This is a genomic window from Paenibacillus durus (assembly GCF_000756615.1).
GTDB lineage: Bacteria > Bacillota > Bacilli > Paenibacillales > Paenibacillaceae > Paenibacillus_AQ > Paenibacillus_AQ durus.
The window spans coordinates 980,414-1,038,084 of record NZ_CP009288.1 but is presented as its reverse complement, the minus strand read 5'-3'; the positions used below and the strand labels follow the sequence as shown (position 1 = coordinate 1,038,084).

Annotated in this window: 55 protein-coding genes and 4 pseudogenes (1 of these 59 cut by a window edge); 34 read left to right on the top strand and 25 right to left on the bottom strand. The window is 44.3% G+C overall.

Features of this window, described 5'->3' with window-relative positions; translation table 11 throughout:
• Positions 1–155: 155 nt before the first annotated feature.
• Positions 156–1,043 carry an AraC family transcriptional regulator gene (locus tag PDUR_RS04760; protein WP_042205305.1) on the bottom strand — a complete coding sequence of 296 codons (888 nt, stop codon included), beginning with the start codon at positions 1,041–1,043 and terminating at the stop codon, positions 156–158.
• Between the two features lie 216 nt (positions 1,044–1,259).
• Here PDUR_RS04760 and PDUR_RS04755 point away from each other — a divergent pair, with 216 nt between their 5' ends.
• The 13 genes and pseudogenes from PDUR_RS04755 (at position 1,260) to PDUR_RS04695 (ending at position 15,035) form a co-directional block, all read left to right on the top strand.
• A complete protein-coding gene (locus PDUR_RS04755) occupies positions 1,260–2,015 on the top strand; it encodes an SDR family NAD(P)-dependent oxidoreductase (RefSeq protein ID WP_042205304.1) in 756 nt (251 codons plus the stop codon).
• Between the two features lie 441 nt (positions 2,016–2,456).
• Positions 2,457–3,137, top strand: coding sequence for a hypothetical protein (locus tag PDUR_RS04750; RefSeq protein ID WP_042205303.1), 681 nt, complete (start codon positions 2,457–2,459; stop codon positions 3,135–3,137).
• Positions 3,134–4,549, top strand: a complete 1,416-nt coding sequence (locus PDUR_RS04745; RefSeq protein ID WP_042205302.1) for a hypothetical protein — start codon at positions 3,134–3,136, stop codon at positions 4,547–4,549. The genes PDUR_RS04750 and PDUR_RS04745 overlap by 4 nt, the downstream gene beginning before the upstream one ends.
• 23 nt (positions 4,550–4,572) lie before the next feature.
• A pseudogene (locus PDUR_RS04740) lies at positions 4,573–5,778 on the top strand (pentapeptide repeat-containing protein); the annotation flags it as partial.
• A gap of 75 nt (positions 5,779–5,853) precedes the next feature.
• Complete coding sequence (locus PDUR_RS04735; protein ID WP_042209074.1) at positions 5,854–6,384, top strand: hypothetical protein; 531 nt, start codon at positions 5,854–5,856, stop codon at positions 6,382–6,384.
• Positions 6,385–6,390: 6 nt separating this feature from the next.
• On the top strand, positions 6,391–6,807 hold the full coding sequence (locus tag PDUR_RS04730) for a DUF4280 domain-containing protein (RefSeq protein WP_042205301.1): 417 nt from the start codon (positions 6,391–6,393) through the stop codon (positions 6,805–6,807).
• A gap of 52 nt (positions 6,808–6,859) precedes the next feature.
• Positions 6,860–9,985, top strand: a complete 3,126-nt coding sequence (locus tag PDUR_RS04725) for a type VI secretion system Vgr family protein (RefSeq protein ID WP_081949389.1) — start codon at positions 6,860–6,862, stop codon at positions 9,983–9,985.
• Positions 9,978–10,487, top strand: a complete 510-nt coding sequence (locus tag PDUR_RS29665; protein ID WP_233277479.1) for a hypothetical protein — start codon at positions 9,978–9,980, stop codon at positions 10,485–10,487. The genes PDUR_RS04725 and PDUR_RS29665 overlap by 8 nt, the downstream gene beginning before the upstream one ends.
• 300 nt (positions 10,488–10,787) lie before the next feature.
• Positions 10,788–10,994, top strand: a complete 207-nt coding sequence (locus PDUR_RS29660; protein WP_233277478.1) for a hypothetical protein — start codon at positions 10,788–10,790, stop codon at positions 10,992–10,994.
• Positions 10,995–11,079: 85 nt separating this feature from the next.
• Positions 11,080–11,776, top strand: a pseudogene (locus PDUR_RS27755) (pentapeptide repeat-containing protein); the annotation flags it as partial.
• Between the two features lie 75 nt (positions 11,777–11,851).
• On the top strand, positions 11,852–12,382 hold the full coding sequence (locus tag PDUR_RS04705; RefSeq protein ID WP_042209071.1) for a hypothetical protein: 531 nt from the start codon (positions 11,852–11,854) through the stop codon (positions 12,380–12,382).
• 6 nt (positions 12,383–12,388) lie between these two features.
• Positions 12,389–12,805, top strand: a complete 417-nt coding sequence (locus PDUR_RS04700) for a DUF4280 domain-containing protein (RefSeq protein ID WP_042205300.1) — start codon at positions 12,389–12,391, stop codon at positions 12,803–12,805.
• Positions 12,806–12,857: 52 nt separating this feature from the next.
• The gene (locus tag PDUR_RS04695; protein WP_042209070.1) at positions 12,858–15,035 is read left to right on the top strand and encodes a contractile injection system protein, VgrG/Pvc8 family; all 2,178 of its coding nucleotides are present in this window, start codon (positions 12,858–12,860) and stop codon (positions 15,033–15,035) included.
• Between the two features lie 56 nt (positions 15,036–15,091).
• On the opposite strand, the gene PDUR_RS04690 is transcribed toward PDUR_RS04695, so the two are convergent.
• The 3 genes from PDUR_RS04690 to PDUR_RS04680 are packed head-to-tail and all read right to left on the bottom strand — an operon-like array spanning position 15,092 to position 17,814.
• Positions 15,092–15,892, bottom strand: coding sequence for an ExeA family protein (locus tag PDUR_RS04690; protein WP_042205200.1), 801 nt, complete (start codon positions 15,890–15,892; stop codon positions 15,092–15,094).
• The gene (locus PDUR_RS04685) at positions 15,885–17,237 is read right to left on the bottom strand and encodes a DDE-type integrase/transposase/recombinase (RefSeq protein ID WP_042205201.1); all 1,353 of its coding nucleotides are present in this window, start codon (positions 17,235–17,237) and stop codon (positions 15,885–15,887) included. Before PDUR_RS04685 ends, PDUR_RS04690 begins: the two co-directional genes overlap by 8 nt.
• A gap of 40 nt (positions 17,238–17,277) precedes the next feature.
• The gene (locus PDUR_RS04680; protein WP_052410173.1) at positions 17,278–17,814 is read right to left on the bottom strand and encodes a DUF6431 domain-containing protein; all 537 of its coding nucleotides are present in this window, start codon (positions 17,812–17,814) and stop codon (positions 17,278–17,280) included.
• A 556-nt stretch (positions 17,815–18,370) separates the two neighbouring features.
• Between PDUR_RS04680 and PDUR_RS28550 the strand changes: the two genes are divergently transcribed.
• From PDUR_RS28550 to PDUR_RS04640, 9 genes and pseudogenes are all read left to right on the top strand, one after another.
• The gene (locus PDUR_RS28550; RefSeq protein WP_156130303.1) at positions 18,371–18,871 is read left to right on the top strand and encodes a hypothetical protein; all 501 of its coding nucleotides are present in this window, start codon (positions 18,371–18,373) and stop codon (positions 18,869–18,871) included.
• Complete coding sequence (locus PDUR_RS04670; protein ID WP_042205299.1) at positions 18,868–19,605, top strand: hypothetical protein; 738 nt, start codon at positions 18,868–18,870, stop codon at positions 19,603–19,605. The genes PDUR_RS28550 and PDUR_RS04670 overlap by 4 nt, the downstream gene beginning before the upstream one ends.
• A 229-nt stretch (positions 19,606–19,834) precedes the next feature.
• Positions 19,835–21,101: pseudogene (locus PDUR_RS30275) on the top strand (adhesin); the annotation flags it as partial.
• A gap of 41 nt (positions 21,102–21,142) precedes the next feature.
• Positions 21,143–22,216, top strand: coding sequence for a deaminase domain-containing protein (locus PDUR_RS30270; RefSeq protein WP_407944311.1), 1,074 nt, complete (start codon positions 21,143–21,145; stop codon positions 22,214–22,216).
• 11 nt (positions 22,217–22,227) lie between these two features.
• Positions 22,228–22,635 carry a hypothetical protein gene (locus PDUR_RS04660; protein WP_042205298.1) on the top strand — a complete coding sequence of 136 codons (408 nt, stop codon included), beginning with the start codon at positions 22,228–22,230 and terminating at the stop codon, positions 22,633–22,635.
• Positions 22,636–23,175: 540 nt separating this feature from the next.
• Positions 23,176–24,075: a transposase gene (locus tag PDUR_RS04655; protein WP_081949388.1), complete on the top strand. Its 900-nt coding sequence runs from the start codon at positions 23,176–23,178 to the stop codon at positions 24,073–24,075.
• 70 nt (positions 24,076–24,145) lie between these two features.
• Positions 24,146–24,589, top strand: a complete 444-nt coding sequence (locus PDUR_RS04650; protein ID WP_042205297.1) for a hypothetical protein — start codon at positions 24,146–24,148, stop codon at positions 24,587–24,589.
• Between the two features lie 2 nt (positions 24,590–24,591).
• Entirely contained in the window at positions 24,592–25,116 is a 525-nt protein-coding gene (locus PDUR_RS04645; protein ID WP_042205296.1) for a hypothetical protein, read from the top strand.
• Positions 25,117–25,441: 325 nt separating this feature from the next.
• Positions 25,442–25,729, top strand: coding sequence for a hypothetical protein (locus PDUR_RS04640; protein ID WP_042205295.1), 288 nt, complete (start codon positions 25,442–25,444; stop codon positions 25,727–25,729).
• 11 nt (positions 25,730–25,740) lie between these two features.
• Here PDUR_RS04640 and PDUR_RS28545 read toward each other — a convergent pair whose 3' ends face one another.
• The 3 genes from PDUR_RS28545 to PDUR_RS04625 form a co-directional block, all read right to left on the bottom strand.
• Positions 25,741–26,079, bottom strand: a complete 339-nt coding sequence (locus tag PDUR_RS28545) for a hypothetical protein (RefSeq protein ID WP_156130301.1) — start codon at positions 26,077–26,079, stop codon at positions 25,741–25,743.
• 255 nt (positions 26,080–26,334) lie between these two features.
• Entirely contained in the window at positions 26,335–26,802 is a 468-nt protein-coding gene (locus PDUR_RS27095; RefSeq protein ID WP_052410046.1) for an NUDIX hydrolase, read from the bottom strand.
• Positions 26,803–27,055: 253 nt separating this feature from the next.
• On the bottom strand, positions 27,056–27,919 hold the full coding sequence (locus tag PDUR_RS04625; protein ID WP_052410044.1) for a hypothetical protein: 864 nt from the start codon (positions 27,917–27,919) through the stop codon (positions 27,056–27,058).
• Between the two features lie 87 nt (positions 27,920–28,006).
• On the opposite strand from PDUR_RS04625, the gene PDUR_RS04620 reads away from it, so the two are divergent.
• The 10 genes and pseudogenes from PDUR_RS04620 (at position 28,007) to PDUR_RS04570 (ending at position 38,515) form a co-directional block, all read left to right on the top strand.
• Positions 28,007–28,786 (top strand): hypothetical protein, encoded by a 780-nt coding sequence (locus tag PDUR_RS04620; protein ID WP_042205294.1) that lies wholly within the window; start codon positions 28,007–28,009, stop codon positions 28,784–28,786.
• A 556-nt stretch (positions 28,787–29,342) separates the two neighbouring features.
• Positions 29,343–29,795: pseudogene (locus PDUR_RS29655) on the top strand (N-acetyltransferase).
• Between the two features lie 12 nt (positions 29,796–29,807).
• On the top strand, positions 29,808–30,416 hold the full coding sequence (locus PDUR_RS04605) for a transglutaminase-like domain-containing protein (RefSeq protein WP_042205292.1): 609 nt from the start codon (positions 29,808–29,810) through the stop codon (positions 30,414–30,416).
• 483 nt (positions 30,417–30,899) lie between these two features.
• Positions 30,900–32,429, top strand: a complete 1,530-nt coding sequence (locus PDUR_RS04600) for a contractile injection system protein, VgrG/Pvc8 family (RefSeq protein ID WP_042205291.1) — start codon at positions 30,900–30,902, stop codon at positions 32,427–32,429.
• A 20-nt stretch (positions 32,430–32,449) separates the two neighbouring features.
• Complete coding sequence (locus tag PDUR_RS04595) at positions 32,450–33,553, top strand: pentapeptide repeat-containing protein (RefSeq protein ID WP_042205290.1); 1,104 nt, start codon at positions 32,450–32,452, stop codon at positions 33,551–33,553.
• A 9-nt stretch (positions 33,554–33,562) separates the two neighbouring features.
• Complete coding sequence (locus PDUR_RS04590) at positions 33,563–34,075, top strand: imm11 family protein (RefSeq protein ID WP_042209062.1); 513 nt, start codon at positions 33,563–33,565, stop codon at positions 34,073–34,075.
• Between the two features lie 12 nt (positions 34,076–34,087).
• A complete protein-coding gene (locus PDUR_RS04585; RefSeq protein ID WP_042205289.1) occupies positions 34,088–34,717 on the top strand; it encodes a hypothetical protein in 630 nt (209 codons plus the stop codon).
• A 30-nt stretch (positions 34,718–34,747) separates the two neighbouring features.
• Positions 34,748–35,152, top strand: a complete 405-nt coding sequence (locus tag PDUR_RS04580) for a DUF4280 domain-containing protein (RefSeq protein WP_081949386.1) — start codon at positions 34,748–34,750, stop codon at positions 35,150–35,152.
• A gap of 24 nt (positions 35,153–35,176) precedes the next feature.
• Positions 35,177–37,987 (top strand): contractile injection system protein, VgrG/Pvc8 family, encoded by a 2,811-nt coding sequence (locus tag PDUR_RS04575; RefSeq protein WP_052410042.1) that lies wholly within the window; start codon positions 35,177–35,179, stop codon positions 37,985–37,987.
• Between the two features lie 12 nt (positions 37,988–37,999).
• On the top strand, positions 38,000–38,515 hold the full coding sequence (locus PDUR_RS04570) for a hypothetical protein (RefSeq protein ID WP_042205288.1): 516 nt from the start codon (positions 38,000–38,002) through the stop codon (positions 38,513–38,515).
• 546 nt (positions 38,516–39,061) lie between these two features.
• Here PDUR_RS04570 and PDUR_RS04565 read toward each other — a convergent pair.
• Positions 39,062–40,205 (bottom strand): IS3 family transposase gene (locus PDUR_RS04565; protein ID WP_218918414.1). Its coding sequence is split into 2 segments (ribosomal slippage): positions 39,062–39,932 and positions 39,931–40,205, totalling 1,146 coding nucleotides; the frame shifts between segments, so codons are not numbered across the junction.
• 95 nt (positions 40,206–40,300) lie between these two features.
• On the opposite strand from PDUR_RS04565, the gene PDUR_RS04555 reads away from it, so the two are divergent.
• Complete coding sequence (locus tag PDUR_RS04555; protein WP_042205287.1) at positions 40,301–40,534, top strand: hypothetical protein; 234 nt, start codon at positions 40,301–40,303, stop codon at positions 40,532–40,534.
• Positions 40,535–40,545: 11 nt separating this feature from the next.
• Here PDUR_RS04555 and PDUR_RS04550 read toward each other — a convergent pair whose 3' ends face one another.
• The 13 genes from PDUR_RS04550 to PDUR_RS04500 form a co-directional block, all read right to left on the bottom strand.
• Entirely contained in the window at positions 40,546–42,117 is a 1,572-nt protein-coding gene (locus PDUR_RS04550) for a recombinase family protein (RefSeq protein ID WP_233277477.1), read from the bottom strand.
• 141 nt (positions 42,118–42,258) lie between these two features.
• Positions 42,259–42,384 carry an SHOCT domain-containing protein gene (locus PDUR_RS30185; RefSeq protein WP_330217239.1) on the bottom strand — a complete coding sequence of 42 codons (126 nt, stop codon included), beginning with the start codon at positions 42,382–42,384 and terminating at the stop codon, positions 42,259–42,261.
• 53 nt (positions 42,385–42,437) lie between these two features.
• A complete protein-coding gene (locus PDUR_RS04545; protein WP_042205285.1) occupies positions 42,438–43,589 on the bottom strand; it encodes an Ig-like domain-containing protein in 1,152 nt (383 codons plus the stop codon).
• A gap of 12 nt (positions 43,590–43,601) precedes the next feature.
• On the bottom strand, positions 43,602–43,877 hold the full coding sequence (locus PDUR_RS04540; protein WP_042205284.1) for a hypothetical protein: 276 nt from the start codon (positions 43,875–43,877) through the stop codon (positions 43,602–43,604).
• Positions 43,878–43,879: 2 nt separating this feature from the next.
• A complete protein-coding gene (locus PDUR_RS04535; RefSeq protein ID WP_042205283.1) occupies positions 43,880–44,188 on the bottom strand; it encodes a phage head-tail connector protein in 309 nt (102 codons plus the stop codon).
• Positions 44,188–44,358, bottom strand: a complete 171-nt coding sequence (locus tag PDUR_RS29085; RefSeq protein ID WP_169744888.1) for a hypothetical protein — start codon at positions 44,356–44,358, stop codon at positions 44,188–44,190. The genes PDUR_RS04535 and PDUR_RS29085 overlap by 1 nt, the downstream gene beginning before the upstream one ends.
• Before the next feature lie 82 nt (positions 44,359–44,440).
• Positions 44,441–45,271 (bottom strand): phage major capsid protein, encoded by an 831-nt coding sequence (locus PDUR_RS04530; RefSeq protein ID WP_042205282.1) that lies wholly within the window; start codon positions 45,269–45,271, stop codon positions 44,441–44,443.
• Between the two features lie 26 nt (positions 45,272–45,297).
• Positions 45,298–45,912, bottom strand: a complete 615-nt coding sequence (locus tag PDUR_RS04525; RefSeq protein WP_042205281.1) for a DUF4355 domain-containing protein — start codon at positions 45,910–45,912, stop codon at positions 45,298–45,300.
• Between the two features lie 199 nt (positions 45,913–46,111).
• A complete protein-coding gene (locus PDUR_RS04520; protein ID WP_042205280.1) occupies positions 46,112–47,404 on the bottom strand; it encodes a phage portal protein in 1,293 nt (430 codons plus the stop codon).
• 80 nt (positions 47,405–47,484) lie between these two features.
• A complete protein-coding gene (locus PDUR_RS04515) occupies positions 47,485–48,276 on the bottom strand; it encodes a hypothetical protein (RefSeq protein ID WP_042205279.1) in 792 nt (263 codons plus the stop codon).
• Positions 48,277–48,334: 58 nt separating this feature from the next.
• The gene (gene terL, locus PDUR_RS04510) at positions 48,335–49,885 is read right to left on the bottom strand and encodes a phage terminase large subunit (protein WP_042205278.1); all 1,551 of its coding nucleotides are present in this window, start codon (positions 49,883–49,885) and stop codon (positions 48,335–48,337) included.
• Positions 49,886–50,060: 175 nt separating this feature from the next.
• The gene (locus PDUR_RS04505) at positions 50,061–50,906 is read right to left on the bottom strand and encodes a tyrosine-type recombinase/integrase (RefSeq protein ID WP_042205277.1); all 846 of its coding nucleotides are present in this window, start codon (positions 50,904–50,906) and stop codon (positions 50,061–50,063) included.
• 158 nt (positions 50,907–51,064) lie between these two features.
• The gene (locus tag PDUR_RS04500; RefSeq protein WP_042205276.1) at positions 51,065–51,781 is read right to left on the bottom strand and encodes a helix-turn-helix domain-containing protein; all 717 of its coding nucleotides are present in this window, start codon (positions 51,779–51,781) and stop codon (positions 51,065–51,067) included.
• Positions 51,782–51,877: 96 nt separating this feature from the next.
• Between PDUR_RS04500 and PDUR_RS28540 the strand changes: the two genes are divergently transcribed.
• Positions 51,878–52,660 (top strand): hypothetical protein, encoded by a 783-nt coding sequence (locus PDUR_RS28540; protein ID WP_156130299.1) that lies wholly within the window; start codon positions 51,878–51,880, stop codon positions 52,658–52,660.
• A gap of 66 nt (positions 52,661–52,726) precedes the next feature.
• Here the strand turns inward: PDUR_RS28540 and PDUR_RS04485 are convergent, their stop codons facing one another.
• The 4 genes from PDUR_RS04485 to PDUR_RS27090 all read right to left on the bottom strand — a co-directional run.
• Positions 52,727–53,974: a DNA modification methylase gene (locus PDUR_RS04485; RefSeq protein ID WP_042205273.1), complete on the bottom strand. Its 1,248-nt coding sequence runs from the start codon at positions 53,972–53,974 to the stop codon at positions 52,727–52,729.
• A 570-nt stretch (positions 53,975–54,544) separates the two neighbouring features.
• Positions 54,545–56,569 (bottom strand): hypothetical protein, encoded by a 2,025-nt coding sequence (locus PDUR_RS04480; RefSeq protein ID WP_156130296.1) that lies wholly within the window; start codon positions 56,567–56,569, stop codon positions 54,545–54,547.
• A gap of 47 nt (positions 56,570–56,616) precedes the next feature.
• Positions 56,617–56,787 carry a hypothetical protein gene (locus PDUR_RS29080; RefSeq protein ID WP_169744887.1) on the bottom strand — a complete coding sequence of 57 codons (171 nt, stop codon included), beginning with the start codon at positions 56,785–56,787 and terminating at the stop codon, positions 56,617–56,619.
• A 246-nt stretch (positions 56,788–57,033) separates the two neighbouring features.
• Positions 57,034–57,671: the 3' portion of a ParB/RepB/Spo0J family partition protein gene (locus tag PDUR_RS27090; RefSeq protein WP_052410039.1), read on the bottom strand. The gene runs 370 nt beyond the window's last position; the window shows 638 of its 1,008 coding nt (coding positions 371–1,008); the start codon falls outside the window, past its right edge; its stop codon occupies positions 57,034–57,036.

Below are 57,671 nucleotides of genomic sequence, written 5' to 3'. Positions count from 1 at the left end.
ACATGTGTAGAGTAAGCAGAGTCAACATAAATAATAACAATTAATGGGGGCAACCTGGACGCATTTTTTGAGAAACACCATATTAAATCCTCCTAAAAAGCCGCTTGATCTCAGGAGTGAATACCTGAACTTCTCGCGGCTCTTGGCATAACTTTCTAATCCCTCGTGTTTTCGATTCGTCTTAGGTTCTCAGTGTCCCGAGCTGGAGATGAACCGAAGAAGCGAGAGTACTCCCGATTGAACTGTGAGGGGCTTTGATAGCCAACATGATATGCGGCACTTGCTACTGGATAGCCCTCAAATGCAATGAGGTTCCTGGCCTCCAAAAGCCTTAATTGCTTTTGAAATTGAATAGGACTTAAACCCGTTGCCCTTTTAAACTGACGGTGAAAGGTATTTATAGCCATACCGGATTTTGATGCCATCTCGCCAATGTCTATTGGACTCATAAAATTACCGCGAAACCATTTTACAACTTGGTAAATTCTTGATAAATTACTTTCCCGCAGACCAAATTGCCTCAGATACCATCCTTGTGGTCCCATCAGAACGCGGTAAAGGATTTCGCGCTCATAAGCTGGCGCAAGAGCTGGAATATCTCTTGATGTCTTCGATAATCGCAATAAGCGCAGCCATGCCTCCATAAGTTCAATATCCATGGCACAGGCTGCGAAATGCCCGGAAGCAGTCGGTAGTAGATTCTCAGGGAGATCTCTTAATAAACTCTGAAGAACATTCTGATTCAACTTGAGACCAAGTGACATGTAAGGACGGCCATAACGGTCTGGATGTACACTCGCCGTTGCAGGAACATGCATCGGCAACACGTAATATGATGGCCCTTCCAGGTCAGTGCTACGCTCCCCGATGGAGAGAATCTTTGTTCCTTGAACCGTGAAACCAATCATCGGCTCGTAGAGCGCTGCGAGTTGATGAGCGGGGATGTCTCCCTTAATCATACTTAGCCCCGGTACTCCGGTCTCACTCTGCCTAGTGCCTGCGTCTTTCATCAGATCAATGATTTCATCAAGGACGTTATTCATGCATTTAGTTTATCATACGACTTCTTATCCCTCAACAGGGCGTTATATAAATCGGTATTTTTGGGTTACTCCCATGTCGAATATAAAGAATAATTCGTGCAACTTGAAAAGTATCATGGTGTTTTTAGGCAATCCAAAGGCATTTTCAGGTCTATTTTATTGCCACAGATGCGACTAAAATTTAAGTCAGATCGAACACAAAATAAGGAGGATCTTATGAAAATTGCGATTGTAACAGGTGGAAGTAATGGCATTGGAAAAGCGACGGCACTTGAGCTTGGCAAGCGCGGAATTAGCGTCATTCTCACATACCATTCCTATAAGGACCGGGCAGAAGATGTCGTAAAGGAAATTGAGAAGAATGCAGGCGTCCGGGCACTCGCACTGAAGCTGGATCTGACTCGAAAATCAACATTCGAAGGCTTTATTCTAGAAGTGAAAAAGAGCCTCCAAGACATTTGGAACAGAAACACTTTTGATTACTTAGTTAATAATGGCGGTGTCGGTGGGCCCATGATGTTCACTGAGATGAGCGAAGAATACTTCGACATGATTCTTAATACGAACTTCAAAGGACCGGTTTTTCTAACACAACAACTTGTCGGATTCATGGAGGATGCTGGAGCTATTGTAAATACCACGAGCTCATCTAAAAATCAGTCATTTCCGGGCTATTCCGTCTACGGCTCGTTAAAAGCAGCATTCTCAACTTGGACTCGCTACATTGCCAAAGAACTTGCCCCTCGCCAAATTCGGGTAAACGCAGTTTCGCCCGGCCCTACGCACAGCAATTTTGGCGACGGAGTATTCGATAAACATCCTGAATTCATTAAGCCGCTGGCTGAGCAATCTGTATTTGGCAGAATCGGCCAACCCGAAGATCTGGCGAAGGTCATTGTGAGCTTATTGTCCGATGACTTCGGCTGGGTTACAGCCCAGGACATTGAAGTGTCTGGCGGACATTTGCTTTAAAGTAAGCTATATTCCCCATGTAATGTACGGTTCGAAAGAACAATTAATGCGCAGACTGCTGTTTAGCCCGGACAAAAAGGGGGTGTCCCATCGTCATGATCATGACTTATGGGACACCCCTTCATTTTGCATCATTCTCGGGATCGCCTATCCGTTACGAACCATTAAAACGACAGCCTCCACATGTGTTGAGACGGTGAAAAGGATATATGCCTCCCCTCTCCAATCCTAACACTTACAATTGCAATTATGTTTAAATCCCCCACTCTTATACAATCTTCCATATATACACATTGAAAACACCCCATGTAATGGGTCATTTTGTAAATTAATAATCAATTTCAACCGATATATACATATGCTGGACTCTTATTTAAAGATTTCCTCTTGTCTCCAAATATTCAAGCAGAACCTAACGTCTTAATAAAAAGGGGGCTTTCTATGAACTACCTGGACGAGCAGATTCTTAGTCTCAAAGCTAAAGTTATGGATCAGGCGAAAGCCAATAACGATGATTTGCAATCCATTCTATTTCAACCTCTGGAATCCGAACAGAACGGCTCACTCTCTGAAGAAGCCAAACTGTTTCATATTGGAAATGATCATTTCATATTGGAGCCAAGAACGATTCTGGATGGGCAAATTGCCGTACACATTCCCAAATCGTTTAACCTCATGCCATTAGAAGAGGCCACCTTCAAATATCCTTCGGAGCATCGCCCCAAGGTTATTTTCACCTCCCCAGAGGGGACAATCAATATCACCTTTAATCCTACAGAAACGTCCTTGGAACTCGAGGAGCTTCCTGAGTTTATGGAGCAAATGGCGGACGTTCTACGGTCCGTGCAACCGATTCGCAACTGGATCGGTACAGAGTTGATCGTCAATCGTTCCGGTCTTACCATCGGGGTGGTACGTTTCGTATCAGCAGGTGTAGACGGTAATCTATACAACGAAATGCTGCTGTTTATCCAAGAGGGATGCTTAAATCTTGGTAGCTTCAACTGTATGGAATCTGACATGGACGCTTGGCTGCCTGTAACGGAACACATTGTGCAATCCCTCCGTATTCTTCCGCCTTCTTCCCATCCCGCGTCTAATAAAGGAGTGGCTTCATTATGAGTTTAGGCTACGACAATATTCAAATTCACCCGTATGAGCGGGTTGTTCTGGAGCAGCTTACCCTTACCAAAAAAATCAACGAGCATACCCGGCTTTATTTTACCGGGATGATCCCGGAAGATGTTCAGGACAGCTATGTGGAAAGCACGGAGAAAAATACGGTCATCGAGTTAAGCCAACGGGATGAATCTGGGGGAAGCAAGCCTCTTTTCAGTGGCATTCCGCTGTCGGTCGAGGTCAAGGTCGTGCGGGGTGTATACTTTCTGGAGGTGGAAGCTATCTCCCATACGTACCGGATGGATATCAAGCGGCGTACCCGTTCTTTTCAAAATACCAAATTGACAATCCCTCAAATGCTGGAGCAGATCGGAAAAGATTACGAAGGCCTTGATGTCATCGATGGAGCGACAGGCGGAGAAGGTATAGAGAAGATTGCCATCCAGTATCAGGAGACGGACTGGGCCTTTCTGAGACGCATGGCTTCCCGTTATCATACGAGCTTAATGCCTGTGGCCCGTTTTGACAGTCCTAAATTTTATTTGGGCATTGAGGATAGCCCTGCACAGAAGGTACTGGATCATACCCGTTATACCGTGCGTAAGCAGATGCTGCCATTTCGTTATTTTCAGGAGAATGATCAGGCGAAGCTGAGTGAAAATGATTTTATTTTTTATGAGGTGGAGACGGATGAAGTTCTGGATTTAGGGGCTCAGATGACCTTTCAAGGGCACAGCCTGTATGTGGTGGAAGCCTACACCGACATGAGCCAGGGACAACTTCGGCATCAATATGTGCTTGCTTCGTACCAGGGCTTGCGGCAAAGAAGCTACTACCAGGAAAAGCTGGCAGGCGCTTCGTTAAGCGGTATCGTGCTGGACGTTCGCCAGGATCAGGTACGCATCCATCTGGATTGTGATGATAAGCAGGATGTGGACAAGGCGCATTGGTTCAACTATTCAACCGTGTATAGCGGCGGCGGGCTTACGGGCTGGTATGTCATGCCGGAAAGGGGTGACCCCGTCTCTCTCTATTTCCCAGGTAGCCGTGAAGAAGATGGGATTGCAGCCAGTGCCGTCAGACGGGCTGACCGTAACAATACGCATAACAAGTTTAACAATCCGCAGATGAAAATATGGCGAACCCCGCATGGCAAGGAAATTCGGCTGGGGCCGGATGAACTGGTTGTTACAGGTAAGGATGGTTCCATTTTTATCAAGCTGGACGACCGGGAAGGGATTCATATTGTGAGCAGCAAGCAGGTGAGTATCTCGGCAGGCGGTAACCTGAGCCTGTCTGCGGGTAAAACGATGAGCCTGTCCGCAGGCAGTGAGCTTCGTATGGATTGCAACGGCAGTCATATTCAATTAAGCGGCTCGGCAGATATGAAGGGCAGCGAAGTCAAATCCAATTAGCTTTAGGGGGTGATTGAATACAGATGGAACAGCCTATCGATGAGTTGGAGCAACAACAAGCCATCTTAAATCAGGCATGGTCACTGACCCGCAGAGACTGGGCATTGAAGTTAAAAGCAACGCTAGAACAACGGATTCAAGTCTGTGTAGAGGAGTTTCGAAGGTACTGTGTAGACATTCGGCAAGAGCAGCTTCAAGGACGAAAGGGAAAAATCGGTTACATCACCTACTCTATGCTGCGTACCACATGGCTCGAAGAGCGGCCCGCCTATCTCGTTGAGACTTCGGATGTCTTATGGCTGCTTGATCCTGAACCCGTCCGGTTTGAATACGGTACACAGTGGGCCTTCTCCTATTGGCGCGAATTGCAGCAGCTTGTGCGAACCGAGGCAGAGAAACAGCAAGTTTCTCTATCGGCTTATGCACTTGAGCGGCTCATGCTGGAGGCAGCAGTGCATATCCATGCGCTCGTTGTGAATTTGATGCGTCGGGCGATGAAGCAGGCCGTGTGTTTGCCGGAATTTCAGGAACTGCAGCGGGAAGAAACATTCGAAATTCGTGTGGCAGAGTATCTCGATCAAAGTGTGTCCGTGTATAAAGAAGATCGCAGACCGATGGAATCGAATGTCATTCGGGATTGGCTGGAGGAAAAAGAAGAGCATGCGTACAGCTACCAGGCATTGACCCAAGTTCAACTGCCGGATGGAGATTACAGCCAGCTGGATTTTCGTTATACCGCTTTTCGTCAGGTTGGAATGGAACGCAGCCGCCTTCATGCTTGTGTCTTAGTGGGAAGCGTCTGGCGAGATTGTCGATTGGAAGAAACCGATTTTACTTACAGCTTGCTTCACGGAGGTGATTTTAGAGGTTGTTCCATGAATAATGCCATATTAGACGTCGTTATAGGCGATACGGGAGACGGTTCAACTTCTTGGCTCGATTGGGAGCCATTAGGATTTAGTGGTGTGGATTTTTCGGGAGCGAGCTTGCAAGGAGCTTCTTTTAGAGAGGCTCAGTTACAAGGAGCTGTTTTTCAAACTGCCTTACTGCAAAACGCTTCATTTATTGGGGCCGATCTAACGGGTGCCAGTTTTGCCGAAGCCGATGTTACCGGAGCTTCTTTTGCAGGTGCTCGTTTGGCAAAAGCCGATTTTACAGGGGCAAAGGTACAGGGTGTGCGTTTTACGGAGGAGCAGCTAGGCGAGGCCATTGGCTTGACAGAAACGACCACGTCCTCCCCCTCCCTGCTTCGGCCTGCGGATATAAGCGTGGCCGATGTGACCAGTAAAGGTGGGACAACTGCCATGAGATACTTTCGTCTCATGACGGACGAGCGTGTTCAGCATCGGGTGGAACCGGCTTCTCTGTCTCCTTTACAGATCGAGAGCATCATGTCGGATCACCGATCTCAAACGGAGGACTCCCCCCTGTTTTTAACTGTACATACAGATTCACAGACCGTATTTCCGGATTTTCTGGAATTCCCTGTCCCGCTCGTATCCGATCCTATGAAAGAATTATTGGAAAAGGTTGTTCCGGGGCTGGAATGGAAAGCAGCTATCCTCACTGATTTCCAACGAGCCAGACAAGAGGTGTATTGGGTGCCTCGTCCTCCGAGGCTGGATTGCCTTTCCTCACAGACCGAGTGGCATCCCAATCACACCTTGAAGCATCTGGTGCTCCAATACGGGAATATCGAATCTCCTATTTTCCGGATTGCCGGCCTGATGGAGCCTTACGTCTACATCGACCTTGCCGTAGCGGAGTGTCTGCTGCGCCGTCCATTTATAGGGGTACGCGTACAACGGGTGGAGATGGCAACGAAGGAGGAATGATCTCAAGTGAAAGAAGCGAACGTGCAACCAGGAACGGGCGCCAAAAAGAGCTACGTGGTAGCAGGCGCGATTTTAAGCTGCAGCTACGGTACCCAGCCTGTCCGTTTAAAGCGTCCTATTAGTCACGGAGTATACGTCAAAAACAAAGCGCAAATGAATATCGGGGATTATGTGCCGGGAGTGAACATCCCGCCTTTTGGAAACTGCTCCAGTCTGCTCAATCCTGCTGTACAAGCCAGTCAGATGGTCGATATCTATGGGGTCAAGAAAGCCCCGTGCGTCCCTGTCCTCACCATGCCCTGGCTGAACGGAAAAAGCGACATGAGGATCGAAGGCCAGCCTGCGTTGACGCTAAATTGTACACACCATTGCTTGTATAACGGACAGATCCGCATTGAAAATGACGGGCAGGAGCTGGACTAACCGCTGAACCGGACAATAGCCCTGCAATGCCAGAAAGGAGACACGAACTTATTTGAGCCTATTGTTAGCCGAGATTGGCTATGAAAGCCTCCGCTTTTACGGCCCCTTTCAGCCGCAACGTATCGAGCAACTCCAAATCCACAGAGCCATCAACGAGCATGCTTATTTACAGATGACAGGCCTCCTGTCCGAGGAACAAGGAGCCGCATGGATCGGACAAGCTATGGAGCAAGAGCCGATTGTCATTCGCCAGTTGGATGGGCAAGGACAATCGCTAAGAATACTGTTCCACGGGATCATCACACGCATGTCCGTACATTGTGTACGGGGAGTCTATACCTTTGAACTGGAGGCCGCCTCGCATTCGTATCAGATGGATATCCGGGTGAAAAAGCGTTCCTATCCGAATGCTCACCGTACCTATGAGGATCTGGTCACCGCGCTGGTACGTAAGTATGCGTACGGAGATCTGATTGATACCCTGACCCATGATGCCAAGCTGGATGCATTTGTTTTACAATATGAAGAGACAGACTGGGCCTTTTTAAAGCGTCTCGCCTCCCGCTTCGGTTCCGTGCTGGTGCCGGAGGTGACCGCCGCGTCACCCAAGGTTTTCTTCGGAATGCCGGAAGGTGAGCCGCACAAAGTAGAAGAGGAAATCTCTTATCAGGTACGCATAACGTTTCATGAACCCGGCGCAGGAAAACCGGGGGAACGCGCTGGCTCGTATGTCACCTATACCTTTGAAAGTCTGCAATATTATGCGTTAGGCGACCTCCTTGCGTTACCGATCGGGCAGGGCAAGGAGCTGGCCGTCGTGCGGGCGGTCACCACGTTAGCAGATGGCTTACTGCGTACCCGTTACGATCTGCAAGCCGAGCGGGATATCCGCTATGCCCGGTACGAGAACGACCGGATCACCGGGATTTCGCTAACGGGAACGGTGTTAAAGGTCCAGCAGGATTTTATGCAGCTTCAACTGGATATTGATCCTAAGCAAGACCCAACCAAAGCCTGCTGGTTTCCGGCAGCAACCCGCTATGCCGCGGAAGAGCATAGCGGCTGGTACGATATGCCCGAAATCGGGGAACGAGTGAACTTGTATCTGCCGACAAACCGGGAGCAGGATGCTTATGTGACCGATTCCCTCCGCCAACAGCGCCACGTCCATGGCCCACCGGATGTAAAGGTGTGGCAGCACGCGCAAGGAAGCGGTGTGGAGATGTCCGGGCAAGAGCTGACCCTTTCCACCTCGGGTGAACTTTCCATTATTTTGAACGAGGATAGCGGCATCACGGTCAGCAGTCCGGGGAATGTACAGATTCAAGGGGGGCACGTGAACCTTAAGGCGGGTCAGCAGCTGTCGCTAGAAGCTGGAACCGCCCTGTATCTGACAGGCGGTTCCAGCAGCATGGTGCTGGATGGTGAAACGGATTTCAAAGCTCCGGTGATTCATCAGGAAGGGACGGTCAAAGCTCCGGTCTTCGTAGCCGACCTCCCTCCGATTCCGGAACCGCCGTTAATGAGCATCCAGGCCTATCAGGCGGCACAAGCTGCAGCAGCCGCTCAGGCGTCATCCGGCAGCCCGGCCCCTGCTCCTACTCCTGCGGCGAAGGTCACCAGCCCGGCCGCGCAAAAGCAAGCCGATGGTTTGCTCGGTGCGGTGTCCAAGCTCTTAGGCTCCATTCCGGTCGTCGGGAAAGTGGCAGGAGTGCTCTTAAATACGCTTGGCGGACCTGCGGGTAAAGTAGCCGCAACGGTGTTGCAAGTCACCGGTGCGATCCCTGTTCGAAGCACGGGAACGAGTCGTGCAGGAGGCGGCGCAAAAGGAGGCTCGCATCCGCTGAAACACTTGGCGGGCCTGGCGCTACAGGGACTCATCGGCCACTACGAGCATGAGAAGGCCAAACAAGCCTACTACAGCAAATGGATTTGGGGAAAGGTGTTTACGAGTGCGCGTCACATCGCCCATTCCGGCGGCCCGCTGGAGCTTATGAAAAACCTGCTGAACGAGGCAAATGCCCTGCAACAAGCCTATCACCAGATCCCTGCTGAGGTGAGAAGCCGCTGGAAAGCCAGCTATGACCGCTATATGGCACAGCAGCCGAAGCCACAAGCGGAGAAACCTAAGTCCTGGTGGGAACGCTATCTGGAAGAAATGGGGCGCAGCGCAATAATAGAAGGACAAGTAGCCATAGATCAGGGAGACATATTACGTGATGTGTTTAAGGAATCCGGAGACAGCCTAATCCAATTAGGAAAAGGAGTTTATTATGCCGCAGCAGAAAGGAATCAAAAAAAATTCGATTCAGTTAGCGCATTTTTGGATTACTTGTCGTTAGGCATCCCTAAAGGGATGTATCTAAGTTATGTGGAAAGAGCCAATAAGGCATTTGATTCACCAATTGACACAGCCAATTGGCTGACCCTCGGATTCCACGGCACCATTCGAGAAGCCATGTTTCCTGAAGATGCTTGGTCACCCGAGCATTGGTCGAATATCATTAATACATTAGGGATCATAGAGGGAGGCAGCTTATTCTTTAATCCTAAATCTCTATTGAAAGACACTGTCCCCGAAATCCAAACAGCAGAGTCATCCCAAGCTTTAAATTCGAAGCCTGTGAAAGAGGCTGAGGGGACGCCAAAAGCTCCTGAAAGATTTGGGGAGCCTCCTGTTGAAACAAAACTAAAAATTGATATAGCGACAGAAAAGAAGGCAGAATTGATAAGAGCAAGTGGATTGGATAATATTGAGGAATTTGCTAAAAACACAGGCCTTAGTATTGAGGAAGCTAAAAATCTAAAATCCCATATGTTTTTAAATGAATATGAATTGTGTCATTATGATCAACAAGGGCTTTATTATTATAAATCAAGACTCACCCCTGACTCAGAAGTTGTATATGCGTTTACTAAAGCGCAAGCTGGAGAACTAACTCCTCAAGGTAAGGAATGGTTCAAACAGTTAGCAGCACATGAATTAGCAGAAAAAAAACTAATGGAGAGTGGTCTTAATTATCGACATCCCGACTCATGGGATGGCACGAAATTTACAAATGATCCACCTGGTGCTCATGACTTGGCACCTAAGCAACCCGATTTTGGCTCATTCCCAGGGTATGAGGAAAATGTCGCTAAATTTTATAATCTCAAATGGAGTGAACTGTATGATTGATTTCTTGGAAAAGGCAATAACACGTATTTCAAAAATTGCTTGGGGAACTTCTGAAACAAAAAAGAAATCAAGTGAATTTTTAATTGCCGAGTATTTGAGGAGAAGTTCACTATTTTTAGAGGGGTATTCATTTGAATCGGGACCTTTTTTTAGTCCTGCAAAAGTGTTGGGTTCTAATCTGGATTTAGAGGATTATATAACTAGTATTTTTTCTGAATCAGGTAAACCAAATCTATTATGTAAAACAATTTGTTTACGTTATCTTGAATGGGTCTCTTTAGTTGGGGAAGGAAAAATAATAAATGGTGAATATCAAGATATTTACGAGCCATTGATTAAGTATTTTGAAAGGGGGGGAACTCTTAGACTTGATCAGGGTATCTATTTGGATTATGGGTTCGGTGCATTTCCTATAGATAATTGGCGTGAACGATATTCAAAGTTACATGCTATTGATATTTCAGACGAAAATTTAGATAACGTTGATATTGAGAGTAATTGAAATGTGAATTTTTTATGTTTACAATCCTAAGAGCAAGATCGTACAAACCAAACACAAAAAACTTGACAACCAAGCTTGATAAACTTTCAAAGGCTTATTCCACTTGAACAATGAGTAGGAATGAGCTTTTTTGCATGCCCAAAAATCAAAGGAGGACGAAACAAAATGGCAAAACGTGAATAGGTAGTAGAGGAAACGGTGCGTTCGATTGCTCAGGCACAAGCAGGCTATGAAAAGCTTATGGATGAGATTCGGGACTATTGTCAGCGAGCTAAGGACTTGCGGGAGCAGGTGGCAGAGTTGAGATGGTCGGGACGGACGGATTCGCATGTAGGGGCAGAAATGCGGCAGCTATTAGATCAAGCTGAACAACTTGAAATGCTAGCCGATCAGAAGGACGGATACCCAAGACTGGAAGCACTTCGGTACATCGAAGATTTACAGCGTGAAGCATTGGCATTGAGGGGAACTGTACAGCACACTCAAGCCGTACTAGCCCGTCAGTAGAAGGAGCTGGAGGAAGCAAAGGAAGAAGCGGAGGCAATGGTACAGCGAGCAGAAGAACGAGTGCAAGAAACAGAGCAGCTTTTAACTAACGAGATGGCGAACATTTGAAATTTGTCGCAGAGTACCTCGATCAAAGTGAATCTGTGTATAAAGAAGATCGCAGACGGGTGGAATCGAACGTAATTCGGGATTGGCTGGAGGAAAAAGAAGAACATGCGTACAGCTACCAAGCTTTGACCCGAGTTCAACTACCGGATGGAGATTACAGCCAGTTAGATTTTCGTTATACCGCTTTTCGTCAGGTTGGAATGGAACGCAGCCGCCTTCATGCTTGTGTCTTGGTGGGAAGCGTCTGGCGAGATTGTCGATTGGAAGAAACCGATTTTACTTACAGCTTGCTTCACGGAGCTGATTTTAGAGGTTGTTCCATGAAGAATGCCATATTCGACGTCGTTATAGGCTATACGGGAGACGGTTCAAATGCTTGGCTCGATTGGGAGCCATTAGGATTTAGTGGTGTGGATTTTACGGGAGCGGACTTGCAAGGAGCTTCTTTTAAAGTGGCTCAGTTACAAGGGGCTGTCTTCCAAGCTGCCTCACTGCAAAACGCTTCATTTATTGAGGCCGATCTAACGGGTGCCTGCTTTGCCGGAGCCGATGTCAGAGGCGCTTCCTTTGAAGGTGCCCGCTTGGCAAAAGCCGATTTTACAGGGGCAAAGGTACAGGGTGTGCGTTTTACGGAGGAACAGCTCAGCGAGGCTATTGGCTTGACAGAAACGACCACGTCCTCCCACTCCCTGCTTCGGCCTTCGGATATAAGCGTGGCCGATGTGACCAGTAAAGGTGGGACAAGTGCCATGAGATACTTTCGTCTCATGACGGACGAGCGTGTTCAGCATCGGGTGGAACCGGCTTCTATGTCTCCTTTACAGATCGAGAGCATCATGTCGGATCACCGATCTCAAACGGAGGACTCACCCCTGTTCTTAACTGTACATACAGATTCACAGACCGTATTTCCGGATTTTCTGGAATTCCCTGTCCCGCTCGTATCCGATCCTATGAAAGAATTATTGGAAAAGGTTGTTCCCGGGCTGGAATGGAAAGCAGCTATCCTCACTGATTTCCAACGAGCCAGACAAGAGGTGTATTGGGTGCTTCGTCCTCCGAAGAAGGATTGTCTTTCTTCACAAACCGAGTGGTATCCCAATCATACCTTGAAGCATTTGGTGCTCAAATACGGGAATATCGAATCTCCTATTTTCCGGATTGCCGGCCTGATGGAACCTTACGTCTACATCGACCTTGCCGTGGCGGAGTGTCTGCTGCGCCGTCCATTTATAGGGGTACGCGTACAACGGGTGGAGATGGCAACGAAGGAGGAATGATGTCAAGTGAAAGAAGCGAACGTGCAACCAGGAACGGGCGCCAAAAAGAGCTACGTGGTAGCAGGCGCGATTTTAAGCTGCAGCTACGGTACCCAGCCTGTCCGTTTAAAGCGTCCTATTAGCCACGGAGTATACGTCAAAAACAAAGCGCAAATGAGTATCGGGGATTATGTGCCGGGAGTGAACATCCCGCCTTTTGGAAACTGCTCCAGTCCGCTCAATCCTGCTGTACAAGCCAGTCAGATGGTCGATATCTATGGAGTCAAAAAAGCTCCATGCATTCCTGTCCTCACCATGCCGTGGCTGAATGGAAAAAGCGATATGAGGATCGAAGGTCAACCGGCTTTGACGCTAAATTGTACCCATCATTGCTTGTATAACGGACAGATCCGCATTGAAAATGACGGGCAGGAGCTGGACTAACCGCTGAACCGGATACTAGCCCTGCAATGCCAGAAAGGAGACACGAAGTTATTTGAGCCTACAGTTAGCCGAGATTGGCTATGAAAGCCTCCGCTTGTTCGGGCCTTTTCAGCCGCAGCATATTGAGCAGCTCCAAATCAACAGAGCCATTAACGAGCATGCTTATTTACAGATGACAGGCCTCCTGTCCGAAGAACAAGGGGCCGCATGGATTGGACAATCCATGGAGCAAGAGCCGATTGCCATTCTTCAGCTGGATGGACAAGGAGGGCTGCTAAGAAGACTGTTCCACGGGATCATCATACGCATGTCCGTTCATTGTGAACGGGGAGTCTATACCTTTGAACTGGAGGCCGCCTCGCATTCGTATCAGATGGATATCCAGGTGAAAAAACGTTCCTATCAGGATGCTCACCGTACCTATGAGGATCTGGTCACCGCGCTGGTACGTAAGTATGCGTACGGAGATCTGATTGATACCCTGACCCAGGATGCCAAGCTGGATGCATTTGTTCTACAATATGAGGAGACAGACTGGGCCTTTTTAAAGCGTCTCGCCTCCCGCTTCGGTTCCGTACTGGTGCCGGAGGTGACCGCCGCATCACCTAAAATTTTCTTTGGGATGCCGGATGGTCAGCCGCACAAAGTCGAAGGGGATATCTTTTATCAGGTACGCAATACGTTTCATGAACCCGGCGCAGGAAAACCGGGAGAACGCGCCGGTTCGTATGTCACCTATACCATTGAAAGTCTGCAATATTATGCGCTAGGCGACCTCCTTACGTTACCGATCGGGCAAGGCAAAGAGCTGGTCGTCGTACGGGCGGTCACCACGTTAGCGGATGGCTTGCTGCGTACCCGTTATGATCTGCAAGCCGAGTTGGATATCCGCTACGCCCGGTATGAGAACGATCGGGTCACCGGGATTTCGCTATCGGGAACGGTGTTAAAGGTCGGGCTGGATTTTATGCAGCTTCAACTGGACATTGATCCTAAGCAAGACCCTGCCAAAGCCTGCTGGTTTCCAGCAGCAACCCGCTATGCCGCAGAAGAACACAGCGGCTGGTACGATATGCCGGAAATCGGGGAACGAGTGAACTTGTATCTGCCGACAAACCGGGAGCAGGATGCTTATGTGACCGATTCCCTCCGCCAACAGCGCCACGTCCATGGCCCACCGGATGTAAAGGTGTGGCAGCACGCGCAAGGAAGCGGTGTAGAGATGTCCGGGCAAGAGCTGACCCTTTCCACCTCGGGTGAACTTTCCATTATTTTGCACGAGGATAGCGGCATTACGGTCAGCAGTCCGGGGAATGTACAGATTCAAGGGGGTCACGTGAACCTTAAGGCGGGTCAGCAACTGTCGCTAGAAGCTGGAACCGCCCTGTATCTGAAAGGCGGAGCCAGCAGCATGGTGCTGGATGGTGAAACGGATTTCAAAGCCCCGGTGATTCAGCAGGAAGGGACGGTCAAAGCTCCGGTCTTCGTAGCCGACCTCCCTCCGATTCCGGAACCGCCGTTAATGAGCATCCAGGCATATCAGGCGGCACAAGCTGCAGCAGCCGCTCAGGCGTCATCCAGCAGCCCGGCCCCTGCTCCTACTCCTGCGGCGAAGGTCACCAGCCCGGCCGCGCAAAAGCAAGCCGATGGTTTGCTCGGTGCGGTGTCCAAGCTCTTAGGCTCCATTCCGGTCGTCGGGAAAGTGGCAGGAGTGCTCTTAAATACGCTTGGCGGACCTGCAGGTAAAGTAGCCGCAACGGTGTTGCAAGTCACCGGTGCGATCCCTGTTCGAAGCACGGGAACAAGCCGTGCCGGAGGCGGCGCCAAAGGAGGCCCGCATCCGCTGAAACACTTGGCGGGCCTGGCGCTACAGGGACTCATCAGCCACTACGAGCATGAGAAGGCCAAACAAGCCTACTACAGCAAATGGATTTGGGGAAAGGTATTTACGAGTGCGCGTCACATCGCCCATTCCGGCGGCCCACTGGAGCTTATGAAAAACCTGCTGAACGAGGCAAATGCCCTGCAACATGCCTATCACCAGATCCCTGCAGAGGTAAGAAGCCGCTGGAAGGCCAATTATGACCGCTATATGGCACAGCAGCCGAAGCCACAAGCGGAGAAACCTAAGTCCTGGTGGGAAAGAATACTTGAACAAACTGGAGAAAGTCAAATCATGGCGGCCGAGGTGTTACTGCTAACCCATAATGACCGGAGGTTGACGGTGTAAGCTGTCCTGCTATTGACGGCCATGCTGTCCGCAGTAGGATAGAAAAGCAGGGAGAATCATGACAATTCTCCCTGGATCACGCGCTTTACCATATGGTCGTCCACAATCCGGTGCTTGTTCTGTGCGCCGTAGATCAACGCGTGGGTACAGAGCTTGTTCACCAGCCGGGCGGCTCCGCTGGAAAAACGGTAGATTTCATCCATCGCCGCCTCCGTAAACAGTTCATGCTCGGCACCTGCTGCACTCAGATGCCTCTTCATATAGGCCCCCACTTCCGCCCGGTCCATATGCGGAAGATAACACTGCATATCAATTCGCTGGCGGATCGCCGCATAGGCTTGCAGCCCCAGCCGGTCCCACAGTTCGCTTTGCCCCACCAGAATCAGGGCCATCGGACTCTGTGAATCCATTTTCAGATTTAGTAGAAATCGCAGTTCCTCCAGCATCTCCCGGTCCAGCAGATGGGCTTCATCGACCACGACCACGGGCTGTAGCCGGTGAATCCCACGCATGAGTTCAATCTCCCGGTGTAACTGCCGTTTTGCATCCCCCCGGTAAAATTTCGACTCACAGCCGAGCTGCTCCAGCAGCCCTTTGTAGAAGTGGCGCGGGGTCAGTTTCGAATCGGACAGGTAGAGTAGCTTAAAGCGCGCCTCGTCCAGTTCCTTGGCTAACCGCCGGATCGTAGTCGTTTTCCCGGTCCCGCAGTCCCCTGTGAGCACGGCAAACCACTGGCGTTCCGCGACATAGGCCAGACGCCCGAGCATTTCTTCCTGCGACGCAGACGCATATAACTCGTCTACCGCAAGATCTCTGGAGAACGGAGCACGGTGCAACTCGTAGAAGGACTCAAACATGGCCATCCTCCGCCTGCACTCTGCGGTACGTCACCGCAGGTGCTTCCCGCTGTTTGCGCTGCTGGTGTCGCTGCTCTGCCGCCTCCAGCAGTCTCGACGTGTCGGTCATAGATGCGCCCAGGTGCTCCGGCAACGCCGGACGGGTTCCCGCCCGCTGACCGATTTCCATCTCGCGCACCCGCCACGGCGCTCGTCCCTCATACTCAATCGTCAGTTCCGTGGGGTCTGCCGGGTCATAAACCACCTCGACCGTACAGCCAATGACCGTCAGGCCCACTTCGTACTTTCGGTTCATGAAGCTAATGCAGCCCGACTTGTCGACCTTCCGCTTTTCACTATGCAAGAACGCGTCCGCCAAGGTATCCGGGTCCATGAACCGCAGTGCTTTCTTGTCACTCCGAAACGCCGTTTCCGGGCTTTGCTTGTCCGGCAGGGCGGAGTGGGGCTTGTGCTGGTAGCACTCCGAGAGCCATACCTCGAAGCGCTCATTCAACTGCTCGAGTGTCTTCGGCTTCTCCAAGGCGACTTCGCTCAGAAACGAATCGACGATTTGGTTAAACCGTTCGACCTTGCCTTTGGATTCAGGCGAGTAGGGCTTCGCATAGAGCAGCCGGGTTCCGAGCTTGGAACATATCCGGGTCATGGCTTGGGTACGGTACTGCTTGCCGTTGTCAAAATAGACCGCTTCTGGTACCCCATACTTCTGGATCGCTTGGCGAAACGCCGATTCGACCAGCCGCTGGTCCATGACCGGCACAAACTCCCCATGCAGAATAAACCTTGTAGCGTCGTCAATGAACACGACCAGATACACCTGTTTCATCGTCCCGCTTTCGCCAAGGGGCAAATACGGTCCGTATTTGAGGTCTGACTGCCACAGCTGGTTCCGGTGGCGCTGCTGGAAGCGTCTGGCGGCAACCCCGGATTCGGCGTACATCCGCAGATGGCGCGAGCTGTAGCCACAGGCAGTCAGTCTCTCCTGCAGGGTACTACGCTTAATTTGGCCCGGCGAAATCCGCCCTTCCCATTCTAAAATCTGAATGAGCTGTGCGACGCTGCGGCCGGGGACCTCCCGGCGCAAGAGAATCGCTTGCTCGAGCACGGCGGTAGGAAGAATCTCTTCGGAGGGCTGCCGCCCTTTGCCTTTGGGCTTCAGGCCGGTAAATCCTTCGCTCCGGTAACTCGCCAAATACCGGCGCAAGGTACGTTCGGAGAGTCCGGTTTGCTTACAAATCTGCGCTTTCATCTCCCGGGCTTTGGCCGGGTCCAGCCCTTCGGCAAGCAGGGGAGCGAGAAGCTGCATCCGCTCTGCGGCGAGGGCTTCGGCTTTCTTTTGGTCTTTCATGGGTCGGTAAACTCCTTCCTGAAATGAACTCAAGGAGAGTCTACCGTAGAGCCGGGGCGGACAGATAGGCAAAACGGGTATGTACCCACAAATGAGCGTTTGCGACGGGGCGGACAAGTCTGGCCAGCCAGCCGGGTCCTTGCTGACGAAAGGCGGGGGCGGAGGTCATACGCAGGTGATCCGAAGCTTCGGGGGACCCGGGAGCGAGGCCGGACATCCGAGCCTCCAGCGCCTGCAGAACGAGGATGAAGTAGATAGAGAGCACGCGAAACCAGACCTTCCAACGCCGTAACGTAGAGGTTTCCGCGCAGGCGGTCACGGACGCCTCCGGCTCCGTGACCGCCTGTTCGATACAACGGGAATCGTACCGTTTATAGGGAATGAGTAGATCCGGGAGCTCATGGTGAATCCTGCGGCATCCCGCACACCGGAGTCTGCGAATCACCAGTTGGCGCAGCTCACCACCCCCACCCCGGACCTTCCGCTCCCGGCTACCGATAATCTCCAGGTTCTCTGTGCAGCACGGGCAGGGCACCTCCTCCGCACCCCTGACGAAAAACACCAGGGATCTTTTCAACCAGCGCATACTCTGTTACAATGACCATGTCTAATGATGAAGGATATTTCCGGTGCGGCCTGTGCTAGCAGGCATACACGCGATGGAAGTATCCTTTTTCCTTTGCTAGAATACGGTCATTATATCTGGCAACTTCCGGACAGGCAATCCCGCCAGCTTCGCGGCGTTATGCTTTAGCAGAAACACCGAGGCCCAGAGAGAAGCCGCGCAGCTTCAAGGGGAAATCCTCTGGGATTTTGCCCAGGGAGCGAATGAAACCATTAGGGTCAACATGTTCATGGGGTTATACCAGCAACGCGATTATCACCCTAAGCATCCCATAGCGGGCAAGGCAGGAGAAGTTGCAGGTAACGTAGTCACCACTGTGCAAGGCGGTTTGGAATTCATCGCTGGTGCGGGAGGAGAAGGCCTTTCCGTGGCAATGACTCCTACGGGCGTATTAACGCCAGCAGCCTTACTTACGGCAGCCGCATCCGCTGGCCTTATGACCCATGGAGGGAAGCTGGCCTACAGCGGAGCCTCCAACACCGGACAAAGCTCGGCGGAGCTTTGGCAAATGATACAAGGTGAAGGGAAACCTGGTTCTTCCAAGCCGAGCAAACCAAAGGAGAAACCGCCTAAGGCTGAGGGGACGGGGAAAGCTGAAGGTGAACCTAAAGGGTTCGAGAAGCAGGCTAAATCTGCATCCGATATTAGTGGTAAAGCCAAGGACGGAAAAATTAAATATGCAAGTAACTACCACGGTAGACTTGGAAAAGAGAAAGAGCTAGAGATTTTATCAAAGCCTGACGCAGTATATGTTTCAGGCAACAATTCTCAAAATTTGATATATAGGAAAGGGGACAATGTGGTAATAGTTGAGAGTAAAGGTAGTTCCAAAGGGAATGTAATTACTAGTTATGGACCAGATGGGGCAAGGGGTGAAAGTGGTGCTGCTATTTTTGGTGGAAAACCGACAGATCCTGGTATGCCCGTCACACATGACTCAATAGTAAAAGGAACTATTCCCACTCCTAGTGGAGGAACTATGCCGCCTGCGACTCAAATAATGCCATGAAAATTATGAAATTAATAATTGATAACATTCAAACCATTATTAATGAAGAGATAAGATGGTATTTATCCAGTCAAATCATCTGGATTGGTAAGGCAAAAGATTACAAAGACATAGAAGAACTAAAAAAAAATTCATATGGAAGTTTTGATTGGTTGTGGTCTGATGCGGATACTATTTTATTCAATAAAGATGATTTAAAGTTTTCTGGGGCTGTAATAAAACTAACAGAACCCATAAATATTATCAAAGAAGAATCGGATATAAAACAGATTGAGGTAAAACACGGGAGCATTAAATTAAGAGAAAAGAAAAATTTCAACAGTCAATTGTCCTATATAACAGAATATTATCCTAGAGAGGATAAGATAATTTCTTATTCAGAGAAATGGGATAAATTAGAGCGAGTTGTTTTAGTGGACATGACTGAGAACTTTTCTTTTGTTCTGCAAAATGATGAAATGGTTGGATTTGTTCTTGTAAATGCTAGTAAGCATGTTGTTTCTGATAGCATTCACTTTGTTGAGGAGAGGGGAACTGTTGAACCTGACTTCTCCCTGAAATTAAGCCTTTTTCTTGAATTAGTAGAAATGATGGAAAATGAAGTTGCTCAAATCGAAGAAACAGAGTTAAAAAAATTATTTACAAAAATATACGAGGAAATATTGCCTTATGAAGGAACGAACTATATTGCCTTGAGAGATACAATATTGAATGTCATAGATTATATGGATTGACCTTTAGGGGGCTACCCAGTCCAGAATGAGCGCCTTACCTCAGCATTACTAAGAAACTTTATTTTACCTGTAGGAAGTTTTTACGATTTGAGCTATACGCACATAAAAACTGAAAGAAGTATAACCCTATCTAACGTAATAGCGTTACATTGGACAGGTCGATTATGGTCAGGCACCACCATAATTGACCTGTTTTATTATGTTCGTTTTCTTGCATTATTCACAAATATTACCGGTCGGGCAAGGCAAGGAGCTGGCCGTCGTGCGGGCGGTCACCACGTTAGCAGATGGCTTACTGCGTACCCGTTACGATCTGCAAGCCGAGACGGATATCCGCTATGCCCGGTATGAGAACGACCGGGTCACCGGGATTTCGCTAACGGGAACGGTGCTAAAGGTCCAGCAGGATTTTATGCAGCTTCAACTGGATATTGATCCTAAGCAAGACCCAACCAAAGCCTGCTGGTTTCCGGCAGCAACCCGCTATGCCGCGGAAGAACACAGCGGCTGGTACGATATGCCCGAAATCGGGGAACGAGTGAACTTGTATCTGCCGACAAACCGGGAGCAGGATGCTTATGTGACCGATTCCCTCCGCCAACAGCGCCACGTCCATGGCCCACCGGATGTAAAGGTGTGGCAGCACGCGCAAGGAAGCGGTGTAGAGATGTCCGGGCAAGAGCTGACCCTTTCCACCTCGGGTGAACTTTCTATTATGTTGAACGAGGAGAGCGGCATTACGGTCAGCAGTCTGGGGAATGTACAGATTCAAGGGGGTCACGTGAACCTTAAGGCGGGTCAGCAACTGTCGCTAGAAGCTGGAACCGCCCTGTATCTGAAAGGCGGCGCTAGCAGCATGGTGCTGGATGGTGAAACGGATTTCAAAGCCCCGGTGATTCAGCAGGAAGGGACGGTCAAAGCTCCGGTCTTTGTAGCCGACCTCCCTCCGATTCCGGAACCGCCGTTAATGAGCATCCAGGCATATCAGGCGGCACAAGCTGCAGCAGCCGCTCAGGCGTCATCCAGCAGCCCGGCCCCTGCTCCTACTCCTGCGGCGAAGGTCACCAGCCCGGCCGCGCAAAAGCAAGCCGATGGTTTGCTCGGTGCGGTGTCCAAGCTCTTAGGCTCCATTCCGGTCGTCGGGAAAGTGGCAGGAGTGCTCTTAAATACGCTTGGCGGACCTGCAGGTAAAGTAGCCGCAACGGTGTTGCAAGTCACCGGTGCGATCCCTGTTCGAAGCACGGGAACAAGCCGTGCCGGAGGCGGCGCCAAAGGAGGCCCGCATCCGCTGAAACACTTGGCGGGCCTGGCGCTACAGGGACTCATCAGCCACTATGAGCATGAGAAGGCCAAACAAGCCTACTACAGCAAATGGATTTGGGGAAAGGTATTTACGAGTGCGCGTCACATCGCCCATTCCGGCGGCCCACTAGAGCTGGTGAAAAACCTGCTAAACGAGGCGAATGCCCTACAACATGCCTATCGCCAGATCCCTGCTGAGGTGAGAAGCCGCTGGAAAGCCAATTATGACCGCTATATGGCTCAGCAAGCGAAGCCAGAAGCAGAGGCGCCTAAGTCTTGGTGGGAACGCTATCTGCAAGAAACGGGGCGCAGTGCAATAATAAACGGGCAAGTAGCCATAGAACAAGCAGACATATTACGCGATATGTTTAAGGAATCCGGAGACAGCCTAATCCAATTAGGAAAAGGAGTTTATTATGCCGCAGCAGAAAGGAATCAAAAAAAATTCGATTCAGTTGACGCATTTTTGGATTATTTGTCGTTAGGCATCCCTAAAGGGATGTATCTAAGTTATGTGGAAAGAGCAAATAAGGCATTTGATTCACCAAATGACACAGCCAATTGGCTGACCCTCGGATTCCACGGCACCATTCGAGAAGCCATGTTTCCTGAAGATGCTTGGTCACCCGAGCATTGGTCGAATATTATTAATACATTAGGGATCATAGAGGGAGGCAGCTTATTCTTTAATCCTAAATCTCTATGGAAAGACACTGTCCCCGAAATCCAAACAGCAGAGTCATCCCAAGCTTTAAATTCGAAGCCTGTGAAAGAGGCTGAGGGGACGGGTGAAAATAGATTACCTAATCGGACAATAGATAGCTTATATGAGAAAACTCAAAATGTTAGAGGCGATATTAACAGAGAAATAGAAAAAATAAGAAATTCCGACGAATACAAAAATCTCTCAAAAACACAGAGAGATAAACTTGATAGAAAACTAAGAAAGTTAAGTAGTGGAAATGTCGCAGTGGCAGATGTAAGCATTCCTGGTATTAATAAAGAATTTCAAGCACACAGTCAGATTCATTCCTCTGATAGCGTTGGTAGTAATGTTGGAGATTTCAGTTATTCTAAAGTTGATAAGTCATTGGAAACCTATGTTGATGATGAATTTCCAAGATTTAATGACACGGAGGCAAAGATTCTTGAAGATATTGCTTCTCAAATAAAAGACCCTAATGTTAAAGGGCGAATAGATTTGTTTACAGAACTAGATGCATGTCAAAGTTGTTCAAATTTAATTATGGAATTTAGACGTAAGTTCCCAAATATTCAGTTAAATGTATATTCTAAAAATATGAGATAAGGACTGATGATATGAACATGACAAGTTATGAATCAATAAAATCATCTATAGTGTTAGACTTTGAGGAATATATTGAAGAAGAAGGTTTAAATGTGGCGCAGGTTTCAGCAAAAACTTTGGAAGAAGATTGGAGAATAGTAAACGATAGTTTGTTTACTAAAACATTATATTTTGTTTCTATTGCAATAGAGAGTTTAAAATATAAAGAAATTGCTGATTTTATATATTCTAAATTGGATGGTTATCTGGAAAACACTAAATTTGAAGAGTATATAGATAAAAATGACATTGAAAAGCTGTTGCAAGACATTCAAATCTGTAAAAAATTAATTAATAATAAAGATGAATACAAAATCAGGGAGACAAGCGATTCTACTAAATCAAGAGTAGAATACATCTTAGGTTTGAAAGTTGATTAATTTTAGTGTTGTATAGGTGGTTGCTACGAACATAATCATGTGGGGGCTACCCAGTGACGAATGAACCCATCATTCAACCAATAACACATCTAACCCATGCAATACCCGTATGAAGATTTCGTCATTTTGTTTGTACGCACATCAAATGCTTTAATTTCATAACCTAATTAACGCTAAAGCGTTACATAAAACAGGTCGATTATGGTCAGATACCACCATGATTGACCTGTTTTTTGTTATCTTCGTTATCTTGCGGTTTTTCAAAATGCTAAGCAATTGTAGAATACGCCGCCCCGATAGATAAGCTGTCTAAGCCATCGCAACAAAAAGTTAGGATAGCCCGACTAATAATATTGTCAGGACTTATCTGCAAATTGTCCGCAACAATCTGGCTACTTGCCGCGATGGTTATCGTGAACGAACAATCTGGTGACGACCAGTTGATATAGAAAACAGGTAAGGATACGTTCAGGCTAGCCGCCTTCCTTACTCCACAGCCGCCGAGGGCGGCATAACTACACAAGAAGGAAGGGATTGCATATGAAAACGAAGTACAACGACTTCTGGTTGACTAAGAATAACAAAGCCGCTAATGCGTACATGGACGAAGTTGCCAAGGAAAGCAACTTTACAGGACATCACAAAGGATATACAATTCTGCCGCATAAAATCCATCGCTGTTACGGCTTAAGCCAATACGAAAAGTTGATTCTCGTCGATATTGTCGCGTATATGAGCGACCAGAGCCAGTGCTACCCCACCATTGAGATGATTGCCCGAAATGTTGGATGCAGTTCCAAATCAGTAGAACGTCTACGCAAAGCGAGTCATAACACCTGCTCAACCCGAAAGGCAGGAGAAATACTGGAATTGGTGAAGCAGGATGGCGAGACAAAGAGGAACTTCCAAGAATACAGGGATTTCCTCATCGTCAACATGGTTAAGGATATGCGGAGAAGTCGGGAACTCATCAAGCAAATCGAGGAACAGCTTCGGAAGGTATTGGAACAGACTGATTACAAGCTAGAGTCGATGGATGGAATTAGCACCGTTACAGCGGGAGAACTGGTCGCTGAAATCGGAGATATTCGTCGATTCTCCAATGCCGACAAGTTAGCCCGTTTTGCAGGAATCGCCCCTGTCCGGTTTAGTTCGGGCGGCAAGGGCAAAGACCAAGCAAGCGGTCAAGGAAACCGAGTGCTGAACGGCATTTTCCATAACCTAGCCGTACAGCAAATCCAAGTTGCAAAAGGAAAGAACAAGGGACAGCGTAATCCCTTGTTCTACGAGTTCTACCAACGGAAGCTAGCAGAAGGCAAGACAAAGAAGCATGCCCTCATATGCGTCATGAGAAGGCTTGTAAACATCATCTACAGCATGATGAAGAACAAGACAGAGTATCGGGCGGCGGCAATTCTAACAGAGCGTCAAGCAAGCTGATATAATGGTGGTAATTGGTAAAACAGTTGCCGCCTTTCCTTTTGTAGAGTTTAAGATTACTACTTAGAGGATGGGAAAACTTGATGAAAGTAATAGGCTAAATGTAGGTGCAGGAGATAACCCTCGACCAGGATACAGGAATGGGGATATTGATCCACGAGCTGAGGGTGTTGAAGTAATGGATGCCAATAACTTGGTTGGAATCAAAACAGGTTCACAGGCAGAGGTAATTGTGCAAAATCCACATGGTTATAATGCTCTTGAAGGTGATATTCCACGAGTAATCGAGCCAGGAGGCTTACTGAAAATAGTAGGTGGAGAGAAAAACCCTTATTTCAGCAAAATATATAAAATGAATGATGAGGAGCTTTCGAAATACGGTTTTGAATTGGTAAGCAAAGGGAAGGCTTCAGATGATTTAATGTTTGGAACTCAGAAAACAACTAGCGGTGATGCTTTCAGTGAGAAGGCATTAAGTAAACAATTAGAAGTAATTTTAAGGAGGTTGAAATAAACTTGATATTAAATATTTCCAATGAAAGATTTGAGTTGATTTATTTGGGTGAATCCACAATAAACATTGATTACCCTTCAATGTCTTCTACTAAGTTGGTACTAGATGTCTGGGGGATAACTCTACCTATTAGTGTATATGGTTTAGAAGCGTATGGATTAACTGAATATACTAAACCCTTCAATGATGATATTTATGTTTCAGGCTACTCTAGGCTCACATTTCATGATGTTACTGGTGGAAACATAGAAGTCGAATTATTTAGTAAGGAGCCTCCTTACCCCAAACTAAGTTGGCCAGATAAAAGCTTAATGAAAATAAACAAAACCTGGGGTGATGTATATCAACGGGATGATAAAAATATTTATGAAGTAGAGGGAACTCTCGCATGGCCCTACGGTAGATGTGACTTATCTATAGTAACCAGATCGAATGTATCTATTGAATTAAACAGTGCTAATTTTATACCTGTCAAAGAATATATGCTTAATACAAAAAAATATGGATGGAGTAGAGTTTTCACTTAATATTAGTGTCAGTAGGAGATTTTTTAGTATAAACCTGTTTACAGGCCTAACAACAAGATCGTACAATACAACAACAAACCAAACACAAAACAACTTGACAACCACTTGATAAACTTTCAAAGGCTTATTCCAACTTGAATCATGAGTTAGGAATGAGCTTTTTTGCATGCCCAAAATTAAAGAGTAAGGTAATAGCGAACAAGCCAACAATATTCATTTTAAAAATTACACAGTACCAACAGGTCTTTAAACAAAACACAACTTGCCATCTACTCCCATCAGAGTTAACATTCACACATTCCAACCACAGGAGGGGGAGTACAATATGTCAGATTGGCCGGATTGGCTTCAGGAAGCGTTACGCAAGCGATTTTACGAATTAGAACTCGCTAGTGAACAACAGGCTTCATGTTCGCCAGATGACGAGCTCCTATTTACTCAATTCGAGCAATTCAAAAATCGCCAAAGTGATGAAATTCAGCATTTGTTATCGGAATGGGAAGAAGTGATGGGATATCAGCAAAGCCAGCACAAGCAGTCGATCTATATCGAAGGAGTCAAGTACGGGATTCGCTTAATCCTTCCCGTCATGCAACCCGCAAATGTTCGTTAGCCTATACTTCGTTAGTTCAAGATTTCGTCTATGTTCAAGCCGCTCTTCTTGGTAAAAAAATAAAGCGCTGGTGAGAGAATGGTTATCTTCTCCACCAACGCATTGAATAGGTTATCATCAAATTGTATCAGTACATCTTGCCGTAAACTTAATACCTGAATTATTTCATCTACACGATCCTTGATTTGTATCTTGTGGTCGTTATCCTTCTTCAGCAGGATTTTCTGTTGCCGAAGTTCGTTCAGCTCACTTGAGATTCTCACGTTTTCTTCACTGTATACGGCCTCATCAATCTGATTTCTTAACTTGAGATTCACCAGTCCCTTCAAGTCCGATTTAAATTGTTCCATGATTTATAGGGTGAACTCTCCCCCACTTAGCTTACGCATGAAGTGAGGGCTTCTGTTGGCATCGATACAGGGTTGCACACGCTGCGAGCTTCATGATCTAAAGGCTCAACGCCTGTTGCACCCGAATGAGGGAAGCCAACGTCTAATACGTTCGTTTTGCCAATGAAGGGCCTTTTGCCTCCAAGGATAACCACATCTTTTCAGATGTGGATTTTTGTTTATTACGTAGCACCTATCGTGCGCCGATGTTTTACGCTATTCAAAACTAATAATGCGTTCTATGCCATCTGGAATATTATCGATTTTTTCTTTGATGAAAGTTGGATAAATTTGTAGCTGTTTCATTTCCTCTATCGAAACCCATTTTAGCATAATATTGCAGTTGTCTTTTTGCGATATAAAATAGTCATCAGGTATATCGGCGTTGTTTTCTAATGAAATTAGATAATAGAAAACGATTCCATGAGCATCTTTATTGCCCCATGCCCAAAATGTTTCTTCCACCCAAAGAAGGCGGTTACATATAATTTTTGCCCCTGTTTCCTCTTTGTATTCTCTTATAAGTGTTTCTTCTGACGTTTCACCAATTTTTACATGCCCTCCAGGTAAGGCATATATACCATCATCGCATTGAACAAGAATTTTGTTATTTCGTAATAATACACCAACTGTTCTGAAAAGACATACGGAAGTTTCGTCTCTAAAGTGCCAATCTTTTATCATAACCAAACGCCACCTAATATAAGTTTTCTTCATATATAACTTAATCTTTTCTTGACATCAACACCACACTCTCCACATGACTCGTCTGCGGGTAACTGCCCCATTATTAGGGCTTCTGTTATAGTGCCAAGAAACCGCGCAGAATCAATGATTTTCATTGAGGAGTGTGCTACGTTGTCGGCTGTTAGGTGCATTTCACATCATTTTTTACATCAGATTCACATCAATAATTGTTCAAACAGTGTATCAGGTTTTAATTTTTTTCATAACTCAAAACATCATCCATATACTCCAAGACCGTCAACATCGCGGTTCGGAAATTCTGCTCACTGGCTTTTAGCACAATATCGATTTTAGTTCGGCTTAAGATCATATTCCTCAAGTCTGTATAAGAAAAATCCCTCCAGTTTTTGTTCGTGTCTCTCATAACTATATATACTTCGGATTGAAGGGCGAGTGCAAGAGAAGCCAAATCAATACTTACAATTTTACTTGCCTGTCTTTCCACTTTTATTTCTGATTTTATTTCTGATTTTAACCCTGCAATTTGGGTCTGAACATCGAGAACAGTCTCTAATATCAGCCTGTCAGCGGATGTTTCCGTCTGCTCAATTGTTGCAATCTTAAAAGTACCAAAACTTTTAAGAAAGGGGGAATATTCTGAATCGGATTTAGAATTCTCGTATGTTGCAAGAACTCTATTTGCTAATTGTGCTTTAAAATCTAGAATTCTATTAAACCTTAAATCTCTAGGATATTCTAAATGTTCAATAACACCTGTGTCGAATGAATAAGGTGTTCTATCATCCTTAACAATAATCGTCGGCTTATCGAACGCCAATCTTAATCCAAGTTCAAACATAACATTAGGATTCTTACAGCTAACATCACAAATTACTATATCCGAATTATACAAACCTTGAACTATTCTTTTATGTATTAGTCCAATGCTTTCACCTTCACTTACAATTTTGGTTTCTGTAATATATCCTGGAAGGTTTGAAACAGCTTCCACCAAGATGCTTTTTACATCTTTCCAGTGTTCGGCTGAGTAATCATCAATAGCAGCGATGGGCATAACCAGTCCTATGTTTAAAACTTTTTCATCATTTTGCATAGCAATCCTCATTTCCCATGTGATAGGTATATTATACCAGTTACTTAGTTCCATATAAAAATCTGCAAAGAGGCGGGCTAATATCAATTGAGAGAAATACCTGAAAAATTTGAAGTGAGTGGATTATACAAAGACGAATCTAAACATGCAGAGATCCTTGAATATCTCGGAGATCGGGATCAGTTATTCTGGGATACAATCAACCTTGTTTATTTAACAAGCTGTATCAAATCTCCTAATATTTCAACTGAATTAGAGTTAGCAAATACGGATCTAACAGAACGATTCTTAAATAGTTCGGTCGGCTGCTACAAAATGATATGCCTTGGATTGGAGTATGAATTTCTCGTTCTGTTCAGGCATAATACAGAGTTATCATCATTGCTTAAATTTTTTGTAGATGAGCCAAACAAGATATCAGCTTGGCTAAAAGGAGAGAGTCCAGGCCGCATCAAACCCAAGGAGAGACGGATAGCTGTTGATGGAAATACAACCTCTCAAGCAATGTATAGCAAATTAAGTAACTACGCCCATACTAATAAAGCTGCTACAAACTTTATAGGGGGAATCTTTGTTCCCCAAGAGGTTGATCAATTTTTTCTAATGCTTTTAAATTCAATGAGACAAATGATCGAATTCATCTATGAGGCGAACGGGGATTTTATAACCGAGTATAAAAAAGGCCAACTCGATGAAGAGAAACACTCCGAAGCAGTAAAGTTGCTTGACATCTCGTTAGAGAAATATAAGCAATTAACTGTTGAATATGTGATACTTTCATATTTGAGATCTCCTGAAATTGTTCTATCCTCACTGGAACAGAATGGCGATTACGAAATGATTGATTACCTACAGAATTTGAAATAATAATAGCCACGTCAGCGGATCGGAGAGGCTACATTTCTGATTTGATTTTGCCTGACGCGCTCCAGCGCCCCGGAGAACGCGTCCACAGTGTTGTTGAACCTCCTGCTGCAGTCGCCGTACTGAAAGCTCCAGGGCGGTGGTGCTAGCGGCCTCATCGTCCAGGCTGAAGAACACCTGCCGGATGATCTGCCGCTCCCTCCAAGGAACGCCGGCCAGTGCCATCTCCGTGACCTCGAGCTGTCTGTCAACTCGGTTAGTTCGTCCAGCATACATCGCTCAGACGTTCATATTTAGCTTCTGAGCAATGTACTGTGTACCCCCTCCCATTGCCTAGCCATCGACAAATGCAGGCTACAACAGAGTTTATGGCTGTTTGACACTCCTGAAATTTTTTGAATATTCGATAGATGTAAGATAAGCGCCTTGAAGAGAGCAAGAAATCCTAGATTTATGACCGTACTTTAAACTAAAATTTGTATTGAATAAATATCCATTGTGTTGCATAATTATTAATGTCGTTTCAAATAGTTTCCATTTTAGCAGAGGGGGTTTATACATGCTGATAAGAAAGGCAGTAATGAGTGATTCAGAGGCGATATATAAATTAATAGAACAGTCCGCAGTTCAGGGACAACTATTACATCGTACTCGTGCATCTATTTACGAACACTTACAATGCTTCTATGTGGCAGTTAAAAATACTAAAATAGTCGGAGTGACCAGTTTACATATATTAGATTTTGACTTAGTAGAAATACGTTCATTGGTTGTAAACCCTAATCTAGCACTCTGAGGAATTGGCAAGTTATTAGTAAATAAAATTATTGAAGAAACAAGAAAACTGGAAATAAAAAGATTAATATCATTAACTTATCAAGATGCTTTCTTTCATAAATGTGGATTTTTTATTGTAGATAAAGACAAATTGCCACAAAAAATATGGAAGGATTGTATTAATTGTTCAAAAATCAAGTCATGTGATGAAATTGCAATGCAAATAAACGTTTGAGGGAGGAAAAGAATGGAACTAACATGTGAATCCAGTAACCTAGATGATTATTTAGAAGAAACTGAAGAAGTTGATTATAGTCATTTCTCGATAAAAGATATAACAGCAGAATTATATAGCCAATCGTTAAATGAAATTGAATTTGTTAAATCCGCTTTTGAATTTGTTCGTGATAACATATCTCATTCGTGGGATATTCAAAGTTCACGCATTACATGCAGAGCATCTGAAGTCCTTTTCTTCAAAGAAGGAATTTGTTATGCAAAATCGAATCTATTGTGTGCTTTATTAAGGTGCCAAGGAATACCAACTGGTTTCTGTTACCAACGTCTAACTTTAGGAGATACTCCTGATACAGGTTACGTTATCCATGCGTTAAATGCCGTTTACCTCAGGTCAATTGGAAAATGGATTCGTTTAGATGCACGTGGAAATAAATTGGGGGTAGATGCTCAGTTCTCACTAGAAGAAGAGAAATTGGCTTTTCCTATACGTGATGTATACGATGAAATGGATTATCCTGTGATTTACACGACACCAAACATAAAAACAACCACCGTATTACTTCAAAATTCAGATTGTACTACGATGTATCTTTATGGTTTGCCTTCAGATTTGTAGCCTTAAATTTTTATTGAACTAATAGAATAATAGAGTAATAATCTCATGACCGCCTATACCTAAATGGCGGTCATATTTTTGTTCATGACTTGACATATTACGATTGCAGACTCAACAACAAAAAAAGAGGGGTTCACCCCCTCTTTGCTATTTCCGCCAATACATCTCAACTATTAGTCTCTCCTGACCAACAGTGAGCAACACTCCACATGTGTCGAGACGGTGAAAAGGATATATGGTCCTCCTATAGAAAACTCCATCACCAAGGAACACTTTCCCCTCTTAACAGCCTCAGATCAGGTAAGCTTCCTGCCCCTTGTCGATTCCGCAAATTATACCCACCTTCCAAAAATAAACATTAAAAATTTCCTAACTAGTGGGTCTTTTTGTAAAATGCAGCTCTATTTTAACCGATATATGCATATACTGGATTTTCCAAAGCGGCAAAACGGATACAAACTATCCCAAAAGGAGACAGATCCCATGAAAGATACCATAACTTACGGTCATATCGAAATCATGCCCTATGAATTTACTCATCTTCAAGAGCTTAAAATTGTGAAAACCGTAAACGACCACGCCCGCATGGTCTGTACCGGAATTATTTCCGATGAAAGACGCGAGAGCTACATTCGTGCTTCGGATGAAGAGACTCAGGTCAAAGCCTTTGTCATGGACAACTCCGGCAACCGCCATCCCCTCTTTCGGGGCATTGTCTTGGATGTGGAGGAGAACGTGGTCCACGGCGTTCATTACCTGACCTTTGAAGCGATATCCCATACATACGAGCTCGACATCAAGCGGCATAAACGATCTTTTCAAAATCCCAAGCTCACCTATAACGGCCTTATTGAGAGCATCTTGTCCGCCTACCCCAAAGCGGAAGCGCTGGATGTCGCGACCCATAATACACCCATAGGCACGTTTATTATGCAATACGACGAAACCGACTGGCAATTTCTAAAACGGATAGCTTCCCACTTCTATTCTCCGCTCATTCCTGCGGTAGGTTATGGAGTGCCCAAGTTTTATGTTGGCCTGCCCACGGGTCTAAGCAAGGGAGAAATCACAGCGGCCCAATATAAGGTGTCCAAACGGATCGCGGATTTCCAAACCGCCTCGGATAATCATATTCCCGGCGTGCGGGATGAGGATTTTATCCAGTATGAGGTGAAGACGGAAACTTTACTGGAGCCCGGCTATGAAGTCACCTTTAAGGGGCATCACCTGCTGGTGGCCGAAGTGTTGACGGAAATGAAGGATAGTATATTGGCGCATACGTGCAAGCTGTCCCCACGAAGCGGATTACGTCCTATTAAAGAATACAACCGCTCGATCATCGGGGCTTCCATTCAAGGCAAGGTACTCAGCGTTCACCGGGACAAAATCCGCGCCAAGCTGGACATGGACGATCAGCAGGACCCGAACACCGATTACTGGTTCCCCTACTCTACCATCTATGCGTCTGCAGATAACACCGGCTGGTACTGCATGCCAGAGGAAAACGACAGCATCCGCATCTATTTCCCCAGCTATAAGGAGGAAGAAGGATACGCCATCAGCTCGGTCAAAAGGGAACCGCAGCATTCGTCAGGAAAATCGTCTGCGACTTCTGGACATGGAACAGCAACCTCAACGCATTCGATTGCATCTGCTTCGTCTGACGGATCAAACTCTTCTTCGTCTCTGCCGGCAGCAGCTCCTGAGCCAGATCGAGATCGTATGGCTGATCCCGCCATTAAGACGCTGCGGACCAAATATGGCAAGGAAATCATGCTGGCCCCGGATAAAATCGTGATTTCCGCTAGTGATATGTCCATTACGATCAGCGACCAAAGTGGAATTGATATTGTAAGTGGAAAAAATATCAATATCAGCGCCACCTCCCAGCTCTCGATGTCATCAGGCACTCTTCAGCTGTCTGCCGGGAAAATCGAGCTTTCCGGCAATGGCAACAGCATTACGCTGGATAAAACGACAACCTTCTCCGGGACTGAGATCAAAATGAACTAATTGGAGGAGGGAAACAGCCAATGGATAAACAACAGGCGCTTCAACATTTTTACGAACACCATTACCTGCCCTTGCTGGAAATACAGATGGAGACATTGGAGGCGGAGTTTCACCATGGCAAGGCTCAATTTATTTCGAATTTTACGGCATCCTTTCAAAAGCTATGCTCTCATATTCTGAGGATGCAACAGCAAGGGGAAAAAGAACCCATTGCCTATATACACTATTCTTTTTTGCGAACTCAGATTCTGGAACAATCCTGCTTGTACATGGTTGAGGCTTATTCTGGCAAATGGTATGAAGATCAAGCCGACTGTCGATTATCCTATGATGCCTCCTGGGTTTATACCCATTTTACTACCATGCTGGAAGCATTGGAGCAAGAACGAAAAAAATATATGGGGGTACTCAGCCCTGCGGACATCGAACGACTGATGCTGGAATCCACACCTTTCTTTCACCAATTTGTGAGTTCCATCATGCGCCTGGCGATTACAGAAGCTGTTCAAACCCCTGAGTATCAAGCCATTCATAAGGCTGGGCGTTTGCTAATACGGACGGGTGAGTTTAGGGATATCAGCGAAAATTTGTATGTCGAGGATCAAAAAAATGCTAATACGGATGCGGTGAGAGAACAACTGACGCAAGCGGGTAAAGAAGAGTCATATATATACGAAAATATAAAGAATCTCTCTCTCCCCCATCTGCACCTTATAGAAAAAGACCTCCGTTACAACGATTTTAGCTACAGTGATTTGCGGGGAAGCCAGTTTCATGCCTGTGTATTGATCGGAAGCCGCTGGCAACAAACAAATGTAGAAGGGGGTAGCTTTCAGGGTTGTCTACTGAGCGATGCTGATTTTCGGTATAGCGATCTAAAGGGGGCCAATTTCAGAGGGGCCAGCGGACAAGCATATCGGGATCATGGACTCCGGGTGCCGGGGCTGTGTGGGCTACGTTTTGAACACGCAAATCTGGATGAGGCTGATTTTACGGATATACATTCCTTTGAACATGCCTATTTTGAGGGAGCTTCGATGCATGGGACCAAAATCCCTTTAAAGTACCAACAGCAATGGAAGCTCAGTGATATACAGCGTCAGTCCATCGTGTGGACGGAGTAAGGAATGTATATGCGCCATTATTATGTACTGCTCGATGACAGCCGTATTTCCTGTAGCATTGAACCTGTGAATATCGACCTTTTAAAAACACCATTTGTTCGCATGGTCCCGGCTCAGGTTTTGGATGTTCATGCGGCGGCGGATGCAGAGTATACGGATTGGCAGCCTTTTTCAGCATCACAACCACTGCTTTCCGATCCCATGAAACGGATTTTAGAACTATACAATACACAGGCACGTTTTAAACAGTTGTATATCGTGAACCGGGAACAAAGCCGTCAGGAGCTATATTGGATTCCACATGTCCCTGATCTAGACGTGATTTCGGAGCATACCGAGTTTTATCCGCATAACCAAACCCTGAAACACCTTGTGCTGGATAGCCAAAAGGTCAGAGGACACCATTTTTTCCGACTGTCCAACGTGAGGGAACCTTATTTTATTGTTAGCTTGGAGGCTGCCGAAAGCTTGCTTCGCCGTAGCTTGAGCGGCTTTCAGTTGCAAAAGGTAGAACTTTCCTAAGGAGGCTGGACATTGACAGAGTATTGGGATGAATTTTTTTTAAAGCTGCATAATCAACAAGCCTTGAAAGAGCAGTTAGACGCGGCTGAGAGCGATGAGGACTGGATGATGATATCCATTGAAGAAGCGATAGAGAAAATTCCTACAGGCTGTTTGACACTGCCAGATGGAAAGGAAATACAATTCCAAGCTCTTCATCTCTACGATAATCAACTTACGATATTCCTGCCGAGTTCTTGGATTCCAGAGCCTCGGGCTGAACAGACGAAAGATCAACCGGGAAGCTACGTCATTCAGGACAAGCCTAACGGAATCCTGTTTGGTCTTCACCAAAGCGAGCAAGAACTAAACCCTTCGCAAGTGGAAATCTATCAACAACAGATGATAGAGCAAATGAGTCGTGTTCAACCGAGTATGAAGCTGGTAGATGAAAAAGCCCTTTCCATTCAGGACGCTATAATCGGCTGTTATGAATCTATTTTTCTAGTCTCACCCTCTCCCTATTACCAGATTGCCTTTGTGCGTTCCTGGCGGGGCAAGGCTGTAATCGGGAGTTGTCAATTTAAGTTGGAGGATGCTCCCTTATGGGTTCCCTTAACCTATGCCATGCTGCACACCGCGACATGGTCGGAGCATTCTTGATTGTATACCTTTATCTAAGGAGGAAATCACATGCTGCTGCCCATACTGCTGCGCGCATTAGTGCTTGGTGTACTTGGCGAAGAATATTCCTACGTGGTGAGAGGAGCCACTTTACAATGCAGTCAAGGTACATACCCAGGGGTGCTGAATGCCATGTACAGCCATGGAATTTACATCAAGGATAAACCAGTCTTAAACGTTGCCGATGCCATACCCGGAGCGCATATCAGTAAGGAATACGCCTTTGGCTTATGTGAGCGGAAGTATGGTCTTCCCTGTAAACCCGAAATTGCTTTTGGGACCAAATGGACTCACGGCAAAGAAAATGTGCTGATCGAGGGGGAACACGCCTTACTCAGCAAGTCCACATTAATATGTTCTTGTCCAGGAGGCGGCGGCATCATCTCGATTCTGGATGACGGACAAAATAGTTAGTTTACGAAGCGAGGAGTCCAAGGTATGAACGTATCACCAACAGCTCTCTTAACCTATCAACATCTCAACTTCATCTGGCCCTACGGCGACGTGCGCTTAAATCAGGTTAAAATGACCCACGAGCTTGGAGAACACGCCAGATTGTGGATTACAGGCCGTATTCAGCCCAATCAGGAAGATGCGATAGTAGCCAGGGCGAGCAGTATGGATGAAATCGAACTCTGGTATACAGACACAGGCGGTCAGCATCCCTTATTCATGGGGCAGTTGTACAGTGTAGATATCGTGCATCTTCATCAGGAAATACAAGTCACGATCCAGGTTATCTCCCACAGCTTCAAGCTGGATACCGAACTCAATAACCGTTCCTTCCAGCAAGTGAACCAACAATACGTTGATATCATTGACGCGGTGCTGTCCGATTATTCCGGCTCCGATAAGTTGGATGAAGCGTTCGGGAATCGACCGACGAACCAATTCATCATGCAGTATCAGGAAACGGATTGGAGCTTTTTACAGCGTCTGGCTTCCCATGCTGGAGCCAGGCTTCTGCCCAATATCACCGCTCACCAGATTCAAATCTGGATCGGAATTCCGGAAGCCAGGCGCCAGATCGCTTTAGAGGATGTGCCGTTTCGAATGCGGCGGCGGATTGCACCCTATTTAAACCATGCGGCTAACGGGAGGACGAATACCTCGGCCAGTGACTATACAGGGTACACCTTCGAAATGCAGGAAATCTTGCAGCCGGGAGATGAAGTCAAGCGGTCTGGCCTCACCTACGTCATTACCAAACGGACCGGCACAATGACAAGCGGCGTAATGACCTGGTCGTATGAATGCGCCTTGCCTCAAGGCGTGACCGTTGCCAAAACTTATAATCAGACCATCATTGGTGCAGCGATTGAAGGCAAAATACTGGAAGTGAGCCGGAATCAGGTTCGGCTGCATTTGGATATGGACGACCAGCAGGACCCCACAGATGCCCAGTGGTTCCCCTACTCCGCTGAAGGCAATCAGGTCTGGTATCTTATGCCTGAAAAAGGCGCGCAGGTGAAGCTGTATTTTCCCACTGCGGACGAAGACGATGCCATGGTTATTCAATCGGTGCGTACGAAACCATCTGGTGCTGCTCTCCCTCCCCCTGCATCCGACACGATTCAGGGAGCCGCAGCGGAAACGCCTGCCGAACGGCACCATCGTAAAATGGCCGATCCCGGGGTCAAATCCTTCGCTAATCCGCAGGGTAAAGAAGTGGCCTTAGGGAACTCGGAGCTGAACATAAGCGCTCAGGAAGGCTCATTGTACATATCCATGAATACCGATCACGGCGTGACTCTTCAAAGTACACAGAATATGCAGATTCAAGCGACAGGCAGCCTGAGTCTCTCTGCCGGAAGCATCCTGCTCAAGGGGACCGATGGTCTGCACCTGAATACAACAACCGACGCGCTGGACCTTGAAGAAGGCGTGAACAACCTTAGCTCGGAGATTTTGCTTCAAGCCTCGGTGCACCAGTCCTATCCGGAGCCGCTCTTATCTGATTTTGAGAAGCAGGTGGCTGAAAAGGGAATCCAAGCGGTTATGGCAAGTATTGTTGTTGGTAATGTAGGTCAAACGCTGAAGGGAGAATGGGATGCATCTGTCGATTTTGTAAAAGGAGTCTGGAACTCGGCTGTCGATGCAGCAGACATCGGGGTCATGATCATGACTCCTTTGGTCATGCCTGGTAACGTCACGGGCAAAGGTTTTCTGGAACGCAACGAGACAGTAGAAGGGATTAAGCAGGGTATTGAGAAAGGCGTTGAGAAAGGTGCTCGGTATGTCGAAATCATTAAGAACGCACCTGACGTAAAACAAGGATTTATCAACGTTGGAAATGAAGCTAAAAATGACGCTAATTATGTATGGGATAGCGTGACAGAGCCTTTCGCAAAAAAATGGGATAACTTCATCCCCAACCCGTTGACCGATACCAAACAGGAAAGTTACGATGCGGGATATGACAGTGTAAAAGCTGTAGAACGTGCAGTAGATATAATTACGGTTGCTAAGGGAGGAGCTAAACTCGCTAGGAATCTAGGAAAGCTAGGCAAAGAAGAAGCCTCTCTGTCTAAAGGACACAAGGATGTGGAGGAACAAAGCGGCGGAAAAAGCGGCCCCGCTGCATTACTCGGGGACACAGCGAAAGCGGACTCCGCTCTAGCCAAGGCCGGAGATGGAAAATTAAAAACCAATGCCATCCGCATCCCGAACAGTCCCACATCCCTGGAAGGCTTCCTACAAAGCATAGCCCAAAAGATGAACCTGGGGTTTGGCTCCCTTACTCCTGCAACAGCTGGAGGACGCTGGAGTTTCCATGATCATGGCCCCGAGCCTCATACGAATTCCAAAGGTTCGGGTGGAAATCTCTCGCCGGAAAGACAAAGGCAAAAAAATGCGTTAGAATCAGGGGAGTATACGGGGAGAAGTGCTGAGGGGACAGGTAAAGCTGAACCTAGTAAAGTGGTGAATGCTCTCGACAATTTCCAAAGCAAAAAATTCATATTTGGAAATCAAAACTTCCTATTAGACAAACGGGGAATGAAGCACATTCTTGAAAGGCATCATCCTGAATATTGGGATGGCTCAATAAAAACAAAACAGACCTTCCTAAATAAAGATATGTCAATTGATGAAGTAGCAAATGCTATAGAATCTATTATGATGCAAAATCGGGACACCTTATTGAAAAATGGTACAACCTTTAGTTATCAAATAAAGGGAACATATAATGGTGTAGAATATGTGGTTGGTTTTAACAAAGGACGAGTCGGTCAATTTTATCCTGAATAGTAGGTGAGCAAATTGTTTTATGTAAATACCTTAATTAGTAGACCAGATAGAAAAATTAGTGACCTATCACTATTGAAATCTAACACCCAAGATTATTTTGTTCAGATTAATAATACTCATGAGGTACTAAATCTTGAAAATTTATTGGATTTTGATTATCTAAATGGAGCAATTACATTAGAGTATTGCGAACAAACTTTACTTGATGTTACGTTGTGGGATTTGGTTGACCAATTATGGGGATATATTTTAAATGTTATTGAGAGTTTGTTAAATACTGGAGAAGGGGAGTCTTACTTTCCAGACCAACCTGTAAAGCTATATTTAAAATCAATATCTGGAGATTTAGTGCTTTATGAGATTGAGGCTAATGACCATATTAAAGTCGTACTTCCGAAGAAAGAATTAATTGAAACATTATTAGACGGAGCAGATGAATTTTTTAAAAACATGGAGACTTATTTCAAAGGAAAATGTAATTATCAATATGAAATAAATAAGATAGCTACATTGAGAACATCGTTTTAATTAACAACTCGTGGTGGGGCTACCCAGTGCCGAATAAAACACTTTACCTCATCATACCAACCTAACCTTTGTTCTACCTGTAGGAAGATTTCACGAATTTTGATGTACGTACAGAGGTCTGGAAAAAGTATCCCTACTTAACGTAATAGCGTTACATGAAGCAGGTCAATTATGGTCAGATACCACCATGATTGACCTGTTTTTTTGTTATCCTTATTACTTAAATAGGATATTTTCCAATATTTATATTTACATATAAATCCAAATTTTCTTAATGAATAATATTTTTTAAAGATAATTTAACAGCTCACTACACAAAAACAATAACTTGCCATCCCTCCCCATCAGAGTTAACATACACACACTTAAATCACGGGAGGGGAAGCACAACATGTCAGATTATGGTGCTACAAGATGTCAAGACAGAGATTTGAATATATTTAAGGTGTGAAAAAAAGTGCAAAGTGAAAAGTAGAGCTGTTGTAGGTGGAGGACAAGGCCCAAGCGAAGGCGCGGGAGGGGAACAAAGTTCCCTTCACCTTATTCCTATGTGGATGAAAGCATGACCTCCTGGTTATACACAGCAGCCGGCGTATGGTTTTGCAGGGACTGATGAGGCAGGTAGTGATTATGCAAATGGATATATCCTCCTACACCCTGCCGGGTCTCTCTTGGACTGCCATACTCGTTGATGTAAATTTCGTTGTACTTTAGGCTGCGCCAAAAGCGCTCAATGACAATATTGTCTGTCGCTCGGCCCTTCCCGTCCATGCTGATCCGAATCTCCTTTTCCTTGAGCAGATCAATGTACTTGGGACTGGTGAAGTGGCTGCCCTGGTCGCTGTTCACGATGGACGGAACACGACGGGCCAAGGCGCGTTTCATGGTTTCCAGGACAAAGTCAATTTCCAGACTTTGATCCAGTTGCCAGTCCACAATGAAGCGCGAATACCAGTCCATGACGGCATACAGATACATCCAGCCCTGTTTCATGCGGATATAGGTAATATCGACACTCCAGACCTGATCCGGCGCTGTAATCGGCAGCTTACGCAGCAGGTACGGGTAGATCCGGTGCTGTAGGTCTCGCTTACTCAGGTTAGGACCGGGGAAGATCGCCATGATCCCCATTTCCCGCATATACCGCCGTACGGTGTTGGGATGAATAGCATCCCCTTCCCGGTTCATGATGGCCGCAATCGTCCGGTAACCCATAAACGAATGGCGGGTGTAAAGCTCGTCAATCCGGTGCTTGAGGCGAATTTCCTCCGGGGAGGGAGGGACCGGCTTGTAATACAGGCTGGAACGATTCAGGCTGAGCAAGTCCGCCTGCGTTTGAATGGAAAGTTCAGCGTTCCCATACTCGACGAGGAGCAACCGTTCGGCACGGCTGAGATTATCGGCCAGATTTTTTTTTGAGCCACGACAATTGGGTGGTCAGTTTACCCACTTCGGCGTAGAGGTCTTCGATCTGCTGCTCGTATTCTTTTTTCATCTTCGTGATCCCTTTCCGGTCGTCTACAAAGAGCTGAGCCAGATTTTGAGTCGCTTCATTCTTCCAGCGATTTAACACATTGGGATGGATTCCTTCTTCCGAAGCCAGCTGCGAAATGGACTTTTCTTCTCTTAGAATCTCCAGTACAATTCGTGCTTTTTCTTCCGGCGTGAATGTTCGTCTTGATGTTGGCACAACTAAGAATCTCCTTTTTTGCTGTCTAGATTCTATGTAGCATTATAGATTGGCCGTATTGGTTTCTGGAAGCGTTACGCCAGCGATTTTATCAGTTGGAATTAGCGAAGAAGCAACAGGCTTCATGTTCGCCAGAAGACGAGCTTCTATTAACTCAATTCGAGCAATTCAAAAGTCGCCAGAGTGATGAAATTCAGCATCTGTTATCGGAATGGGAAGAAGTGATGGGATATCAGCAAAGCAAGCACAAGCAGGCGATCTATATCGAAGGAGTCAAAGACGGGATTCGCTTAATCCTTCCCGTCATGCAACCCGCAAATGTTCGTTAGCCTATGCTTCGTTAGTCCAAGATTTCGTCTATGCTAATTCCGCTCTTCATGGTAAAAATAAAATGCGCTGGTGAGAGAATGGTTATCTTCTCCACCAACGCATTGAATAGGTTATCATCAAATTGTATCAGTACACCTTGCCGTAAACTTAATACCTGAATTATTTCATCTACACGATCCTTGATTTGTGTCTTTTGGTCGTTATCCTTCTCCAGCAGGATTTTCTGTTGCCGAAGTTCGTTTAGTTCACCTGAGATTCTCACGTTTTCTTCATTGTATACGGCCTCATCGATCTGATTTCTTAACTTGAGATTCACCAGTCCCTTCAAGTCCGATTTAAACTGTTCTATATGTCGCGCGATTTCCAATAATGGTTCTTGCCCTGCCCTTTTAGTAAGTACCGATTCAATGTTCGCTTTCAACGTTTGGATAAATGCTTCCTTATTCTCATACATTCGATTGAATACTCGGACAAACGCATTCTGCAAACCTTGCTCATCAACCGACTTGGCATCGCATGCTTCTTTTCCTTCATTCACATACGTTCGGCATTGCCATACTACCTTTTTGGATGGATTATTACTGTTCCAGGTTCGGCGTTTGAAATTGGAACCACAGCATCCGCAGAATACTTTGCTGCTGAGCGGATATTTGCTGGAGTATTTTTTGCGATCCCCCATAACATTGCCTTTCAGCTTTGCACGCCGTTCCTTCTCTTTTTGTACCGCATCGAATATTTCCTTGGATACAATCGGTTCATGGTTATCCTCGATCAAATATTGTTGTTCCTGTCCCCGATTTTTAATCCGCTTGTGCGTCAGAAAATCCACGGTAACGGTTTTCTGCTGAAGTAAGGCTCCGTAATATTTCTCATTGGTCAGGATCAGCGTGATCGAAGAATCCCACCATGTATCGCCTTCCGTAGCCGTTTTAATCTGGTCTCGCATAAGACCGTCCGCAATCGCCTGATAGCTTTTGCCGTCCAAATACTCTTCATAGATGCGCCGCACAATCTCAGCTTCCTGCTCATTGATGACCAGTTCACCATGTTCGTCCTTATCATAGCCCAGGAAGCGGGTTGTGTTGCAGAAGACTTTGCCGTTCTGGAAGCCACGCAGTATTCCCCATCGGCTGTTTTCGGAAATATTTCGGCTCTCATCTTGGGCAAGAGAACTCAAGATGGTCAGTAATACTTCACCTGTTGTATCAAGTGTATTAATGTTCTCTCGTTCAAAAAATACAGCAACGCCGAGACTTTTGAGTTCCCGTACATATTTCAATAAATCCAGTGTATTCCTAGCAAATCTCGAAATCGACTTGACCAGAATAAGATCCAGTTTACCATTTCGGGCATCCTGGATCATCCGATTAAATTGCGTTCTATTTTTGGTGCTGGTTCCGGTGATCCCTTCATCAGCGTAAATATCCGCCATTTCCCATTCCAAGTTGTTTTGAATGTATTGGGTATAATGATTTACCTGATTGGAATAGCTTTCCTTTTGCTCCTCGGAATCCGTACTGACCCGACAATAGGCAGCGACTTTCTTCTTTTGAATAAATTGAATTCCCTCTACGATGTCCATCGTTTTAATCGGAACGACGACGACTTTTTTTGCGGTTGCGGCCTGTGCCATAGTTGTTTCTCCCTTCGATATCTTCTGTATACGGTCACATGTTATAATGCTTGTGGCACATCATCAAGTCCATTTCTGCCCATGTTATAGCTACTTAAAAGACTTTTTATTAAGCTCATTGATCGCTATAAACTCTTCTTCTGTAATTACATTTTGTGATCTCAATTGCTTCAATAGGCTTAGACTAAGTAGATAATCAATAGATTTTCGTTGCATATGTATGTGCTCCTTTAAAATAAAAATGGCTCACCTTTTGGGCAAGCCAAAGCTTAGAATAAATTCTTAAGGCTAATGTTCTTTTCTGCGATAATGCTAGGATCGCTTACTAAGGTGGCAGTCAGTACAAGGGCTTTATTGTTCGCCCCACTACTGCTTCCTGCTTTTATGGTTACACTATTTCCTGTACTCGCTGTCAGGCTCCCCATGATAGGAGTTGAATCATCTTGATTTCGTAGGCTCCACTGTACCGACTGGTCAAACACATCCGTTCCAAGATCATAGATATTGCTGACGTATGAGGCACTCTGGCCTGTTTTTAGAAATGGATTGCCAATAATGGCTATCGAATAAAAATGTGTTCCTGTTTCGGCAACTCTTATTTCAATGGTACTCCATACTGTTGGGTGATACGTTAATTTCGCAGTAATACTCGCTTGTCCCAAAGAGATGCCCATAACCTGACCTTGTTGGTCTACGTTAATTACACTCGGATCACTGGATGTATAGGTGATCGCCGGATTGGCTATCTCATTCCCATTATCCGTAGCGGTCACATTCAATGATAACGTTTCGTTGAGCAGCACATGAGCTATCGTTCCCTGATGTATATGTAATGCGTATGTATGAGCAATTTCGTACTTCCATCTGTCCGCGATATTATTTTCCACGTCATCATAAGCTGTATTCATGCTATCCAATGTGCAGCTTAACTGGATGATACCTTTTAAAGTCCAATTGATACCCTTGACTTTAAACGGTTGATGCGTATTATAAAATCGCTGGTTCAACGCGATGTCTCTTGTATCGGCATTGTCCTGCAAAAATATGTTAATACTACCATCAGGTATTGAAATGACATTGCCTACATCAATCGAAAAGCTTTTACCCTCCACAATGGCATCAAACCATTTCACATTGCCATTCCAGTTAAAAGCGATAGCGTAATTGCATTTCCTCATCCTTCCCCGATATGATTGATCATTTTGGTCAATTTCGCTTGTTATCAAATAGCGTTCATTTTGGTAATCAACTAAATCACCAGTATATATCGGAGTTGCTGCACGTACTATTTTTTCATCTGTTGCTTGTATCTTATCGACTGCCTCTCGAATGATAACATTTTGCAGCACTCCGTTTAAATGGATAGGTTGACCCTTCTCCCGAAGGAAGAAGTCCAGCATCAAGTTTATACTTCGTGTCATCACTACTCCCTCCTATTTAAAATCGGTCTTACAACGATACAGATATAGCTCCATATGGTCGCTCCATTCCTTCAAATCCACGATGATGTAAATTTGATTATCCATTCTTATGTACCGGCATAGTTCCAGCTCGGAGTGCTGATCGCAGAAGGCCCTATGCGTAACTTCCAGCGAGATATCATCCTCAAACGAATAATTTTTTATGTATGGCTGAACATCAGCATAAATCGTTTGTATAGCCGTCAAATTCATAGGATCTAAAATCTCAAGTTTTGTATCGTTGAACATGGCTAATACCCCACTTTGATTCTTGGCAGAGGAAGAGCCAGTCGAATGCTTTGTGGGATACCTGGTTCATAACTGGCTGAGCGTTCGCCTTCTTGCTTTTGCATGAGTCCTACCGAATCTTTATTTTTGTAGAGGTACATGGCATAATCGATAACCACTTCATCATAGGCCACCAGAAGACTGTCAACGTTACAATAACCGATGATGTTGTTTCTAGCTTTGTTCAAATAATGTGTATAGATATCGTCCTTGGATACATCCGCTAAATCCACGCCTAACAACCGTTTCAACAACTCCACTTGCTCATCCATTAAGTTGGCTCCTTATCGTTACGCTTCGTATTCTTCACCTCAGGCGTTTTCGGTACTTCTTTTTTCGGTTCGTCCACCTGCTCATAAATTGCATTTGCCCGTAACCGCTGAATCAACTCCTGATCTACTACTTCCCATATACATCCTGTTTCTGTATTCAAAAACCACATATTTTGGACCTCCTAAAATTAAAATAAGGGCATCCAAAGTGGACACCCCCAATATGTTTATTCTATTATAATGATCTCTGATTTAGGACTTGTTAACGGTCAATACAGCAATGGCTTCAGGTTTGATACACTTTGCACCATAAACTTGTAATCCTTTGATCGCATCGGAGAATTGCTTCTCTGGTCTATAGGCTTCAACGGAGTCCACTTGACCAGCAAATGAGATGGCACTCTTATGCCCAGCAATGATTTTATACTTTGCTCCTGTCGTGTTCGGCACATTATTCGATTTGTAGACCGACATATTATCGATACTACCCACAAATCCTGTCCGCATAACATTAGCATCTTTAGTATATCGAGGATCTTTGACGAGCAGTCCATAAAAGAAAGCAGGAACAACGACAAAGCGATCCCCTTCAGGTACATCATTTTCATCTAAGATGACTCCCAAATCCACAAGCAAATCATAAGCTGTAGCTGAAGACGGAACAATAGGCGTTGTATCGTTTCCGATTGTATTTTCTGCTTTTACTTCTGTATAAAATCCTGCTATGTACTGATCCACTACATTTGCCAAACCATAGGATGCTTCTACAATCCCTCCACTTAGCAAATCCACATTGGCTTGAGCCGCATCCACATCATCGACGGTAAAATTATAAAACTTAGCTTGATCGATAATCAGATTTGTTTGAGAGGAATCCAACTCCTGTGGATTGCCGATTCCTGCTGCCTTATCATAGGTTCCAATCGTTACTGCGCCAATTGAGTTAATCTTGACTGTTGATCCTTGGCCTTTAATTTCACCTTCGTAATCGGTATTCACGATATTCCCATAAACCAGATTCTTCTTGAAACTTTCATTTAAACGGGCACTCCAAATTGTAGGAATAAAATTTTGTACTGACATAGGTATTCACCATATCCTTTTCGTTTTTATTTGTTTTGTAATACTTGTTTGACTTGATCCCAATGCTGATTGATCTCGTTTGGCGACATGCCTTTAATCGCTTCTAATGTAAATGTGCTACTCGTTGAACTAGCCGGAGGGGTGTAGCCTTCCCCTTTAAGCCGTTGTTCGACTTGCTGTTGTATAGCCAATTGCAGCGATTGTTCTAACATAGCCAAATTCGCTGTCGTAGCTTCTTCATCCGCACCAATAAAAAAATCCACTAACGGAAGTGGAAGTTTCTTTTCACTGGCTATTTTGATGGCTTGACTCGTTAATCGTTCACGTTGCTTCTCCAGCTTCATATTTTCAACTTCAGCACGTAGCTTTTCGACCTCGATATCTTTCTCATCCTTCGTCGGGAATCGCTTCTTGATTTCAGCGTCCACCACACTTTCCAGATGATTGGCCTTCCATGTTTCCAACGACTTGGTGGATCGTTTGTCTATCGTGCTATCGAACCAACTTTTCGCATCCTTGTTGGACTGAATAAATTGCTCTATCCCCTCTACGCTATACGGATTCAAATCCTGAAGATATGTCCGCCATTCCTCATTTGTTTGGTTTTCCTCAATCAACTGCTTCACTTGTTCCAATTTCATTTTTGTTAATCTCCTCTATTGCCCATCCGACACCACTGAACCGAACACGCATATTTTTATTTGATTGGACAGTTTAACGTCATGCTCAGGACAATGATGTTACGCATTAGAAATGGAAAAAACGAGGAAGAGGTACAAACATACCGACTCCTCACTTTTGGCTATTTTTCACCCTAGATATATATAGCCTCTCAGCACTCTAAAGCGTAACATTGAGCCTATTTGTTTCAATTAATCGTTGCTGTTCCGCATAAAATTTATTCAACTCCAGTTTTGGATTCTCCACGAAAGGGAGAAGTGTTAGCAACGTTTCCTGAGATACCACTTGCTGCAATTTGACGATCACATCGGCCATTCCTACCAAGTCTGTTGGCAAGTTTCTTGTGAATTTTACAGCGATATCCCGGAAATCATATTGCACGCCCTCTTTAATGTGCAGAAAGGTAAAGAAGTTACGCAGACGTTGCTTGATTGCCTTTTCCATTAACGCTTCCCGCATCGCCACACGATTCTCCAGATTGAGCAGCTTATTTCTGAGAGCAAGGGAGGATGTATTACTTGCCCAATTTTCATTAAAATTGACCTGATCCATCATGTCGAAAATTTTGCGCTCGATGTTGTCCAGTTCGTTTTTCACAAAGGAGTCGTTGATCTCTTTCGTCAGCCAGCTTACCTTTCCGTTCGCAGGGACTTGTATGATCCCCATCTTTTTCATGTTGAGCAAATCCTCTGCTTCCAACTTGGCATTTTCAATGACCAGATAAGCATTGCGATGGTCTGCAATTTCGTTGACCAAATCTGAGTTCAGGGCATTGTAAGCATCAAATAAAGAAATCACATCTTGGAAGCCGCTTTTCTTCTCCGTATTTGCCGGACAAGAGATAAGAGGAGCTCTTCCAAAGATGTGATTGTGTTTGCCGAGATATTTTAGCTCTGGAGATTTACTGTTGTAATTGTCGCTGCTGATCATTTCGTAATGTAAAATTTCATTATCAGTGTACACGTCCAAATATACTTGCTCATCGAATCGACGGGTAAATTTATGTAAGCCAAGTAATACATTTCGTTCTGCCGTTCCATCTTCCAACACATACGCATTAAGCGGAGATAATACCGCTGCTGAGAACTGTCCTTCTGAATCGAGATAATTCAACTCGAAGCTCTCCCCGTAGATTTCACTCTGCTTCCGAAGATTGATGTTATGCTCCTTATCCCAATGGCTCATGTTCAAGTCAATTTTGTGGATGACATCATCATTGTCTGACTTCGATACATAGTTAACTGGCTTTCCGAGCAGATAACCGACTTCGTTATCCACGAACTTGCGTGGGAAGTTGAAAATGAGCTTTCGGTTGCTTCTGCTCTCCTGCATGGCATAGTCTTTCAAGATTGAATGCTGAGCATTGTAATAGTCGAAATACTTCTGTTTGGTTATTGCGGCTTGATTGAGTTCGTTCAAACATTCTTGAATAATTGATTCGGTTATTTGCATTGCATCGCATCCTTTCAAATGGACAAAAAAATACCCTTACCTCTCTGGTAAGGGCTCAAATATTATTTTGGGTGAAGCGTCTATGTATCTTGTTCAACGTAAGCAATGAATTTATCTAATCCTTCTTGTAGTGTTAATAACTCTCCAAATAAAAATGTTATCCGAGAAAGTGGGTGGTTATTCCCGCGTTCAAGAAACTGAATTGTTTCAAGAGTATCTTGAGAAGGTGTTCCTCCATTTAGTCTAATTTCTTGTATCTCAATAAAATATTTCTGTAAGAAATTAAACATAATTGCTATCAACCAGGTAATATAGTGCTGTAAAAAATAAATGTGAGACCCTCTTTTATCCATAAAAATTTCGGGTAAAATTATATTATCCTCTAATGTGCCAGCATCATAAATTTGAAATGATAATTGTGGGTCTTTACCAAATTGAAAAATATGGCATCTTAATCCTTCATGAGCTAATTTGTTGCGAATACTTTTAAGTTGTAAAAATTCATCACTGTTATAAATTGTGGTTTCTATTTTCTTTCTATCTATGTTTATACTTTTGATCAAGTGCTTATCAATAATATCAAAAACAATACGGTATCTCATCAAGAAATATTCGACTTCACTTTTGATCAATTGATGATATAGTTGCTCATTCTCCAAAAACTCATTGAATAACTTGAATAATTTAAAGTAGATGAATAATGTATTTCGGATTTCCTTCTCTATAGATTTATCCGCTCCATTTTCTACAAGATCATCATTCTCACTTAAATCTACAACAAAGTTCAAAGGAAAAGCAAACCTAAATAATTCATTAGAAGAAATAATGAAACTCTTTGCCCTATTTGCTTCATCAATATAGAATTTACTCATTCAGCTGCCTCCTGCAATTGTGACTAAATAACTTTCGTACACATACTGATTAACTGATTCAAAACAACAAATTGCGATCATAAAACTTCAGACTCTTCACTGACTGAATCAATTGCACAGCCCCATATAAACTATCCGGTGCATCGTCAAACTTGCAGTTTCGGTTGTAATCTCTTACCTGATTATTATACCTAATATTGGAAGAGCTGAACAGAATGTGTCCCTTTTTCACATCTGGCTCTAAACTGATAATTCGCTCATGCTTCTGCCCCTTGGAATTTACACTATCAACTGGCGTGAAAATCTTTGCCTTCCACAATGCTTCCTCGAACTTTTGCTTCATATAACTCTGAGCCTGATTGACTTCAAATCCAATCTTATCAATAGGGTAGGTGGTCAACTTTTCGATTGCCACTTGAAACAAGTTATCCGGCAAAAGTTTATACACGTTGCCATCAATCACATAAATCTGTTTCGTCTTCCGATGTTGCCCAATGATTGAGATGGCAGAGTAGTCGTTCTTTTTACCGGCTTTGATCGCTGGATCAATATACATGGCGATTTCCATTTCTTCAAATTCAGGCAACCTGTCCCAATACATGATATTCTGGAAAATGTACTCGTCGGTTGAACGGGGATCATTTTGTAATTCCTTATAAAATGACTTTTCACCCATCGCTTGCTTCTTGCACATCAAATAATAATAATCCAGATATTCGCTCCATAATATTACCGTACCCTCAAGCATCTCATCTTTATTGGACATAAAAAAAGACAGAGCCGAATTGACCCTGTCCTCGTCTTGAAGGTTGTTGTATAGTCGTTCCCATTCAGACCACAAATCATCTCGTTCGGAAAATTGAATGACTGCCGATTTCCTTATACTTCTAACTCCAGGTATTTTCCCTTTGAGCAAATCAGCCATCAGATCTTCTTCATTTAGAATAGTGCCGCAGATTAGGATGTTGGTATCCCTTGTACCAATGGGAAGGATGACATCGGTGAATGTATTCTTGATCTGATCTCGCTTAGCTTCTGATCGTGCCGTATCTTCCTTTAGCAGGTCGTCCATAAGAACCAGCGTTGGCCTGTGATGCTTATAATGGATACCCCGAAGAGAACCATCTATTCCACGAATCATAATGCAGGAATCGAGTCCACTTCTACTCCGTAGCCATATTTCATTGTTATTCCAGCGATTCCCCTTACGGATACCAAAATCCTCAATCAGCATTGTATTCGTCTCAAGTTCATCTTTGATCATATCAAGGAAGGGAAGAGCGATCTGCTCTGTTGCCGATATGATTAGTGTAAACTGGGATTGATCATAAAGCGTGGCATATAGCGGGAATAAAAAAGAACTGATTGTGCTTTTACCATGCTCCCTGGGGAGTCCGAAAGCCGTAATCAGTCCTATATTAGCAAGCATATGTTTTAATTCTGCAAATAGCTCTTTGTGAAACCTTCCGAACTCTCGATCAAAATATTTAGGGAAATAACATAGGGCAAAAAACTCAATGTCCATTTCACCGATTAGTTTACGAAGCTCGGAGAAGGAGAAGGTTTCGATCAGTTGTTTTATTTTGGGTGGTTTAAAATGCTTCTCCATATACTGTTTAAGCAGCTCAGCTTGACGCTCAGCTTCTTGCTTTATCGTTTCAATTGGTATATCCCCTTTCTCATATTTACCGTAAAATAATCACAAAAATTTCTGCAACCTTTGCTGGCGGCTTCGTTTATCTACATAGAAGCCCCCCTCTATCCACGACAAAAAGAGTGGCTCCTCACCACTCGATATTTGCTAAGGCTTCAGCCATATCCTGCTGCGTTGTTAGTGTATAGATATTGGTTGTCGCTACGTGATCATGTCCAAGGATTTGCTGGATGGTCGTCAAAGGAGTCGTTTTTACCAGCTTATAGCCAAGTGTATGTCTCAGCATATGTGGTGTAACCTTTACATTGATCCGATTGCCGTATTTGTTCAGAATCAGGTTGACCGCATTCCGTTCTAAAGCTCCACGCTGCCCAATACATAGATACTCTGATTCCACTTGTGGCCTGACTTCAAGATATCGGGTAATGGCTTTTCGCACATCCTTATTCAATGGTATTGTGCGAAAGGAGTTCCCCTTACCGAGTACCTTCAATATTCCTTTGCGTTCACTTATCTCAATATCCTTCAGCTTGATACCAACCAATTCGCTTACCCGTATCCCCGTTCCCAGTAACAATTCGATCATACAGATATGCATTCTATTGCCCGTACGATGAATTTCATTACGTAGCTTCCACAAATCTGTATCCTCAAGCCCTTTATACTGGCGGACATCCTTGTTCCTGATAGCTTCGATATGTATTTCTTCCTTTATATAGCCTTGCTGGTGCATCCACTGTGCAAATACGTTGACGCTGGCGATCTTTCGGTTGATGGTTAGTATCGCTTGGTTGGTGCTTTGCAGAACCTTTTTGTATTCCACGCCATCCAGTTCAATCCACTTGTCCAGTCCATACTCCGTCTTGCCCCGATACCAAGCCATAAACTGAAGTACGTCCCGTATGTAGCAAGATACTGTATTCTCGCTTCGATCCTTACTGCGTAAGTGCGCCTCAAACCCCTGTAAATAGTCCACTTTACCCCCACCCTTCGCTTGTGTGTCACATCATACCGTTGGTGGGGGAGACAGTCAACTCAATACATAACTTATCTTATGCAGTCTAAACGGCCTATTTTGGGGCATTATTAGGGCTGAAACTGGCGTTTATCTATCGAATTACTGACGACATAACCTTATGCATCTGACTCCTCGAAGCCTTCCTCAGCATGGCTGGATTCCTCTATGGCTTCATATTCAGCTTCAATTACATCTGCCTCAATCATATCAAGGAATAGCTGTTTCCGTTCCAACTCAGCGGCCTTCGTATCAATGATCAGCTCACGGCGGTCGTTCCATTCATTGGGCGCACGATTCTTCAAGTAGAAGCTTATCGCTGTCGGGTTCGGGGGTTGATGCCGTTTGACCTTCTCAATTCGAGTTTTCTTTTTTCCATTTTTATCTTCTTCCACAATTGTTTTGATTTCTTCATAATCATATCCCATTGCTAATTTAAAAAGTGAACTTTCCACGCGATTTATAGCAACGGATTTGCTCCAATTAATAAGCTCGTTGAAGGTTGGGTACTTCTTTGCATACTCATACCAAGTGGCAGGATGGATGCCGAGTTTTTCAGCCATTTGTTCATTTGTTAATCCCTCTCGACACCAGTCTCGAATCTCGTTAAGCCTTGGTACGATATGGGTTTCATATTTTGATGGACGTTCCATTAACTTTGTGAATTTAGGATGTATTTTCACATACTCGTACAACGTGGTAATATGTATTTCTAATCGCACTGCGATCTCATCATCAGTTACGGCATCCTTAATCCATTGCCTAATTTCATCAAAACGTGGTTCCACATTTAATTCATACTTAGTTGGCTTCTTTGGTTTGTTTTCCTTAGCCATTCACCTCACCTCCGTTCAATTGATATCCAACTCTAGTTTTTCGTATATCCTGTTTTTATTTGCTATAATATCTAAATATAAGGAGCTGATTAAACCGTGGCTAAAAAGAAAGTGGAGGGCGTTTGTCACATCTGCGGTGAATTTGGAGTGCTCACCTTTGAACATATCCCTCCTGAAGCAGCATTCAATGATCGAAGGGTTCGCAAACCCGAATTCAAAGACTATGTTGACAAAGGACCTGATTATTTTCCACCTCAAGCTAGAATTGAACAAAGAGGGGCCGGGGACTATACCCTATGTGGCTACTGTAATAACTCGACTGGATCTTGGTATGTTCCCTCATATGTTGACATGGTTTACCAAGCTGCGAATTTACTTCATACAGGAAAAGGGGTTTTATCCCTTTATTATCCATTCAGAGTTTTTCCGCTTCGTTTCATTAAACAAGTAATTGCTATGTTTTGTTCAGCAAATAATCCAGGTTTTATCGGGAAAAATCCCGAATTAAGAAAGTTTCTTCTGAATAAGGAAACAATGTACATTGATCCAAGAATCAATATCTACGCTTATTTGACCACTTCAACCTTATCGAGACAAAGTGGTATAACGTCTGCTATAACCGATGGTAGAATTAAACTGTTTAGTGAGATTTCTTTCGCACCATTTGGTTTCATTATGACTCTAGACTCATTTCCACCTGATGATAGACTTGTAGATATTAGCTACTTTGCAAGATACGAGTTTAACTATTTCGATATTTTCTACTTAAAGCTTCCGATACTACCAGTTAATTATTATATGCCTGGCGATTTTAGAACCCGAGATGAAATAATGAATGCATATAAAGAAAACACAGCACAATTTGGGGAGCTCGTATAAGGGGGGGAGTTAATCATCAGTTACCCCCTTATCGACTGAGTTCACCATTACATGTATCACCTTAGGTCAGCATATTACCAACTCATCAACCACTTCTTGATAGCTATACTTCTTCCCATTCCTAATCAACCACACCCCACTGTCTGCCCCCACGTAGGCTATATACCGATTCACAATTACATCTATGTACTTCTCATCTAACTCCATCATATAGCAAACACGTTCCGTCTCCTCGCAAGCTATCAGGGTTGATCCGCTGCCACCAAATGAATCGAGTACGATATCACCAAGCTTGCTCGAATTTTTAATTGGGTAGCTAATTAAGGGAATCGGCTTCATCGTGGGATGATATTCATTCCGGAAGGGACGATCAAATTGCCATAAGGTTGTTTGCTTACGATCACTGTTCCAATAGTGTCCACCTGTCGGTTTCCAACCATATAATACGGGTTCGTGCATCCAGTGATAATCTTGTCTCCCCATTACCATCGCTTGCTTAGCCCATATGCAACACTGAGCCAGTTTGAATCCAGCTTCGATAAATGCCTTCCTAAAATTCAAACCTTCACTATCGGCGTGGAACACATAAATACTTGCTCCGTCATCAGCTACTTCATACATTCTTGTATAAGCAGCCAACAGAAACTCATAAAATTGACCATCGTCCATTTTGTCATTTTGAATTGTTAAAGCATCTTTCGTTTTGCCAGTGTAATCTACGTTATATGGCGGATCAGTCACAATAAGCCGAGCCTTCTTACCCTCCATCAATGTTGTAATATCCTGCGGATTAGTCGAGTCACCGCAAATTAGCCTATGCTTCCCAAGTAGCCAAATGTCACCTTTACGAGTTATTGGATGTTCAGGTAATGCTTCTTCTACATTAAAATCATCTTCGTCTTGAGCTGTATCTTCATACAATGTATCCAGCAACTTTTCACACTCACTCATATCAAATCCAGTTAGAGAAAGATCATAATCAGCCAGTTTTAACTCTTCTAGTTCCTGCGCCAACAATTCAAAATTCCAATCTGCATACTCAGCCGTTTTGTTATCGGCTATTCTGAAAGCTTTGACCTGCTCAGGCGTTAAATCATCCACCAGTATTGTTGGGACTTCCTTCAGTCCAAGCTTCTTGGCTGCTAACAGCCGAGTATGTCCTGCTATGATTTCATGATTACTGTCAATCAGAATGGGATTCTTAAATCCATAATTCTGTATGCTTGCTGCTACATATTCTACAGCTTTCTCATTATTTCTAGCGTTTTTTATGTACGGAATTAAAACTTCTACGTTTACGAATTTGATTTCCAATCCACTTGATCCCCCTTTCACTCATAGTTACAATGCAGAATATGCTAATCCAAATACAGATTTCTACGGCTAATGCTTGTAACAATATAATCATCCTGATTTCTCCTCTCCAAATCAAAAAGGAACCCTGCCTCGTAGCTAGAGTTCCCGTGTATAATATGTACTTTTAATTTTTCAACATTGTGTCACGTGAATATACTTCAAACTAGTGAACCCCATTCTCCAATTCATATTGGTTTGATATTTTGCAAATAGTAGTCGGGATTCAACAAGATTATTCAATCTGTAAATTGAAATTATAAAACGTAAATGGGGTAACAAGAGAGCACTTCAAATATGACTCTGAATTGTGCAAATTTAAATTCTGAGTTCAAGTGCCTACCGCGCAACGATGGACCTGTTGCTTGCTTGTCCCCCCAATCCAAGGAAAACCATCTTGGATATGGAGGTACTCAACTGGAAACCTTCCTTTTAAAGAACAACACCAGCTACATAAGCCTTTTCCCTAAAGCTAAAATTATGAACTGACCCCAGTTTCCCCTATATATAGAGAAGTGGGGTCACGTCTATTTACGAACCAAATATCTGATATTCGTAATATTTGCTAATCGTTGAGATGTACTTGGTGTTTGAGCTATATCTGTCTTTTTGCTCATAAATAATATATCCGTATTGTGCAAAAACTTTATTGATCATCTCTTTCTTGTTTATCCAATTGTTGTTTTTGGACAGCCATTTCCTAAATTTCTCCCCAATACTATCTGCACCTTTTTGAATATTACTGACGGGCATCGGCAACTGATTAAAATAGGTAGAATTCTCCCAAATCCAATGATGTATTTCCTCAGCAAAGTTTCGGATGGTATCTCCCCGGCCATATAAGGATTCATCATTGACGTAGTGATAGATAAAGTTCATTTTTCCTTGCATATACCAACTGTTAATCTCCCAAAACATCGGTTGAACTACAGCTATGTCCTTTTCATTTTGGTTAAATGCAACATATATGTGGATAGGCGTATCTTCATTAATTTTTCTTAACGCTGTCCGATGCACAATTTGCAAAAACTCAGCATACAGTTCTCCTCGATACACCATCTCTAACTTTTCATCTTCAAACCAATTCCAATCATCTTCCTCGCTCATTTTTAGTGAAACCTTGTCTCCATAAAGCGATATTGCAATGATTTTATAGTAATCGGGATTCATTCGAGGCAGACTGGTTAAATACAACGCTGTCTTATCTTTAAGCTGATTTTTCCCTGTTGTATTCATTAAGTTAATAGGCCGAGTATGATCACTTGCTTTTTCTTCAAAGGAATCCTGCTGCTCTGTTCCAATAGCTCCTAATTTTTTGTAGATTGGAATGTCAAATTTCGTTGGCAATATGAATAAATCTAAATGCTTCTGCTTTAACTCAAGTATCCGTTCCGTAATTGCTTTTTGAGTAGTATGTCCCTTCTTCAAACGACTATTTTTTGAAGTGTTGATGAGATCTTGGCACATATTTAGCCGAGCGTAATGATTATAATTCTGAATGATCTTTGCTTTAAAACCTATATATTGTCTACTGTTCATTTTAGCAGTTCCATCTAGAACAAGTATGTTCAACTTCAGTTTGCCATAGTGGATACGTTCTGCAACTATAATTTTTCTACCTGTCAAACCATTTTGCTCATAGTCGTCAATTCTTCCAAATTTGGATCTCTTACACAACTTTTCAAAGTGAATCATTTTCTTGTACGCTTCAATTTTACTTTTGGATTCAGCATTAGCTTTTATATATTGAATGGCATTTAGAATACTTTTCATTTTGTCATCTTTGGTTTTCGTCATAAGAGCCGTTGTTACATCTGAGGTGTTTTCGACGAGTTGGTTTGCAATTAAATGAAGAATATACGTTTTTAAGACTTGAGCTTGAAAAGGCTGCATTTTTAGAACAAAGGACAACGTATTAAACCAATCTAATGCATTATCCCAACTGTCAATTCCAAAAATCGATGCGTTGACAAAGGAAGGTTTCTCATCAACGATCAATAATCGTTTTCGAGTGCATACATAATTGTGAGTATCAAGAGCATCGTAGCTACTAAACCCATTCATGCGATATTGTTTCCAACTCGTATACATTTGAGTATTTCCATATCCAAGAGCCAGATTATCGAGTCTACTATGAGTAATAATGACAATTTGATGATAACAAACATATTGTTCAATATCTTCTTTATTGGCAGCTCTCACACTGACAATACAATGCTCATCAAATTTCTTCAATTCATTGAACACTTCTTCAGCCATCCCATTCTCCCGAATGACTAATAGAACTGGGACCTTCTTCTTCAAATGAATTTCAGATACAAGCCACTTCAAGAAGCAAATTAATACGGTTGTTTTCCCATGCCCCATACTAGCGTTGCAGAGCCATTTTACAGCTGACTCAGGCTTTTCTACCCCCCGGTTATTATTTTTGAATTCTATATATTGACTAGACTGTTTTGTGTACTCGTTATATAAATCTAGAAATACGTCTGCAATATCCTGAAATGCTCCCTTATGTACATTTTGTTTATGTTCTTCTGTTAAATAATTATACATTTGCTCAATTTCACAATCCCGATTCACTGCCAGATCAGATTCACTCCTTATATTTTCGTATTCCTAATTTCCTCTAATGCCTGTTGAAATTCTTCATTAATAGCGTACAGCCAAAACTTTTGATGCTTATCAATCGTCAAAGCACGAGTAATGTAACGGATATTTTTATCCTGTAATTTCCGCATCATCTGACCATCATAACAATAAAAGTAGCTCATTCAGATTCACTCCTGTCATTGTTGAATTTCACCCATATAGCAGGTGTCACCCAAGCGCCCGTGTTAACAGGCGCATAGTATGACCTAAACAATGTGTCACGTGACACCATTTACTCCATGGCCTACAAGTCATCCAGTATGTCATCAGTTGAACTATTTATTGCTTTCGCAATATGATCCTAATTTTTGCTTATACAATTTGATTTCTTTCGTTAACGTCCAATTATTCCCCTCTACAGCATCGCTTTAATTTTTACATCTATTCAATTCGTCTTGAAAGCTATGTAAACTCCATTTTTCTTCGATGCTGATCTCAGAGTAAAATAGTTCATTTCGCAGCTCATCCCAAAATTTCCCAATCATCCACGGCCTGAATTTGGAATCAAAATCATCTTTATTTTTTTTCAAATCATAATCAACTGCAAAATCAATATCTTCTTCTGTAATGTTAGAGATATGAAGATGGTTGATAATACAATCCATTTGAGCGGTTAAAGCGAACCCTCTAATTTTAGAAACAACCATAGAGCCAAGTCCCTTATAATTCAAAATAGGCGAGATGATTAAACCGTAATGCCAATCATCCACCCAACTCTTGACTTCGTTTACGGTTAGTTTTTCTTTTTTTATGTCATGCTTCTCCCAAAACGAACTATGAAATTTCAATTGATAATTTTCAAAATGACTTTCTTCTCTCTTTGAACCGTCTTCATGAAGGACTTTTAAGGTCGGTTTGTTTTTTAGCAATCTGTTCAAAAACGATTCCATTTTCAATAATTGCTTGGCATGACCGTCCGAAATATATCCTTCTGCAATCCAATCATGAATAAAAGGTAATAGTTTCAATAGTCTTAAACGGCTTGTAACAAAAGCTCTGTTTTTGC

Bases quoted from the DNA above. Each gene is read 5' to 3' on its own strand.
- PDUR_RS04760 (WP_042205305.1), bottom strand. From the start codon at position 1,043: ATGAATAACGTCCTTGATGAAATCATTGATCTGATGAAAGACGCAGGC.
- PDUR_RS04755 (WP_042205304.1), top strand. From the start codon at position 1,260: ATGAAAATTGCGATTGTAACAGGTGGAAGTAATGGCATTGGAAAAGCG.
- PDUR_RS04750 (WP_042205303.1), top strand. From the start codon at position 2,457: ATGAACTACCTGGACGAGCAGATTCTTAGTCTCAAAGCTAAAGTTATG.
- PDUR_RS04745 (WP_042205302.1), top strand. From the start codon at position 3,134: ATGAGTTTAGGCTACGACAATATTCAAATTCACCCGTATGAGCGGGTT.
- PDUR_RS04735 (WP_042209074.1), top strand. From the start codon at position 5,854: ATGAGATACTTTCGTCTCATGACGGACGAGCGTGTTCAGCATCGGGTG.
- PDUR_RS29665 (WP_233277479.1), top strand. From the start codon at position 9,978: ATGATTGATTTCTTGGAAAAGGCAATAACACGTATTTCAAAAATTGCT.
- PDUR_RS04705 (WP_042209071.1), top strand. From the start codon at position 11,852: ATGAGATACTTTCGTCTCATGACGGACGAGCGTGTTCAGCATCGGGTG.
- PDUR_RS04690 (WP_042205200.1), bottom strand. From the start codon at position 15,892: ATGTTTGAGTCCTTCTACGAGTTGCACCGTGCTCCGTTCTCCAGAGAT.
- PDUR_RS04685 (WP_042205201.1), bottom strand. From the start codon at position 17,237: ATGAAAGACCAAAAGAAAGCCGAAGCCCTCGCCGCAGAGCGGATGCAG.
- PDUR_RS28550 (WP_156130303.1), top strand. From the start codon at position 18,371: ATGATACAAGGTGAAGGGAAACCTGGTTCTTCCAAGCCGAGCAAACCA.
- PDUR_RS04670 (WP_042205299.1), top strand. From the start codon at position 18,868: ATGAAAATTATGAAATTAATAATTGATAACATTCAAACCATTATTAAT.
- PDUR_RS30270 (WP_407944311.1), top strand. From the start codon at position 21,143: ATGGCTCAGCAAGCGAAGCCAGAAGCAGAGGCGCCTAAGTCTTGGTGG.
- PDUR_RS04660 (WP_042205298.1), top strand. From the start codon at position 22,228: ATGAACATGACAAGTTATGAATCAATAAAATCATCTATAGTGTTAGAC.
- PDUR_RS04655 (WP_081949388.1), top strand. From the start codon at position 23,176: ATGAAAACGAAGTACAACGACTTCTGGTTGACTAAGAATAACAAAGCC.
- PDUR_RS04650 (WP_042205297.1), top strand. From the start codon at position 24,146: ATGGGAAAACTTGATGAAAGTAATAGGCTAAATGTAGGTGCAGGAGAT.
- PDUR_RS04640 (WP_042205295.1), top strand. From the start codon at position 25,442: ATGTCAGATTGGCCGGATTGGCTTCAGGAAGCGTTACGCAAGCGATTT.
- PDUR_RS28545 (WP_156130301.1), bottom strand. From the start codon at position 26,079: ATGGAACAATTTAAATCGGACTTGAAGGGACTGGTGAATCTCAAGTTA.
- PDUR_RS27095 (WP_052410046.1), bottom strand. From the start codon at position 26,802: ATGATAAAAGATTGGCACTTTAGAGACGAAACTTCCGTATGTCTTTTC.
- PDUR_RS04625 (WP_052410044.1), bottom strand. From the start codon at position 27,919: ATGCAAAATGATGAAAAAGTTTTAAACATAGGACTGGTTATGCCCATC.
- PDUR_RS04605 (WP_042205292.1), top strand. From the start codon at position 29,808: ATGGAACTAACATGTGAATCCAGTAACCTAGATGATTATTTAGAAGAA.
- PDUR_RS04600 (WP_042205291.1), top strand. From the start codon at position 30,900: ATGAAAGATACCATAACTTACGGTCATATCGAAATCATGCCCTATGAA.
- PDUR_RS04595 (WP_042205290.1), top strand. From the start codon at position 32,450: ATGGATAAACAACAGGCGCTTCAACATTTTTACGAACACCATTACCTG.
- PDUR_RS04590 (WP_042209062.1), top strand. From the start codon at position 33,563: ATGCGCCATTATTATGTACTGCTCGATGACAGCCGTATTTCCTGTAGC.
- PDUR_RS04580 (WP_081949386.1), top strand. From the start codon at position 34,748: ATGCTGCTGCCCATACTGCTGCGCGCATTAGTGCTTGGTGTACTTGGC.
- PDUR_RS04575 (WP_052410042.1), top strand. From the start codon at position 35,177: ATGAACGTATCACCAACAGCTCTCTTAACCTATCAACATCTCAACTTC.
- PDUR_RS04550 (WP_233277477.1), bottom strand. From the start codon at position 42,117: ATGGACATCGTAGAGGGAATTCAATTTATTCAAAAGAAGAAAGTCGCT.
- PDUR_RS30185 (WP_330217239.1), bottom strand. From the start codon at position 42,384: ATGCAACGAAAATCTATTGATTATCTACTTAGTCTAAGCCTATTGAAG.
- PDUR_RS04545 (WP_042205285.1), bottom strand. From the start codon at position 43,589: ATGACACGAAGTATAAACTTGATGCTGGACTTCTTCCTTCGGGAGAAG.
- PDUR_RS04540 (WP_042205284.1), bottom strand. From the start codon at position 43,877: ATGTTCAACGATACAAAACTTGAGATTTTAGATCCTATGAATTTGACG.
- PDUR_RS04535 (WP_042205283.1), bottom strand. From the start codon at position 44,188: ATGGATGAGCAAGTGGAGTTGTTGAAACGGTTGTTAGGCGTGGATTTA.
- PDUR_RS29085 (WP_169744888.1), bottom strand. From the start codon at position 44,358: ATGTGGTTTTTGAATACAGAAACAGGATGTATATGGGAAGTAGTAGAT.
- PDUR_RS04530 (WP_042205282.1), bottom strand. From the start codon at position 45,271: ATGTCAGTACAAAATTTTATTCCTACAATTTGGAGTGCCCGTTTAAAT.
- PDUR_RS04525 (WP_042205281.1), bottom strand. From the start codon at position 45,912: ATGAAATTGGAACAAGTGAAGCAGTTGATTGAGGAAAACCAAACAAAT.
- PDUR_RS04520 (WP_042205280.1), bottom strand. From the start codon at position 47,404: ATGCAAATAACCGAATCAATTATTCAAGAATGTTTGAACGAACTCAAT.
- PDUR_RS04515 (WP_042205279.1), bottom strand. From the start codon at position 48,276: ATGAGTAAATTCTATATTGATGAAGCAAATAGGGCAAAGAGTTTCATT.
- terL (WP_042205278.1), bottom strand. From the start codon at position 49,885: ATGGAGAAGCATTTTAAACCACCCAAAATAAAACAACTGATCGAAACC.
- PDUR_RS04500 (WP_042205276.1), bottom strand. From the start codon at position 51,781: ATGGCTAAGGAAAACAAACCAAAGAAGCCAACTAAGTATGAATTAAAT.
- PDUR_RS04480 (WP_156130296.1), bottom strand. From the start codon at position 56,569: ATGTATAATTATTTAACAGAAGAACATAAACAAAATGTACATAAGGGA.
- PDUR_RS29080 (WP_169744887.1), bottom strand. From the start codon at position 56,787: ATGAGCTACTTTTATTGTTATGATGGTCAGATGATGCGGAAATTACAG.